Annotated in this window: 65 protein-coding genes (1 of these 65 running past the window's edge); 55 read left to right on the top strand and 10 right to left on the bottom strand. The window is 65.5% G+C overall.

Annotation, left to right across the window (positions count from 1 at the left end):
- The 12 genes from V4558_03880 to V4558_03825 all read left to right on the top strand — a co-directional run.
- Positions 1-108, top strand: partial view of a LytTR family DNA-binding domain-containing protein gene (locus V4558_03880; GenBank protein ID MES2304617.1) — the end only. The gene continues 675 nt to the left of window position 1, outside the view; 108 of the gene's 783 nt are visible here — the last part of the coding sequence; its start codon lies off the left edge, out of view; the stop codon is at positions 106-108.
- A gap of 121 nt (positions 109-229) precedes the next feature.
- A complete protein-coding gene (locus tag V4558_03875) occupies positions 230-1927 on the top strand; it encodes a HAMP domain-containing sensor histidine kinase (protein MES2304616.1) in 1698 nt (565 codons plus the stop codon).
- On the top strand, positions 1924-2601 hold the full coding sequence (locus V4558_03870) for a response regulator transcription factor (GenBank protein ID MES2304615.1): 678 nt from the start codon (positions 1924-1926) through the stop codon (positions 2599-2601). The genes V4558_03875 and V4558_03870 overlap by 4 nt, the downstream gene beginning before the upstream one ends.
- 112 nt (positions 2602-2713) lie before the next feature.
- Complete coding sequence (locus V4558_03865) at positions 2714-4207, top strand: MBL fold metallo-hydrolase (GenBank protein MES2304614.1); 1494 nt, start codon at positions 2714-2716, stop codon at positions 4205-4207.
- A gap of 77 nt (positions 4208-4284) precedes the next feature.
- Positions 4285-4773 (top strand): hypothetical protein, encoded by a 489-nt coding sequence (locus tag V4558_03860; GenBank protein ID MES2304613.1) that lies wholly within the window; start codon positions 4285-4287, stop codon positions 4771-4773.
- 138 nt (positions 4774-4911) lie between these two features.
- On the top strand, positions 4912-5352 hold the full coding sequence (locus V4558_03855; protein ID MES2304612.1) for an SgcJ/EcaC family oxidoreductase: 441 nt from the start codon (positions 4912-4914) through the stop codon (positions 5350-5352).
- A 41-nt stretch (positions 5353-5393) separates the two neighbouring features.
- On the top strand, positions 5394-6518 hold the full coding sequence (locus V4558_03850) for a hypothetical protein (GenBank protein MES2304611.1): 1125 nt from the start codon (positions 5394-5396) through the stop codon (positions 6516-6518).
- A 63-nt stretch (positions 6519-6581) separates the two neighbouring features.
- Complete coding sequence (locus V4558_03845) at positions 6582-7304, top strand: peptidase E (GenBank protein ID MES2304610.1); 723 nt, start codon at positions 6582-6584, stop codon at positions 7302-7304.
- 57 nt (positions 7305-7361) lie between these two features.
- Positions 7362-8822: a CHAT domain-containing protein gene (locus V4558_03840; protein ID MES2304609.1), complete on the top strand. Its 1461-nt coding sequence runs from the start codon at positions 7362-7364 to the stop codon at positions 8820-8822.
- A complete protein-coding gene (locus V4558_03835; protein ID MES2304608.1) occupies positions 8819-9370 on the top strand; it encodes a hypothetical protein in 552 nt (183 codons plus the stop codon). The genes V4558_03840 and V4558_03835 overlap by 4 nt, the downstream gene beginning before the upstream one ends.
- Positions 9367-9906 carry a hypothetical protein gene (locus V4558_03830; protein MES2304607.1) on the top strand — a complete coding sequence of 180 codons (540 nt, stop codon included), beginning with the start codon at positions 9367-9369 and terminating at the stop codon, positions 9904-9906. Before V4558_03835 ends, V4558_03830 begins: the two co-directional genes overlap by 4 nt.
- A gap of 3 nt (positions 9907-9909) precedes the next feature.
- Positions 9910-11112, top strand: coding sequence for an aminotransferase class V-fold PLP-dependent enzyme (locus V4558_03825; GenBank protein MES2304606.1), 1203 nt, complete (start codon positions 9910-9912; stop codon positions 11110-11112).
- Between the two features lie 6 nt (positions 11113-11118).
- Here the strand turns inward: V4558_03825 and V4558_03820 are convergent, their stop codons facing one another.
- Complete coding sequence (locus tag V4558_03820) at positions 11119-12426, bottom strand: PQQ-binding-like beta-propeller repeat protein (GenBank protein MES2304605.1); 1308 nt, start codon at positions 12424-12426, stop codon at positions 11119-11121.
- 190 nt (positions 12427-12616) lie between these two features.
- On the opposite strand from V4558_03820, the gene V4558_03815 reads away from it, so the two are divergent.
- Positions 12617-13054, top strand: a complete 438-nt coding sequence (locus V4558_03815) for a VOC family protein (protein ID MES2304604.1) — start codon at positions 12617-12619, stop codon at positions 13052-13054.
- Here V4558_03815 and V4558_03810 read toward each other — a convergent pair.
- Positions 13029-13580, bottom strand: a complete 552-nt coding sequence (locus V4558_03810; protein MES2304603.1) for a VOC family protein — start codon at positions 13578-13580, stop codon at positions 13029-13031. The genes V4558_03815 and V4558_03810 overlap by 26 nt on opposite strands.
- An 82-nt stretch (positions 13581-13662) precedes the next feature.
- Here V4558_03810 and V4558_03805 point away from each other — a divergent pair, with 82 nt between their 5' ends.
- The 3 genes from V4558_03805 to V4558_03795 are packed head-to-tail and all read left to right on the top strand — an operon-like array spanning position 13663 to position 16519.
- Positions 13663-14064, top strand: a complete 402-nt coding sequence (locus V4558_03805; protein MES2304602.1) for a VOC family protein — start codon at positions 13663-13665, stop codon at positions 14062-14064.
- 26 nt (positions 14065-14090) lie between these two features.
- Positions 14091-15584, top strand: a complete 1494-nt coding sequence (locus V4558_03800) for an ABC transporter permease (protein ID MES2304601.1) — start codon at positions 14091-14093, stop codon at positions 15582-15584.
- Positions 15497-16519 (top strand): FtsX-like permease family protein, encoded by a 1023-nt coding sequence (locus V4558_03795; GenBank protein ID MES2304600.1) that lies wholly within the window; start codon positions 15497-15499, stop codon positions 16517-16519. The genes V4558_03800 and V4558_03795 overlap by 88 nt, the downstream gene beginning before the upstream one ends.
- A gap of 18 nt (positions 16520-16537) precedes the next feature.
- On the opposite strand, the gene V4558_03790 is transcribed toward V4558_03795, so the two are convergent.
- Together V4558_03790 and V4558_03785 are read right to left on the bottom strand one after the other, a co-directional pair.
- Entirely contained in the window at positions 16538-17038 is a 501-nt protein-coding gene (locus tag V4558_03790; GenBank protein MES2304599.1) for an SRPBCC family protein, read from the bottom strand.
- A 5-nt stretch (positions 17039-17043) separates the two neighbouring features.
- Positions 17044-17358, bottom strand: a complete 315-nt coding sequence (locus V4558_03785) for a helix-turn-helix domain-containing protein (GenBank protein ID MES2304598.1) — start codon at positions 17356-17358, stop codon at positions 17044-17046.
- A gap of 82 nt (positions 17359-17440) precedes the next feature.
- Between V4558_03785 and V4558_03780 the strand changes: the two genes are divergently transcribed.
- The 11 genes from V4558_03780 (at position 17441) to V4558_03730 (ending at position 26846) form a co-directional block, all read left to right on the top strand.
- A complete protein-coding gene (locus V4558_03780) occupies positions 17441-17995 on the top strand; it encodes a sigma-70 family RNA polymerase sigma factor (protein MES2304597.1) in 555 nt (184 codons plus the stop codon).
- Complete coding sequence (locus V4558_03775) at positions 17992-18933, top strand: hypothetical protein (GenBank protein ID MES2304596.1); 942 nt, start codon at positions 17992-17994, stop codon at positions 18931-18933. Before V4558_03780 ends, V4558_03775 begins: the two co-directional genes overlap by 4 nt.
- A gap of 88 nt (positions 18934-19021) precedes the next feature.
- Positions 19022-20155, top strand: a complete 1134-nt coding sequence (locus V4558_03770; protein ID MES2304595.1) for a type IV pilus twitching motility protein PilT — start codon at positions 19022-19024, stop codon at positions 20153-20155.
- 7 nt (positions 20156-20162) lie between these two features.
- A complete protein-coding gene (locus V4558_03765) occupies positions 20163-21746 on the top strand; it encodes an amidase (GenBank protein MES2304594.1) in 1584 nt (527 codons plus the stop codon).
- Between the two features lie 29 nt (positions 21747-21775).
- Positions 21776-22459 (top strand): amino acid racemase, encoded by a 684-nt coding sequence (locus V4558_03760; GenBank protein MES2304593.1) that lies wholly within the window; start codon positions 21776-21778, stop codon positions 22457-22459.
- A 73-nt stretch (positions 22460-22532) separates the two neighbouring features.
- The gene (locus tag V4558_03755; GenBank protein ID MES2304592.1) at positions 22533-23204 is read left to right on the top strand and encodes a DNA alkylation repair protein; all 672 of its coding nucleotides are present in this window, start codon (positions 22533-22535) and stop codon (positions 23202-23204) included.
- Positions 23205-23206: 2 nt separating this feature from the next.
- Positions 23207-23653, top strand: a complete 447-nt coding sequence (locus tag V4558_03750; protein ID MES2304591.1) for a helix-turn-helix transcriptional regulator — start codon at positions 23207-23209, stop codon at positions 23651-23653.
- Positions 23654-23766: 113 nt separating this feature from the next.
- On the top strand, positions 23767-24294 hold the full coding sequence (locus V4558_03745) for a DUF4199 domain-containing protein (protein ID MES2304590.1): 528 nt from the start codon (positions 23767-23769) through the stop codon (positions 24292-24294).
- Positions 24295-24324: 30 nt separating this feature from the next.
- Positions 24325-25092 carry a VOC family protein gene (locus tag V4558_03740; protein ID MES2304589.1) on the top strand — a complete coding sequence of 256 codons (768 nt, stop codon included), beginning with the start codon at positions 24325-24327 and terminating at the stop codon, positions 25090-25092.
- Entirely contained in the window at positions 25089-26297 is a 1209-nt protein-coding gene (locus tag V4558_03735; GenBank protein ID MES2304588.1) for a DUF418 domain-containing protein, read from the top strand. Before V4558_03740 ends, V4558_03735 begins: the two co-directional genes overlap by 4 nt.
- 93 nt (positions 26298-26390) lie before the next feature.
- Positions 26391-26846, top strand: coding sequence for a VOC family protein (locus V4558_03730; protein MES2304587.1), 456 nt, complete (start codon positions 26391-26393; stop codon positions 26844-26846).
- Positions 26847-26913: 67 nt separating this feature from the next.
- Here the strand turns inward: V4558_03730 and V4558_03725 are convergent, their stop codons facing one another.
- Positions 26914-27171, bottom strand: coding sequence for a hypothetical protein (locus tag V4558_03725; protein MES2304586.1), 258 nt, complete (start codon positions 27169-27171; stop codon positions 26914-26916).
- 36 nt (positions 27172-27207) lie between these two features.
- Here V4558_03725 and V4558_03720 point away from each other — a divergent pair, with 36 nt between their 5' ends.
- On the top strand, positions 27208-28059 hold the full coding sequence (locus tag V4558_03720; protein MES2304585.1) for a hypothetical protein: 852 nt from the start codon (positions 27208-27210) through the stop codon (positions 28057-28059).
- 544 nt (positions 28060-28603) lie between these two features.
- Here V4558_03720 and V4558_03715 read toward each other — a convergent pair.
- Both V4558_03715 and V4558_03710 read right to left on the bottom strand, forming a co-directional pair.
- Positions 28604-29317 carry a hypothetical protein gene (locus tag V4558_03715; GenBank protein ID MES2304584.1) on the bottom strand — a complete coding sequence of 238 codons (714 nt, stop codon included), beginning with the start codon at positions 29315-29317 and terminating at the stop codon, positions 28604-28606.
- 123 nt (positions 29318-29440) lie between these two features.
- Positions 29441-30937 carry a hypothetical protein gene (locus tag V4558_03710; protein ID MES2304583.1) on the bottom strand — a complete coding sequence of 499 codons (1497 nt, stop codon included), beginning with the start codon at positions 30935-30937 and terminating at the stop codon, positions 29441-29443.
- A gap of 94 nt (positions 30938-31031) precedes the next feature.
- Here V4558_03710 and V4558_03705 point away from each other — a divergent pair, with 94 nt between their 5' ends.
- From V4558_03705 to V4558_03650, 12 genes are all read left to right on the top strand, one after another.
- Positions 31032-31535, top strand: a complete 504-nt coding sequence (locus V4558_03705; GenBank protein MES2304582.1) for a hypothetical protein — start codon at positions 31032-31034, stop codon at positions 31533-31535.
- 26 nt (positions 31536-31561) lie between these two features.
- The gene (locus tag V4558_03700) at positions 31562-32164 is read left to right on the top strand and encodes a hypothetical protein (GenBank protein ID MES2304581.1); all 603 of its coding nucleotides are present in this window, start codon (positions 31562-31564) and stop codon (positions 32162-32164) included.
- A 92-nt stretch (positions 32165-32256) separates the two neighbouring features.
- Entirely contained in the window at positions 32257-33204 is a 948-nt protein-coding gene (gene cysK / locus V4558_03695; GenBank protein MES2304580.1) for a cysteine synthase A, read from the top strand.
- A 102-nt stretch (positions 33205-33306) separates the two neighbouring features.
- Entirely contained in the window at positions 33307-33456 is a 150-nt protein-coding gene (locus V4558_03690; protein MES2304579.1) for a hypothetical protein, read from the top strand.
- Positions 33457-33519: 63 nt separating this feature from the next.
- Complete coding sequence (locus tag V4558_03685; GenBank protein ID MES2304578.1) at positions 33520-34215, top strand: VIT family protein; 696 nt, start codon at positions 33520-33522, stop codon at positions 34213-34215.
- A 22-nt stretch (positions 34216-34237) separates the two neighbouring features.
- Positions 34238-34753 carry an arsinothricin resistance N-acetyltransferase ArsN1 family B gene (locus V4558_03680; protein MES2304577.1) on the top strand — a complete coding sequence of 172 codons (516 nt, stop codon included), beginning with the start codon at positions 34238-34240 and terminating at the stop codon, positions 34751-34753.
- Positions 34750-35478 carry a sulfite exporter TauE/SafE family protein gene (locus V4558_03675; GenBank protein ID MES2304576.1) on the top strand — a complete coding sequence of 243 codons (729 nt, stop codon included), beginning with the start codon at positions 34750-34752 and terminating at the stop codon, positions 35476-35478. The genes V4558_03680 and V4558_03675 overlap by 4 nt, the downstream gene beginning before the upstream one ends.
- Positions 35479-35512: 34 nt before the next feature.
- Positions 35513-35893: a hypothetical protein gene (locus V4558_03670; protein ID MES2304575.1), complete on the top strand. Its 381-nt coding sequence runs from the start codon at positions 35513-35515 to the stop codon at positions 35891-35893.
- 68 nt (positions 35894-35961) lie between these two features.
- Complete coding sequence (locus tag V4558_03665; protein MES2304574.1) at positions 35962-37023, top strand: DNA topoisomerase IB; 1062 nt, start codon at positions 35962-35964, stop codon at positions 37021-37023.
- A 93-nt stretch (positions 37024-37116) separates the two neighbouring features.
- Positions 37117-37515 (top strand): YciI family protein, encoded by a 399-nt coding sequence (locus V4558_03660; GenBank protein ID MES2304573.1) that lies wholly within the window; start codon positions 37117-37119, stop codon positions 37513-37515.
- A gap of 28 nt (positions 37516-37543) precedes the next feature.
- A complete protein-coding gene (locus tag V4558_03655; protein MES2304572.1) occupies positions 37544-38110 on the top strand; it encodes a dihydrofolate reductase family protein in 567 nt (188 codons plus the stop codon).
- A gap of 4 nt (positions 38111-38114) precedes the next feature.
- Positions 38115-39416, top strand: coding sequence for a DUF6596 domain-containing protein (locus tag V4558_03650; protein MES2304571.1), 1302 nt, complete (start codon positions 38115-38117; stop codon positions 39414-39416).
- Here V4558_03650 and V4558_03645 read toward each other — a convergent pair.
- Together V4558_03645 and V4558_03640 are read right to left on the bottom strand one after the other, a co-directional pair.
- Entirely contained in the window at positions 39354-41138 is a 1785-nt protein-coding gene (locus V4558_03645) for a hypothetical protein (GenBank protein ID MES2304570.1), read from the bottom strand. The genes V4558_03650 and V4558_03645 overlap by 63 nt on opposite strands.
- Positions 41139-41149: 11 nt before the next feature.
- Positions 41150-42454, bottom strand: coding sequence for a hypothetical protein (locus V4558_03640; protein MES2304569.1), 1305 nt, complete (start codon positions 42452-42454; stop codon positions 41150-41152).
- Positions 42455-42646: 192 nt separating this feature from the next.
- Between V4558_03640 and V4558_03635 the strand changes: the two genes are divergently transcribed.
- The 10 genes from V4558_03635 (at position 42647) to bla (ending at position 50836) form a co-directional block, all read left to right on the top strand.
- Positions 42647-43045 (top strand): YciI family protein, encoded by a 399-nt coding sequence (locus tag V4558_03635; GenBank protein ID MES2304568.1) that lies wholly within the window; start codon positions 42647-42649, stop codon positions 43043-43045.
- Positions 43045-44274 carry a sigma-70 family RNA polymerase sigma factor gene (locus V4558_03630; protein ID MES2304567.1) on the top strand — a complete coding sequence of 410 codons (1230 nt, stop codon included), beginning with the start codon at positions 43045-43047 and terminating at the stop codon, positions 44272-44274. Before V4558_03635 ends, V4558_03630 begins: the two co-directional genes overlap by 1 nt.
- A 46-nt stretch (positions 44275-44320) precedes the next feature.
- On the top strand, positions 44321-44818 hold the full coding sequence (locus tag V4558_03625) for a DUF4440 domain-containing protein (GenBank protein MES2304566.1): 498 nt from the start codon (positions 44321-44323) through the stop codon (positions 44816-44818).
- A gap of 26 nt (positions 44819-44844) precedes the next feature.
- Positions 44845-45345 (top strand): DinB family protein, encoded by a 501-nt coding sequence (locus V4558_03620; protein MES2304565.1) that lies wholly within the window; start codon positions 44845-44847, stop codon positions 45343-45345.
- Positions 45346-45381: 36 nt separating this feature from the next.
- Complete coding sequence (locus V4558_03615) at positions 45382-45702, top strand: hypothetical protein (protein MES2304564.1); 321 nt, start codon at positions 45382-45384, stop codon at positions 45700-45702.
- Positions 45699-46679 (top strand): pyridoxal-phosphate dependent enzyme, encoded by a 981-nt coding sequence (locus V4558_03610; protein ID MES2304563.1) that lies wholly within the window; start codon positions 45699-45701, stop codon positions 46677-46679. Before V4558_03615 ends, V4558_03610 begins: the two co-directional genes overlap by 4 nt.
- Positions 46676-47158, top strand: coding sequence for a RidA family protein (locus V4558_03605; GenBank protein ID MES2304562.1), 483 nt, complete (start codon positions 46676-46678; stop codon positions 47156-47158). The genes V4558_03610 and V4558_03605 overlap by 4 nt, the downstream gene beginning before the upstream one ends.
- Before the next feature lie 11 nt (positions 47159-47169).
- Positions 47170-47994, top strand: a complete 825-nt coding sequence (locus V4558_03600; GenBank protein MES2304561.1) for an SH3 domain-containing protein — start codon at positions 47170-47172, stop codon at positions 47992-47994.
- A 12-nt stretch (positions 47995-48006) separates the two neighbouring features.
- Complete coding sequence (locus tag V4558_03595; protein MES2304560.1) at positions 48007-49221, top strand: hypothetical protein; 1215 nt, start codon at positions 48007-48009, stop codon at positions 49219-49221.
- Between the two features lie 328 nt (positions 49222-49549).
- Positions 49550-50836: a subclass B3 metallo-beta-lactamase gene (bla, locus tag V4558_03590; GenBank protein MES2304559.1), complete on the top strand. Its 1287-nt coding sequence runs from the start codon at positions 49550-49552 to the stop codon at positions 50834-50836.
- Here bla and V4558_03585 read toward each other — a convergent pair.
- Positions 50833-51297 carry a DUF6265 family protein gene (locus V4558_03585; protein MES2304558.1) on the bottom strand — a complete coding sequence of 155 codons (465 nt, stop codon included), beginning with the start codon at positions 51295-51297 and terminating at the stop codon, positions 50833-50835. The genes bla and V4558_03585 overlap by 4 nt on opposite strands.
- A 109-nt stretch (positions 51298-51406) precedes the next feature.
- Between V4558_03585 and V4558_03580 the strand changes: the two genes are divergently transcribed.
- The 5 genes from V4558_03580 to V4558_03560 are packed head-to-tail and all read left to right on the top strand — an operon-like array spanning position 51407 to position 55977.
- Positions 51407-52213 (top strand): AraC family transcriptional regulator, encoded by an 807-nt coding sequence (locus V4558_03580; protein ID MES2304557.1) that lies wholly within the window; start codon positions 51407-51409, stop codon positions 52211-52213.
- 43 nt (positions 52214-52256) lie between these two features.
- Positions 52257-53714: an MATE family efflux transporter gene (locus V4558_03575; protein MES2304556.1), complete on the top strand. Its 1458-nt coding sequence runs from the start codon at positions 52257-52259 to the stop codon at positions 53712-53714.
- 4 nt (positions 53715-53718) lie between these two features.
- On the top strand, positions 53719-54561 hold the full coding sequence (locus V4558_03570) for a PhzF family phenazine biosynthesis isomerase (GenBank protein ID MES2304555.1): 843 nt from the start codon (positions 53719-53721) through the stop codon (positions 54559-54561).
- Positions 54562-54564: 3 nt separating this feature from the next.
- Positions 54565-55140: a hypothetical protein gene (locus tag V4558_03565; protein MES2304554.1), complete on the top strand. Its 576-nt coding sequence runs from the start codon at positions 54565-54567 to the stop codon at positions 55138-55140.
- A gap of 21 nt (positions 55141-55161) precedes the next feature.
- Positions 55162-55977 carry an alpha/beta hydrolase-fold protein gene (locus tag V4558_03560; protein ID MES2304553.1) on the top strand — a complete coding sequence of 272 codons (816 nt, stop codon included), beginning with the start codon at positions 55162-55164 and terminating at the stop codon, positions 55975-55977.
- Positions 55978-56315 lie beyond the last annotated feature (338 nt).

Here is a 56315-nt window from a genome sequence, read left to right as displayed (position 1 = left end):
CGAGGGGACGGTGTCGTGGTGCTCACGGGCGGCACGCGCGTGAAGGTGATGCGCGCCCGTCGGGAGGAGCTGGAGCGGCGACTCGAGGCGTTGCACGACGCTGGTTAGCGGACGGGGCCGGCCGCCGTTCCAGGGGCGCCCGGAGAGTCGCGAGGGAAAACGACCAAGACGCAAGATCCTTACAACTCGCCGGGTGCCGGGTGAAGGAATTCTCCGCCACCTTTCTGCAATGGCACCGACCTCGCGCCGCGTCGCCCCTGGAACCCTGCTGCTGTCGGGGACGCTGGTGCTCTCCGTGGCACTGGCCTGGCTCGCGGTGCACGCGGCGGAGTCGCAGCGACGCTCGGCCGAGACGGCGCTTCGCAACTACGCGGAAATTGCGGCCTGGCAGTACGCCCGCGCTGGCCGGGCCGGACTGGCCGCGGCACTCCAGAGCTCACAGGGATTCATCACCCGCGCCTTTCTGCGTCCCGTACGGGGCAGCGCCGGGATCCTGTCACTGAGCATCCCCACCGAGTTGCCGGGCGCCGGGCTGCTGCGACGACAACTTGGCGCCGACCCCTGCGAATGTCTCACCGCGACCAATGCGCGCACCGTGTTCCGGATCACCCCGGACGGCGGCTTCACTGTTGAGGGTGATTCGCTGCCGGCAGTCACGCGCCGTTCGCTGGTAGCGCTGGCGCTTGGCGATTCGGCCGGCTGGGGACGCCGCAGTTCGCGCATTCTTCCTGCCGGCGCGCCCGCACTCCCGTGGCCCGACCACTTCGTGGTGCTCTTTCGTTTGCGACTGCCAACGCCGGGACAGCGTCGTGAGGGGCCGGCGATGCAGGAGCCGCTGAGCGCCGTGTATGGCATGGTGATCGATACCGTGCCGATCCAGAAGGTGCTGCGCGCGGCCATGAGCGATGCACAAGTGCTCGCTCCTTCGCTGCTGGAGCGCATGCGTGGCAATTCCCTGGTGCGCGTCTATGTGGCCGCCGCCAACGGCATGAAGGTGTTCGAGTCCGGGCCGCGCCCCGACAGCGCGTTCGCCGCGCGTGACACAATAGGCGATGCCTTTGGAGGTCTGCGCGCCAGTGCGACCCTCGACAAGGCGACCGCCGAGACCGTCTTGCTGACCGGTGGAGGCGGACCTGACGAGTGGACGGTTGCGGGCCTGCTCGTCCTGGCGCTCGGGCTCGGCGCAGGCTCGCTCCTGATGCTGCGTCGCGAGCAACAACTCGTGCGGCTGCGGCAGGATTTCGTGTCGGGGGTGTCGCACGAACTCCGGACACCGATCACCCAGATCCGGCTGCACAGCGAACTGCTGCTCCACAACAGTTTCCGGACGGAGGCCGAGCGTCAGCGAGCGATGGCGGTGGTGCACCGGGAATCGCTGCGGATGACGAACCTCATCGATAACGTCCTCCGATTCGGACGACCGCGACCGGTCAGCGCCCCGGCCGCAGCTGCGCCGCTGTCGCTGGGTGACATCGCGCGGGATGTCTGCGAGATGTTCCAGCCGCTCGCGGTCGAGTGCGAGGCCCTGCTCCTTGCCGATGTGCAGCGTGACGTCATGGTGGCGGCGGATCGCGATGCCGTCACACAGATCATCTGCAACCTGGTTGAGAATGCGCTCAAGTACGGCCCGCGCGGGCAACGCGTCGTGGTCGCCATCGATGAAAACCCCTCGACGGCGGCGCCGGGTGCCGTCGCATCGCTGGCGGTCGAGGACGAGGGTCCGGGAATTCCAACGGCCGAGCGGAACCGCATCTGGGAGCCGTACTACCGGCTCGCGCGCGACCAGAACGCTGCGCGGGGCGGCAGTGGACTCGGTCTCGCCGTGGTCGCCGACCTGGCCTCGTCGGTTGGGGGACATTGCCGGGTGGAGGATCGCCCCGGCGGCGGCGCACGGTTCGTGGTCGAGCTCCCCCTGGTGCGATCGTGACGCGCGTACTCGTAGTCGAGGACAACGAAGACCTCGCGTTCGGGCTTCGGACCGCGCTCGAGAACGACGGCTTCATCGTCGCACTCGCTGCCGACGGAGAGACCGGGGTCCTGGAGGCGGGGGCCGCTGATCTGGTCATTCTCGACCTGATGCTGCCGCGTCTCGATGGCTATCGCGCATTGGAGGCAATCCGCAACGCCGGCAGCGAGGTACCTGTGCTGGTGTTGACGGCGCGCGGGGAGGAGGCGAACAAGGTCCAGGCGTTCGGACTGGGCGCCGATGACTACGTGACCAAGCCGTTCGGCACCCTCGAACTGCTGGCACGCGTTCGCGCGTTGCTGCGGCGGGCGCACGGAAACGGGACCCGCCCCACGGAGGTCGAACGGTTCGGCGAGATCGAGGTCAATCCGGCATCGCGCACCGTCTATCGCGCTGGTGAATCGGTGGCGCTGGCGCCGCGCGAGTTCGACCTGCTGATGGCGCTGCTGCGCCACAAGGGTGCGGCGGTCTCGCGCGCAGCACTCCTGCGAGAGGTGTGGACCTATCAGGCCGATATCGTTTCGCGTACGGTCGATATTCACGTGGCGGAGTTGCGGCGCAAGCTGGAAGCGGATCCTGCGAATCCGCGGCACATCATCACGGTCTACAAGATCGGGTACCGCCTCGACCGATAGGCGGAGCGCCGCAGGCTACAACTTACTTACGACTGCCATACACGCTGCTGATCACTCCGGAGCGCTGGGTCCGTAGGATGGAACATCACTGTCCATCCACCTGGAGCCTCCGATGCGGTTCGTCGCCCTGATGACCATGATCTCCTTCCTGCCTGACCCGGGGAGGGTCACCCCTCGTCCAACTCCTCCCCAGCCACGGCAAGGTGCGGTCGAAGTGGTGCGCCGAGCCATTGACGCGGTTGGTGGTGAGCAGGCGTTGCGGGACCTGCGCACAATTGTTCTCGACGTCGCGACCTTCAGCCGTACCCGTGGTCAGGAGGACGTTCCGGGCGGCATTCTCGGCGCCGGCTTCCTGGTCACGCGACAGACCCGCGACCGCGCCGGCCGGCGGGTCCGCAACGACGTCGAATCAAGGTTCGCGGGAAGCACAACGGTGAATCGCCAGACCAACATCGCGACGCCCGACGGCGCGATGCTTGTGGCGCCGAACGGCAACCAGATTGTGCCGCCGCCGCAATTGCAGCAGACCGCACTCGCCGGACTCGAGACCTTCGTGCCGGTGATGCTGCTGAAGCTGCTCGACCGGCCCGACTCCATCGCGGCCGCACCGCCACGGCGGATTGGAGGTCAACTGGACGATGGCGTGCGCTTTGTTGCGAACGGAGTGCCGACCACGATCTGGTTTGACCGGATTACCGGACTGCCTGCCCTGCAGGAGAGCGTCACCGATGACGGCATTCTCGGCGACAACACAACCACAGTCGTGTTCAGTCACTGGAGCACCGGCACGGTGCGCATTCCCGGTCAGATCCGGAGCGAGGGAGGACGGGGAGAAACACAGACGATCCAGCGGGTGATCTCGTTGAACCAGCCGATCCCTGATTCAGTGTTCGCGATCCCCGACTCCACCCTCGCCAAGTACCGTCAGCAGCCAGCGGCTCCCGCACAAATAGCTGCCACCGCGGTCACGCTCACCTCGCTCGCCCCTGGGGTCTGGCGCGCGGGAGGACAGTACAACGCCCTCGTGGTTGAACAGCCCAATCAGCTCGTCCTGGTGGAAGCGCCGTTGTCGGTCGCTTTCGTGCAGGCACTCCTCGACACCTTGACGGCGCGATTCCCTGCCAAGCGGGTCGGCGTTGCCGTCAACACGCATCATCACTGGGATCACGCCGGGGGCATTCGGGCGGTGCTCGCCGCCGGCATTCCGGTCGTGACCCGCACCGAAAACGTGGATTTCATCCGCTCGATCGGGGCCGCGAAGAAGACTGTGAAGCCGGATGCACTCTCGAAGGGCCGGAAGATGCCGGCGATCACCGGGTTCACCGATTCGATGACGATCGGGAGTCGGGAGTCGCGGGTGGTGCTCTATGCCGTGACGACGGCACAGGATGCTGGCCTGCACCTCGTCGCCTTCGTCCCGTCGGCAGGTGTGCTGTTCCAGAGCGACATACTCACTGCGTCGGCCAACCCGCAGTTCCCCTTGCCGAAGGTCGCTGCGAAGGAGATCCTCACCATCGCGGAGCAGCGGGGTCTCACGCTCAAGCAGGTTGTTGGCGGTCATGGCAGCATCGCGACGATCGACGCAATCACTGCGGCGGCGAAGTAGGCCGCCCATCGGTGTAACCTTCAGGGAGCCGCGCCGGATGGGGTCCTGCGGACGACACGTCTCCCTGGAGTGATCCGATGAGCGAGCGCACCATGATTTCATTCCGGCGGCTTCGGGCGGTCTTCGTCTTTTCGGCAATATCGGCACTGGTGTGGGTCATCGGATCGGTGCTGATCTCGATTGTCTTCGCGCTCAAAGCCGGGCGTTCCCTCAGCGCGATCTCCCTTGTCACAGCTGCGATTGTCTTCGCCTTCTGCGGCTTCGTAGCGGGTGCCGTCTATTCGGTCGGGATCGCGATGGCACCCCGCAAAGACAGCCAGGACGGGCTCTCCGTGCTGCGCTCGGTGATCTTTGGGGCAGTGGGCGGCGGGTTCGTCTTCCTGGCGATTTCCCTTGGCCTCGGCGAGATCAACACGACCAGGTTGCTGACGCCGCTGCTGGTGTTCAGTGCCATTGGTGGCGTGACGGGCATCGCCATTCAGCGGGTGGCCCGACGTGGCGCGTTGCCGGAAGGTGCTCCTGAGCCGCGCCTGATACCACAGGGCGACCCGGAACCTCCGATGTGATCAAGTTGTGCGTACCGCGTGGCGATCCTGTAAGCGCGATTGACGGCGTCAATCGGTCGCCCATCTTCCCGAGGTTCGCCTCGTCGCGAACGGAGGCTCCGGTCGGAGCCTCTCGCAACTCACACGGGAGGGTGTTCTGTGCGGCGAGTCCTGATCATCGGCACCCTGTTCCTCACCGTCACCAGCATAGCGAGTGCGCAGGCAACGGTCGTGGTGCCCGACACGATGCCGGCCGCCGTCGTCCAGCGCTTCGTCGATGCCGCCAACAGCCGGGATGCGCGGGCTATCGCGGCGCTGGTGGCACCCGATGCCAGCTTCGAGCGATTTCCGGGTGGTGGAGTGCTCGTGCAAGGACGGGATTCGATCCAGACCTACTACGCCAGGATTCTTGCCACGCTGTCCGCCGATTTCCGGATTACGGTGCAGCCGCGGACGGTTGAAGGCCAACTGGTGATTGATCAGGAGCATTACACCGGAATGCCACCATCGCAGAACCAGACGACCTGGATGTATCTCGTCCGTCGCGGACTCATCCAGCGCGCCTGGCTGCTCGAAGGCGCCTCGCCGCGGGCGCAGTAGCTTTCCGATACTGCGAGGGCGCACGCCGTTCGGGAGGGGCAATGCAATCGTCGACGTACGCGACCGTCATGACATTTCTGCTGGTCGCAGCGGGTGCGTGGGGGACTGAACGTTCGTCGGGCCTCTACTTGGGCACCGGACCTGAGCCAGCGGCATTTCGCCCCGACTCGACGGGTGAGCGGGCCGTGGTGTACCGCACCTGGTGGGCGTATTTCAATTCGAAAGAGCAGCAGCTCGCCCGGTTCGCCGGCGTTGCCTCATCGCTCTGGGTTGCCGACGAGCAAGCCAAGTGGCCGATGTACGATCTCGCCGGGTCCTATGTGCCAGGGGGGTCGGCACCAGCGATCGTCGGGGTTCGACAACTCGCGCCGGGCAGCTACGAGATCCAGGTCCGCTTCGGCACGATGCGGGCGAGCTGGGGCGTCGTGAAGGTTGGCGACCGCTGGTTGCTCCAGAACGTGCTCGACCGCCGCGTGGCAGCATGGCGACGCGAAACTGTCGGTCCGATCCGTTATCACATCGAGCCCACGCTCACCTTCAACCGGGCACGTGCCGAAGCCGCGGTCGCCTTCGTCGATTCGCTCGCCCCAGCGTTCGCGACTCCACCAGTGACGCATCTCGATTATTACGTGACGCCCACGGTCGATGCCGCGCTCGCGGCCCTTGGCGTCGAATACGACCGGAAGTTCGGCCCCGGTGGTGCCTTCGCGAAGCCGGTGAATTATCAGATCTTCAGTGCCATTCCATCCCTCGGTGAGAACTACCGCCACGAACTGGTGCATGTCGTGTTGCGCCCGCTGCTCGAAGGGCGCTCGATCACTATCATCGCATCCGAAGGGATCGCGACTTGGCTGGGTGGAACCTCAGGGATGACGCTCAGTGGTGCAGTCAGGGCGCTCGATCGCTACCTGACTGAGCATCCGCGTGCCTCACTGGATTCCGCGATTACCCCAGGGGCGATGCCCCAGACCGAGAGCTACACCGCCGGGGCCGTGCTCTGCGGGCTGCTCTATCGGCGCGGCGGAGTGGCCGCGCTCAGGCGTTTCCTCCAGGCCGGCCCCGGCCAGGCCGAGGTCAGGGCCGTATTGATCCGTGAACTCGGGGAGCCATGGGAGCGGATCCGTGCCGAATGGCGGGCGAGAGTGGCGAAGCCTGTGATACCTTGAAGGATTCCCCGACTTCCCTGCCGGAGGCTGCGCTTGGAATCAATCAAGGGTCACATTGTCGCGATGGGCGGTGGTGGATTCGCGATGGAGCCGGACAACCCGCTGCTTGACGACTTTGTACTCGGGCTGTCGCGACGGCAACCGGCCCGAGTCTGTTTTCTCCCGACGGCGAGCGCCGATTCGGCGACCTACATCATCAAGTTCTACCGCGCCTTCTCCGGGCGATGCACTCCCACCGACCTGACGCTCTGGGCCTCGCCAACGTTGCCGCGGCAGCCGGAACTGACGTCGCAGCTGGCCGATTTCATTGCCGACCAGGATGTGATCTACGTGGGGGGCGGCGACACCGCGAACATGCTGGTGCTCTGGCGCTGTCACGGCATCGACGCCGCACTTCGTCGGGCCTGGGAGAATGGCGCCGTGCTCGCCGGTGCCAGCGCCGGGATGCTCTGCTGGTTCAACGGCGGGATCACCGACTCATTCGGCGGGCTGGCGCCACTCAACGACGGTCTGGGCTTCATCGATGCGACGGCTTGCCCCCATTACGACGGCGAGGCCGAGCGTCGACCGGTCTACCAGAACGCCGTCGCGGGCGGGATGCAGGGCGGTTTCGCTGCCGATGACGGGGTGGCGTACCACTTCAAGGGGACCGAGCTGGTCGAGATCGTGAGCTCCCGTCCTGAGGGCGGTGCATATCGGGTCGAGCGGAATGGAGCTACTGTAACGGAGATGATCCTTCCGGTTCGCTTTCTCGGCTCACCTTCCCCGCAGGCCCCGACGTCATGATCCGACACGGCTTCACCGAAGAGTCACTCGCGCTGCACCCGGCGATGTAGCGCAAGCGTGGAATACCTCGACTTCATCATCCGGATCGAATCCCGACGCGGCGAATTCTTCGTCGTCGGGATCGAGTCGCCGGCTGGTGAAGGGAGTTCAGAGCTCCGGCTGCCGTTCGCGCCGGCCGACGTGGGGGCCTTGCTGGGTGGGGTTGGACATGCGGTACGCGGCACGCGAGAAATCATCATCCGCGCCGAGCAGGGTGCCGCCCACCACCATCCGCCGACACTCGGCGACATGCTGTTCCAGGCGCTCTTCTCCGGCCCGTGTCGGGATCTCTTCAACACCAGCCTCGGTCACATTCAGGGTCGTGAGATCGGGTTGCGGATCAAGTTGCATATTGATCCGAACGATCCCGACCTCGCCGGGCTCGCCTCGCTTCCGTGGGAGTTGATGTATCGGGCCGAGACGCGCGACTTCCTCTCGCTCTCGCGCGGGACACCACTGGTTCGCTATCTCGACGTGCAGCGGCCATTCGCGCTCCTGCCTTTCTCGCCACCGCTCCGCATTCTGGTGGCGGTCTCGAGCCCCGCCGGCGCTCCGCCACTCGATCTCGCGCACGAACGGAAGGCAATCGAGACAACCTGGGGCAAGCGTGCCGATGTCGCGGTGGATTTCCTCGACCGGGTGACGAGTCGTCAGCTCACCGACCGCCTCGCCGCCCGCCACTACCACGTGTTGCACTTCATGGGACACGGCGATTTCGATCCCGACCGCGGAACGGGCGTCCTGCTGCTGGAGGACGACGCGGGTCAGCCGAGTCCGATCGATGGAGCGACTCTCGGGATGCTGCTTCGCGACGTGGCGTCGATGCGGCTCGTGTTCCTGAACGCCTGTAACACGGCCAGGGTCGGCAGCGGTCCGGGACTCGATCCGTTCGCTGGCGTTGCCAGTGCGCTGGTGATGGCAGGTGTACCGGCTGTGGTCGCGATGCAGTTCCCGATTTCCGACAATGCCGCGATCGAATTTGCGAGCACCTTCTATCCCCGCCTGGTCGAGGGCTTTCCCGTTGACGCGGCGGTCGCCGAGGCCCGGAAGGCAATTCGGATGGCCGACCGGAAGTCGTGGGAGTGGGCGACGCCGGTGCTCTTCATGCGATCGAAAGACGGGGCACTCTTCGAGACGGCGGCAGCCGCTGGTGGGGAGGAAGCAGAGGGAGGCAATACCGCCGGAGGCACCGGGGCCCGGCAGCACGCGCTCGCAGCGCGAGTACAGGCGATGCAGGCACTGAATGCGACCTTCGCGCCGGAGCGATACACGATGCTCGCGTTGATCATCGTGTCTGCGCTGGTCTTCCTGGTTGCGGCCTGGAGCCTTGTGCCATCGGGCAGTGCGCACTCGGCGCCGCAGGCCGGGATTATCCCGGTCACCGGTGCCTCGGGGAGTGCGGTCCTCTTTCTGGTGAGTCGCCTCCTCAAGATCAACGAACGAACAGTGGCGATGGTGCGCGAGATGTCGGCCTCGTGAGCACGAGCGGTGTACTCTCCGCCGTCGGACTGATCGGCATGGTGGCCGCCGTTGCATACGGCGCTGCAGAAGTGCGTCGCCTCGATGCCTCCTATGCGTTGAAGGCAGATTCGCTCCGCGCGCTGAGCGCCCAGGGAGACTCCTTGCAGCGGGAGATCGATCACATTCGTACCGGGCCACTGGAGTCGCTGCTGACGCCCAGGGCGGTTGCGGTCCCGGCGCAGAAGGTGGCGTGCACGCCCGCCTACGACGGCTTCGGACGTGACAGCCACGGGCAATGCCCCGGGTACGGCTTTCTCCTCTGGCTCGAATTTCCCTTCTCGCGGCGGCCAGAGATCCGTCGGGTGTCGTACTACTTCTCCGGCCAGACGACCACACCAGTGCGAGTCGCCAGTGAGGCCTCGAATGGCTTCCTCGTGGGATGGCTCGGCTGGTGGCCATGGGTCACGATTCCGGTCACCGTTGAGATGAAGGCCGGGACGAAATTCTCGTTCGATTTCCCGATGGAGGAGATCGTCCGGGATGCGGGTTGGAAGGGGGGATCGTGACCCACGACGGGTTCCTGCATGACGCACGATCTGCATCACGGCGGGCCCTGATCGGAACGGTCGCCCTGCTTGCCATGCTGGCCAGTGCGATCGGCTGGAGCAGCTATCGGATCGGGCAGATTGAAGCTCGACTCGCGGAGCAGCGCGATACCCTCAGCGCGCTCGCGCAGCAGAAGGCGAGTCTCAGCCGAATGGTCCACACCCTGGTTGACGCGCCGGATGGCGGCGTGCGGACGGCGCGGCGCCGGGTCGCCAACATCACGTCGGAGTTATACGACTACTTTCTCTGGGTCGATGCCAGCCAGCGTGCCGCGATGTCGATCCGTCAGGTGCAATATGATTTCCGCCGCTGGAAGGACTCGGTGCAGACCTCCCGGGATCCCCGAGCAGGCTTCGCGGTCTTCGTGAGGGCGCCACCGGCACATTGTCCTGATTCGACCATCGTGACGGTGCAGCTGGCGAACGACTCTACCCGGATATATCTCCAGGACCTCTGTCAGGCGACGATCATCGACGCGCCGAAAGGTGGCCAGTAATCCATGGCCGACGACCCCTCACGCCGGGACTTTCTCGCCGCGCTCGGCGCACTCTCCGCGGCACCTTTGATTCCGCCTCATCGCGATGCGGCCAGCACCCGGGGCGACTTCGCCTTCCTTCCCGGCCTCATCTTTCTCCAAACGGGATCGTTAGGCCCAACGCCACGCCCAGTGATGGAGCGCACCATCGCGGCGTGGCGGGAGCTCGAACGCGATCCCGTGGCGAACGGCTATGGTCGACTGGAAAGGGCGATGGATGAGGTTCGCGCGCAAGCTGCGACGTTCATCGGATGTGCGACCGGAGAACTCGTGCTGACCAACTGCACAACCGAAGGAATGAACTGGACGGCGCAGGGGATGCAGCTCGTGGCGGGCGACCGGATCCTGACCACCGATCAGGAGCATCCCGGTGGGCGCGCTTGCTGGGACTACGTGGTGCGGCGCTCTGGCGTCGAGCTCGACGTGGTGGCGATCCCTCCGGGAGAAAACGACGCACGGGCCATTGTTGACCGCTTCGCGCAGGCGGTCACGCCACGCACGCGCGCCTTCTCGTTCTCCCACGTGCTCAGTTCCACGGGATTGCGGATGCCGGTCGCGGAACTCTCGGCACTGGCGCGCTCACGCGGCTGCATCGCTGTTGTTGATGGTGCGCAGGCAGTGGGCGGCATTGCGGTGGATGTGAAGGCGCTCGGCTGCCACGTCTACGCCACCAGTGGGCACAAATGGCTGCTCGGCCCCAAGGGGACGGGCTTGCTCTATCTGAGCGAGGACGTGGCGAATCGTGTTGACCCGATTGCGCTGCAGGGCGGTCGCAGCGCCTACTCCAATTCCTCCGGGGTCAGCAGCATTCCGAGCATCCTCGGCCTCGGTGCGGCCCTGGAGTACATCAGCGCGATCGGGATTCGCGAGATCGAGCGCCACAACCTCGCGCTCCGCGACCGACTCTATCACGCCTTGCAGGATGTGCCCAAGCTGCGCGTCGTGAGTCCGCCACCCGGCCCGCTGGCGTCACCGCTCCTGACGTACACCCTTCCCGACGCCATCGATAGTGCGACGTTCCAGAAGTTGATCCGCACGAAGTACCGGATCGAACTCAAGGTCGTTCCGAAGACGTGGCTCAATGGCAATCGGGTGTCGACGCATCTCTTCAATTCCGGACGTGACGTCGATGCGCTCGTGGCGGCGCTGAAACACGAGCTGGCCTGATTCGCCTCAGCGCAGCGCGTACACGTTCCCATCGGTACTCCCTACATAGAGCACGCCATCGGCGATCGTGGGTGAGGAGAGTATCGACCCCACCGTGAACATCGTCCGCATACCGACCATGAGCCCATCGAGGGTTCGGTCGGGGTACATCCGGCCGGAATTGAAGACGCCGTTGGAGTCGGTCCACTTGGCGAGGTTTTCCCTGGAGCCGTCCGTCTGGAAATGGGCGAGGAACTTCCCGGTATGGATGTCGACGGAGTGGAGCCAGCCATCGGAGGTGCCGTAGTAGACCACGTCCCCGGCGAGGGCAGGGGAGGAGAACGAGATCGCCATATTCTCGAGATCAAAGCGTACCGCGCCAGTGGCTGCGTCGAGAGCCTTGAAGCGGCGGCCGTCCGACGTGGCGAAATAGACCACGCCATCCCGGACGGCGGGGGAACCGATGGTCCAGCCGCCGTGGTTGTCGTGCTTCCACTTCAGTGCCCCGGTGCGGGCATCGACCACATGAAAATGGCCATCGCGCGCTCCGACGAAGACGAGGCCACCGGCCACGGCAGCCGAACTCGCGATGCCGATCTGGTTGTACTCGGTGGTGTCATTGCCCGTGGTGTAGTGCCAGCGCTCGCGGCCGGTTGCGGCATCGAGGGCGTAGAGATTCCGGTCCCAGCTTCCGATATAGACCAGGCCGTTGGCCACTGCCGGCGATGCATGGATCACGTCCCGCGCAGCGAACTGCCAGCGCAGTGCTCCTGTCTCGGTGTTCAGGGCATAGACGTGCTGATCGCCGCTCCCGATGTACAGGGTGTTGCCGACGATCGTGGGCGAGGAGAGAAAGACATCGAACGGGTCGGGCATCCGCTCGGTGCTCGGAATGGCGCCATGGATGCCGGGGGCCGTGAAGCGGCGCTCTCCCTTGGTGGCGAACGCCCACCGCTGCTTGCCGGTGGCGGCCTCGACTGCGTAGATCTTGCCGTCGGTGCTGCTGATGTAGACCAGATCGCCGTGCACCGCTGGTGAGGAGGCGATCGGCCCCTCGGAGGCAAACTGCCAGAGCCGCGTCCCGGCCTTTCGATCGATGGCGATGAGGCGACCGTTGGTGCTTCCGACAAACAGCCGATCGCCGCTCACGACCGGTGACGAGATGACACGTCCGCCGACTTTCAACTTCCACGCCAGTGTGGCGAGCGTGGGAGACGGTGAGGCGTAGACCCCCTCGTGGGTCGGGCCACCGCGGAACATCGCGTCCTGCGCGGCGACGCTGCGGGGGAGGACGAAGGTAAGGCTCCAGATCAGCAGGATCGGTCGCAGCGTCATCGCAGAGGGCCCCCCAGCAGAGATTTCGATACCGGCGTTCGGCATGACCGAATTGAGCCATAGCGTCCGCGCGGTGGCAAGGATGAATTCGTTCCACCGAGGCGTCGCAAGATCTTGCTAGCCGGTTCGCGGGAAAGCAGCGTTGTGGAGTGCAGTTGAACTCCTGCACTGCCCCTTCAATGGAGGTCAGATGTCCGTAGACCTGCGTCCGGCGCTACTCCGCGGTGCGCCATACTTCCCAGTGACGGATGTCGCGGCGACGCTGAGCTACTACCAGGAGGTGGTGGGCTTCCGTGAGGAGTACCGCGCCGGGTCGCCACCGGAGTTCGCGATCTGCAGTCGCGATGGCTGTGGTGTAATGCTTCGGCGCAGTACAGAGCCGAGCCGGATTCGGCCGATGGAGTCCCAGGGCGGCACCTGGGACGCGTTCTTCTGGGTCCGCGATGCCGAAGAACTTGCGGCCGAATTCCTCGCCCGCGGAGCAACTTTCGTTTATGGCCTCGTGGTGCAGCCGTACGGCGTGAAGGAGTTTGCTCTCCGGGACCTGGACGGGCATGTGCTCGGCTTCGGACAGCAGTGGCCCGCAGCGCCGACCAATGGTGCTAGACCGGCAAGCGATCCCGGCTAGCCATCAACTCCTCGATGGCATCGGCGAGATGTTCGGCCGTGATATGGTGGTCTCCGCGCGCCTCCCGGAGTCGCTGGGCCCGCATCAGCACGTCGACATCGCGGAAACCTGCCGGTGTCTCGAACTTGTAGCAGGCGAGTTCGATCTTGAGTCCGTTCTCGTCACGGAAATAGATCGAATCCATGAAGCCGCGATCGCGCTCGAGGAATTCGATGCCGCGTTCGCGCAGCCGTGCCGGCACCTGCTGGTGGGTGGCGCGCGAGACATTGAAGGCGATGTGCTCCACGCAACCTGGTTCGCGTGGCGCGTGCCGGCGAGCATCCGGCGTGGACTCGTTGGTGAAGACGGTGAGCAGCCGGCCATCGCCCGGGTCGAAGTAGAGATGGTTTTCATCGGGCTTGCCGAGGTTGGGCTGTTCGATCACGAACGGCATGCCGAGGAGCCCCTGCCAGAAGTCGATGGCGCTCTGCCGGGTTGACCCGACCAGGGTGATATGGTGGACGCCCTGGACCTGTAGCTTCTTCATCGTTGCCTCCGGTGCGGAAGTCTCTCGGGAAAATCTAACGTCGATGGCATATCTGCTTGGTCACCCGCGCGGGAGGTGGAGCTTGTCCCATCTGGAACTGGTCGCCCTGGTCGTCAAGGAGTACGACCGCGCCATCGACTTCTTTGTGCGGGTGCTGGACTTCGACCTGGTGGAAGACACCCCGGCACAGACCAACGATGGCCGACCGAAGCGCTGGGTCGTGGTGCGGCCGCGTGGCGCCGCCACCGGAATCCTGCTGGCACAAGCCGATGGAGAGCGTCAGGCGGCGGCCGCGGGTGACCAGTTTGCCGGGCGGGTCGGCCTCTTTCTTCGGGTCGATGATTTTCTGAATGCTTACACGCGGATGATTGCCGCCGGTGTCACTTTCCTCACGGAGCCGCGAGTCGAAGGGTACGGGGAGGTGGCCGTCTTCCTCGATGTTGAAGGGAATCGGTGGGATCTGCTCGGGCCGCCCCGCACCTGACGCCCCAATGACCAGGAGTGAACGCCATGCTCGACACGTTTCGCCAGTCGGCCACGCACGCGCTGCGCCGGTTGTTGCGGGCCAGAGGCTTCACCGTGGCCGTGATTGTGACGCTGACTCTGGCGATTGGCGCAACGGCGACCGTATTCTCCGCAGTCGAAGGCGTCCTGATCCACTCGCTCCCCTATGTCCGGGCCGATCGCCTCGTGATGGTCTGGGAAGATCTCACCAAGTCCAATAACAACCGGTTCAGCGTCTCGCTCCTCAACTACGAGGACATCCGCCAGCACGGTAGTGCCTTTGAGGACGCGGCGGCCCAGCTCGGCAGCGGAATGACCGTCAGGGTCGGTGACACCCCCGAGCTCGCCCGCGGAGCGCAGGTCACCGGCAACTACTTCGCCCTGCTTGGGGCCCGCGCTGCCCTTGGCCGGGTGCTCGGTCCGGGCGACACCATCGCCGGGAGTCGCCGGGTCGTCGTGCTGAGCGACGCGATGTGGCGATCCCGGCTTCACGCCGACCCGGCCGTGATCGGCACCGTGCTCGACATCGACGGTGAGCCGTACACGGTGGTCGGGGTGATGGCGCGCGAGTTCAGCACGCCTGCCTTTTTCAAGGCCGCACATCAGCGTGCCGAACTCTGGGCGCCGCTCGACCTCCCCGTGGCATTGCAGACTCGCAACGCCGCAATGCTGCAGGTGATCGGCCGGTTGCGCAACGGCGTTGATGCCGATGGCGCTCGCAGGTCCGTGCGCCAGCTCGGGGCACGGCTCGCCGCCGAGTATCCCGCGAGCAACACCAACGTCAGTTTCGATGTCGTCCCGCTCCCGGAGCAGATCATCGGCGGGGTGAAGCCGATTCTCGAGGCGATGTTTGCCGCGGTGGTGCTGTTGCTGCTCGTCGCAGTTGCCAATGTGTCGAACCTCTTCCTCACACGGGCCGTCTCGCGCCAGGGGGAGATCGCAATCCGGCGAGCGCTCGGGGCCTCCACGCTGGCGCTGCTGCGCGAAGCGCTCTGGGACAGCCTGTTGCTCGTGATGACAAGCACAATCCTCGGTCTGGCGCTCGCCCAGTGGGGGCACGCACTCCTCGTCGCGATCGCGCCACCGACGACATCGCGCCTCGATCAGATTCGGCTCGACGCCGGGGTCGCCCTCTTCACGGTATTGATCGCGCTCACCCTCGGCGCAGCGCTGGCCGTGGTGTCGGCAGGTCGCGGAATGGGCGCGCGATCGTCGGAGCTGCTGCGCTCAGGCACCCGTCGGACCACCGCCGGCTCGGCTTCGTCACGCGCGAGGCGTGCGGTGGCCTCGGCACAGGTGGCGCTGGCCTTTGTGCTGACGGTCGGCGCGGGGCTGATGGTGCGGACTCTGCTCAACCTCGACCGGATCGACCCGGCTTCCGTCCGGATCATCTGGTCACCATGCGGTTCGGGATGCTTCCCACGCGCTACCCGACCCCCGAGAAGCAGGCCGAGTATCTCGGTCGAATCGAGGCGCAACTCGGTGCCGTACCTGGCGTGACATCGGTCGCCTTCTCGAGCCGATTGCCGCTCGATCCGGCGTACGGGATGTCGGTCATCCAGATTGTGGCGCATCCGCAACCGCCAGAACAGGCACCATCGGTCGGCGCGCGCGTGGTGAGCACGGCGTACTTCGCGACGCTTGGGATCCCGGTGATCGATGGCCGCAGCTTTGCAGCGACGGATGACCCCAGGGCACCGCAGGTTGTGATGATCAATCGCGCGATGGCCCGGCAATTCTGGCCTGGCGAGCGCGCGGTTGGGCAACGGATCCGCTTTGCTGGTGGTGATGGCGTTGCAGTGCAGGTGGTCGGGGTCGTGGGCGATGTCAGTCACGACGCACTCGTGTCGGCTCCGATCCCGGAGCTCTATCTCCCCTACGCTCAGGGCCCGGCATCGGGGGGCGCATTGGTGGTCCGGACAAAGGCTGACCCCGGGTCGCTGGTTCCCGCGATCCGGAGTGCGGTGCGCGGTGCGGACGCCGAACAACCGCTGATCGACGTTCGCACGATGGATGAGGCGGTCGCGGCCTCCATTGCCGGGCAGCGATTCGCGATGCTCATCCTCACGGCCTTTTCGCTGCTGGCCGTGCTGCTCGCCGCACTGGGCCTATACGCGGTGCTTTCGCACGAGGTGGGTGAGCAACGGCGGGAACTGGCGATCAGGGCCGCGCTTGGTGCGCGCGCACGGCAGCTTCGCAGTCTGATTGCTCAGCGCGGGCTGCGGCTGATCGGCCTCGGCCTGTTGATCGGCATTCCCGGTGCGCTGGTCGCCGTCCGGATGCTGGCCTCGATGCTCTACGGGGTCGCACCGCTCGACCCGTTCACCTTCGGAGCGGCCACGCTGGGGATCGTACTCACGGCGGTGGTCGCGACCCTCCTCCCCGTGCGGCGTGCGTCGCAGGCGGATCCGGCGCAGGCGCTGCGCGGGGAGTAGGTCGATGGCCCCTCTTTGCTACTGAGCCATTGCGGTGCCGCGCTCCAGCAATGACTTGAGGTCGCTGAGGATCCAGAGCCAGCCACCACCTGCGCCAGGGCCCTGCTGATCGCCGGCAATCATGGCGCCGTGGCCGGGGCGACCGGAGACGTCGTGGATCACGCTGAGGCGACTCACGCCTTCGCGCCCGGCGACAATCTCGTAGGTGAGTTTGGTGAAGCCCTCGCTCGCCATTTCGGGGTTGATCGCCATCCGCCAGGTCACCACCAGCTTGTGCGGCGGGTCGGCCGAGATCACCTCGCCATCGACAATAACGCCAGACATTCCCATCGCCTTCATCCCTTCGCTGGCCATGCCGCGGTACTGACCGCCGGGGCGGAGGTCGTACTCCTCGTGCAGGCCGTAGCCCCACTTCTGGGTGAATTCGGGGTTCGTGATCGCATCCCAGATCGCCTGCGGCGTGGCCTTGATGAAGATGCGATAGATCTGGGTCGTCTCCGCTGCGGTACTGCCCGTCATGTCGTCTACTCCTCGAGTTGGCGCTTGAGCTCGGTGAGCGCCGACACTCGACGCTCGGTGAATTTGTCGATCCAGCGGTCGTGGATGAGCCGGATCGGGACCGGATTGAGAAAGTGCTGCTTCTCGCGGCCGACCCGCTGCGTCACGACCAGTCCCGCATCCTCGAGGACGCGGAGGTGCTTCATGACACCGAAGCGGGTCATCTCGAGTTCCGCCTCGAGCTCGGTCAGCGTTCGTCCGTCCCGGGTGAAGAGCCGGTCGAGGAGAATGCGTCGCGAGGGATCGGCGAGTGCCTTGAAGACCCGATCGTCCGATGTCATGACAGAGAATACGTGACCAAATGGTCACCTGTCAAGAGTGCCCCTCCCGCGTGGGTTTTTGGGGTCCCGAGTGTCATGGTTAGTGACCTCCACCTGGATGCCGATGCTGCAGCCACCGACCGAAGCCCAGATCAGTGCCGTCTACCGTGAGACGGTGGTGGCGCTCTACGGCTTTGTCTCCCGTCGCTGCGGTGGCGAGCGTCAGCTGGCCGAGGACATCACCCAGGAGGCCTGGCTGCGCGCGGTGCGCGAATGGCGACGCACGGGGATGCCTGAGGTGCCGCTCGCATGGCTGACCACCGTTTCGCGGAACCTGCTGCTCAACCATCTCCGCCGCCGGGCGCCGGTCGATTTCGATGCAGTGGCTCCCGACGTGATCCTCGCGGCACTCGAACGCGACGCCACCGATGACACCCGCGAGATCGCGACCGCCGTGACAGATGCGCTGGCGCGGATTCCTCTCGCAGAAGCCCAGTTGCTGGAAGCATTTCACTTCGAGCACTTGCGCGTCGCGCGGCTCGCCGAAGTCATGGGAATAACCGAACGTGCGGTCGAGGGTCGACTGCGCCGAGCCCGCGAACGGTTGCGTCTCGAACTCACCCACATTGTGCCATCCACCGAAGGAGGGCTGCCATGAGCGCCACGGAAGATCGTCACACGCCGACACCGGAATTCGTCGGCGAACTGGAGCAGGAACTGCTTCGCGCCTATCGCCGCGACGGAGCCACTTCCGGGGTAGTCGTCCTGCGGCCGCGCTGGCGCGAGCGATTCCGGGTTGCCGCGATGATCGCGGTGGGAATCGCCTTCGGGATCGGCGCGCAATTCGCATCGGCACAGGTGCGCGAGTCGAAGGAGGCGGTGGAGGTCTCCCGCACGATCGAGGTCGAGCGCGAACTGATTGCATATCGACTCGAGCTCGCGAAACGTGAACTCGAGCGAGTCCGGAGTGCTCGTGCCGTTGGTGCGGCGTCGGAGCAGACGGTTCGTGAGGCGACGCTCGCGCAGCGCGAGAGCGAAATCGCCTTGCTGCAGCGCAACCTCGATCTCGCCGAGGTGCGCGCCTCCCGTGCGAATCCCCGCAACGAACTCTGGGCGCCGCTCGTGGGGCAGCGTGATTTCGTGAAGGAACGGTTGCTCGCCTCTGCCGCACTGGTCGAGGAGCGACTGAAGAGCGCGGAAGCCGACGAGGTGGCGGTCGAACGCAATGTGAAGGCCGGGACGGAACTCGTCGGTTCGCTGCGCGAGGCCGAACTGCAAGTGGCGGAACGGGAGCGTGAGCTGCGGCTGCTGGCGATGAAGTCGAAGCTGCGCGAGCAGTTCCTGACTGAGCGTCTCGAGCCGGTCGAGGTGAGCCGCCGACTGCAGCAAGTGCAGATGGAAGTCGACCTGGCGCGTGCGAAGCAACTACTCGACCTGGCCACGTCGCGGAATACGCTGATGCAGGAACGCTTCAAGAGCGGCACCACCACCGTCTACGAGGCGAAGCGGGCCGAACTCGAGATCATGGAGCGTGAGGCTGAATTGAAGCGGGTGATGGCGGAGATGAAGCGCACGCCGCGGCCGGAGGAGCGCTAATCGGCCCGGGGGGTGGCAGGGGCCCGGGGCCCCGCGCATACTTCTTCCATCTTTCGATGGATCCCGCCTCCCACCCCCGGACATACCCATGGCCTGGCTCGACTCCCTCTTCCAGAAGATGGTGGATGCCGGTGCGTCGGACCTGCACCTCAGTTCGACACTCCGGCCGATGTTCCGGGTCGATGGCGGGATTCTTCCGGTCGAGGGGGGGGAGCCCACCACCCCCGAACGGATGCTCGAGATTCTCGCCGAGATCGCCCCGGAGCGAAACCGGCAGCAGTTCGAGGAAGAGTGGGACACCGACTTTGCCTACGCCGTGCCCGGCCTCGCCCGATTCCGCGCCAACTATTTCGTCGATCAGAATGGGCCCGCGGCGGTGTTCCGGGTCATTCCGACCGAGGTGCTGACCGCGACCCAGCTGGGGCTGCCCAAGGTGGTCACCGATCTCTGCCGACTCCCGAAAGGGATGATCCTCGTGACCGGCCCGACCGGCAGCGGCAAGTCGACCACCCTCGCCGCGATGATCGACTACGTGAACACGGTTCGCGCCGATCATATCATCACGATCGAGGATCCGATCGAGTTCGTGCATTCCCAGAAGGGCTGCCTCATCAATCAGCGTGAAGTGCACCGTCACACCGGCTCTTTCAAGCGAGCGCTCCGCGCCGCCTTGCGTGAGGATCCCGATGTGGTGCTGGTCGGCGAGATGCGCGATCTCGAGACGATCGAGATCGCGCTCGAGACGGCCGAGACCGGGCACATGGTGTTCGCGACGCTGCACACCTCGACCGCCATCTCGACCATCGATCGGATCATCGACCAGTTCCCCGCCGATCGGCAGGGGCAGATCCGGATGATGCTGGCCTCGTCGCTCAAGGGCGTGATCGCGATGACGCTCTGCAAGCGCAAGCTGAAGGGACGGGTCGCGGCGCTGGAAATCCTGATGGTGAACAACGCTGTTGCAAACCTGATTCGCGAAGGGAAGACCCATCAGATCATGTCCGCGATGCAGACCGGCGGGCAGCTGGGCATGAAACTCCTCAACGACGCGCTCTTCGAGCTGGTGCAGAGCGGCGATGTCGAGCCGATGGAGGCGTATCTCAAGTCGGTGAACAAGATCGAGCTGGTCAAGAAGTTCGAGCAGGGAAGAATCCGCTTCGACGAAGCGCGGTCCCTGGCCGAGCTTGATGATGTGACGGATCGCAGAATGGCCCCGCGCTGAGCCGATCGTGACCATTTCCCGACGCGAAGCGCTGCTCGAATTGAGCGCGCTCTTCGCCTTGCCGCTGCTCCGCTGGCCCGAGCCCGGTGTCGATCCGCTCTCCGGTACCATCGTGGAATACCAGGCCGGGCGTGCGCGCGGGGCGTGGACCGCCGCCGAGGTGACGCAGCTCGCGCTCGATCGGGGCAACGCGCTCAACGCCACGCTTCACGCTATCGACCTGTTCTCGACCACCGCGCTCGACGAGGCGCGTGCCTCCGATGCGCGGGCGCGTCGCGGGGCTCTCCGCGGTCCGCTCGATGGGGTGCCGCTCTTCGCGAAAGCGATTTACGACATGCAGGGGCTCCCCACGACCGGATCGAGCCGAGAGTGGGCACAGTTGTTTCCGACGCCGGTGCATCGCGACGCACTCGAGGTGCAGCGCATGCGAGCCGCCGGCGCTGTCGTGCTTGGCAAGACGGCCGCCGACGATTTTGCCTATCACGGCAATGGCACGAGCTCGCTCACCGGGCAGGTGCGCAATCCCTACGATCCGGCCGGCATCAAGACGCCTGGCGGGTCGAGTGCCGGGTCAGCGGTCTCCGTGGCATGCGGGATCGCATTCGCGGCCCTCGGCACCGACGACGGTGGATCCAACCGGATTCCGGCACAGTTCTGCGGGGTCGTCGGCATGAAGCCGACCTTCGGCCTGGTGCCGCGCACCGGGGTGATCCCCACCTGGCCGTACCTCGACACGCACGGCCCGCTCGCCCGCAACGTGGCCGATGCGGCGCTCCTGCTCGACGCAATCGCCGGCCCCGATGCTTCCGATGGCCTGGCGCTCACGGCACGCTATCGGCGCGGCGCTCTCGCGGCGCTCCGTGATGACGCCCTTGCCGGTGCGCGACTCGGCCTGGTGGATGTGCACGTCCCGCGTGCGCAGATGAGCGCGGAGTCACTCGCCGTCTTCGATCGTGCGGTGGCCGATCTGGTCGCGGGCGGCGCCGTGGTGGAGGCGTGCGCCCCTGCAGTCACCCGTGTCAACGTGCGCTCGCTTTTCGCTGAAGCGGCCAAGGCGCGCGGTGACGTGGCGATCAACCACAATTCGCCGGCGGCGACCGCCAACGCGCTGTTCCGGTATTTCGGCAGGCACGGTGGCCAGCCCCGTGACGATGTGGCGCGCGGGCTGGCCGCCTTCCGTGCTTTCTACGACGTTCTCCCGAAAGAGTGGGAGGAGATGTCGAAACTGATCGTGCAACCATACGAACACGATCCGGCGAGCGTGTCGTTTGCGAGGTCGCGCGCCACGGTCGTGGCACAACTCGCCGAGACATTCCGCACGCAGCATCTCGACGCGATGATCTACCCGACCATGCCATTCCCGGCTCCCCGCGCGGTAGACCCATGGCCGGATATCCGCACCACGCTCGGCTATGGCAACTGGCTTGGTCTCCCCGAAGTCTCGGTGCCGACCGGGCTTGGCGTCGACGGGATGCCGGCAGGGAATCTCTCGTTTGTGGGCCTGCCCGGCAGCGACGCACAGTTGCTCGCCCTGGCGCATTCATACCAGCAGCGGTCGAAGCGGTTTGTCGCTCCGCCGGTGCCGGGCTAGCAATCGTCTCGCGAGGGCGCATGAGGAGGGTGGGACTCGTAGGCGGCCTCGGCCCGGAATCCACGATCGATTACTACCGCCGGATTCTTGGCCTTTGGCAACGCGAGGCTCCGGATTCGGCCCCGGCGATCCTCATCGACAGTCTCGATGTCCAACTCGGGCTTCGTCTGGTCGCGGGCGACCGGGGCGAACTGATTGCCTATCTCCATGCTTCGCTGACGCGCCTTGCCGCGGCGGGTGCGGATTTCATCGCTATCACCGCCAACACCCCCCACATCGTGTTCGACGATCTCGTCCGGCTCTCGCCGGTGCCACTGGTGAGCATCGTCGAAGTCTGCGCCGATGCGGCAGAACTTCAGGGGCTGCGTCGCCTCCTCCTGCTCGGCACCCGCTTCACCATGGCGGCCTCATTCTTTCCCACGGTCTTTGCGCGACGCGGAATGACCGTGATCCGCCCCGACGAGGCCGACCAGGAATGGGTGCACGCGCGCTACGTCGGCGAATTGCTGAACGGGGAGTTCCGGGAGTCGACGCGAGGCGAAGTCGAGGCGCTGGTCTTGCGACTTCGTGACGCCGCGGGCGCCGACGGGGTGATTCTCGGTGGCACCGAACTGCCATTGTTGCTGCCGGGCGCCACGATCGCCGGTTTGCCGGTGCTCGACACGACTGCGCTGCACGTGGCGGCGATTGTGGCACGGCTTGGAGGGGAGTGAGGTCGGCCCGGCCTTGGCGACCGGCGCGCGAAGCGCGTTATGCTTCCGTCAGGACCCGTCCCAGGAGTGATGCATGACGGCCAAGGAAATTCTCGCCACACTCAAGAAGCTCGGAAAGCCCCAGACCGCCGCGATCTACCGGCGGCACGGCGCCAGTGCCAACGTCTTCGGGACGCTCACCTCCGAGATCGGCAAGCTCCAGAAGAAGATCAAGGTCGATCACGCCCTCGCTATGGAGCTCTGGCAGACCGGGAATTGCGAGGCACGTATCCTGGCGCTGCAGATCGCCGATCCAGCCAGGGTCACGGCGGCGGATGCTGAGCGGTTCATCACGGAAGGGCCGGCGCGTTTCCTCGGCGGATACCTTTCCGGACTGCTGGCGCGCAGCCCGATCGCCCTCGCGACGATGCGCAGCTGGATGAAGTCGAAGGACGACGCGGAGCGCGAAATCGGCTACCAGATCTTCGGCGCGCTCCTCAAGGACGATCCCGACACGATTTCGGACGCCGACGCGGCCAAGGTACTGGCAACCATCGAGAAAGAGATCCACCGCTCGCCGAACTGGTCGCGCCGGGCAATGAACGGCTCGCTCATCAGCATCGGGGTCTACCGACCCGCGCTGCGCAAGGATGTAGTCGCCGCCGCCAGGCGAATTGGCGTGGTTGAAGTGGACCACGGCGAGACCGGCTGCAAGACCCCCGACGCCCTTTCGTACATCGAGAAGGCCGTGGCGCGGCAGCGCTGACGATGCGCCGACACGTCCTCCTCTACGGGCTCCTCGGCGGCGTGCTCATCGCTGGTCTCAAGCTCATCGAGTACCGCTGGCTGGTCGTGGAACATTCAGTGGAGATCTACGGCGGGCTCGTCGCGGCGGTCTTCGCCGCCCTCGGAATCTGGCTCGGACTCAAACTGACGCGGCCCCGGGAAACGGTGGTGGTCCGCGAAGTGATGGTGCCGGCGCCAGTGAATTTCGTCCGGGACGTGGCGAAGGTCGATTCCCTCGGCCTGACCCCCCGCGAACTCGAAATACTCGAGCTGATCGCCGCCGGGATGAGCAATCGCGACATCGCCGAGCGCGCGCACGTCAGCGAGAACACCGTCAAGACGCATTCGAGCCGGGTCTTTGCCAAGCTCGGGGCGCGGCGCCGGACCCAGGCCGTGCAGCTCGGCAAAGCGCTCCGGTTGATTCCCTGACCTGACACTTTCGGATGATTTCGGGGCTGAATCGCCGAAATCATCCATTCGGGTGACGCGCGGGGACCGCGCCGAGTGGTAGAATCGGCGACCTTCAACCAATCGGGACTGCCATGCGGAAGATTGTGCTGACCTTCGGGCTCATTGCCGGCGCCATCCTCTCGGTGATGATGTTCATCACCTTCTCCTTCCACGACGAGATCGGATACGACAAGGGCGCCATCATCGGTTACACGACGATGGTGCTGGCTTTTCTCATGATCTACTTCGGGGTGCGCTCGTACCGTGACAATGTGGCTGGGGGGAGTATCAGTTTCGGCCGGGCCTTCAAGGTCGGGTTCCTCATCATGGCGCTTGCAAGCGTCTGCTACGTGGCGAGCTGGGAGGTCATCTACTACAAGATGGCGCCCGATTTCATGGAGAAGTACGCCGCGTACCAGGTCGAGCAGGCGAGGGCCGCGGGCAAGTCGGAGGCCGGGATCGCGGCCGAGATGAAGAAGATGGCGGAGTTCCAGGAGAGCTACCGCAATCCGCTGGTGAATGTCGCCTACACGTTGCTCGAGCCGCTGCCGGTAGGATTGATCCTCACCCTGGTGACCGCCGGGGTTCTGAGCCGCAAGCCGAAGCGCGAGATTGCCTGACCTTCCGAACTGCCTTCAGGAGTATGCAACATGGGAGTCGAGATGCCAGCGGTGCCAGTCGGAAGCGGGAAGCACCCGGTTCTTCTGGTCGTGATTTCCGCCAACGAGCTGGCGGCGTCGACCGCGTTCTACAGCCGGCTCTTCGGCTGGCAGGCGCAGCCACTGTCGGCCGAGTTGACGGCGATTGTCCCGCCTGGCGGGCCAACGATCGCGCTCCGCGGCAACATTCCAGCAGGCTTTCCCGGGCTGGTGCCGTATATCGGTGTGGTCGACGTGAAGGCGGGGCTAGCGGCCGCAGTCGCTGCCGGAGGAAGCATCGAGCGGGAGCCGTGGAGCGTACCGATGGTGGGCATGCTCGCGCGATACCGGGATCCTTCGGGGACGATCTACGGCGTCACCGACACGATGACTCCCGGGGCCGTCCCCCGCATCCCGATGCCCTTCGGCCCGAATCCCAAGCCCGTCATCGGGTCGATCTGCAGTCTGGAGATGTTTGGTGCCGATCAGGCGGTGACGGCGAAGTTCTTCGGCGATCTGTATGGCTGGGGCAGCGCGGTTACGATGCCGCAGTTCCTCGCCTTTGATCCGGGTGCCGGGATCGGCGGTGTCTTCCAGTCGCATACACCGTCGCTTCCGGCAGTGGCGTACATCTACGTGCAGGATGTCCGTGCGACGCTCGATGCCATCGATGGCGCAGGGGGAAAGCGGAGTGCCGACGCCATGGCGGTTCCCGGGATGGCGTGCTTCGGCTACTTCACTGATCCGTCGGGGACGCACATGGGGTTGATCGGCGAGTGAGCGAATCGATCGCTGGAGCGCTCCCGACCCGTGAACGGATTCAGGCACTCGATGTCCTCCGTGGCCTGGCGGTCGCGGGCATTCTCCTCGCCAATGTACTGGTCTTCTTCGGCATCATCTTCCTCTCCGCCGATCAACGTGCTGCATTCCCGACTGCGGCAGCCGATGCGGTCGTCGCGTTCCTGGAACACACTTTCGTCGATGGCAAGTTCTACTCGGTCTTCTCGTTGCTCTTCGGCATCGGCTTTGGCGTGCAGCTCTCTCGCGGCGGCGATGCGGCGCTGCCGCGATTCCGGCGACGGCTGCGCATTCTTCTTGGCATCGGGGCGATCCACGCCTTCCTGATCTGGTCCGGGGACATCCTGATGCTCTACGCGCTCCTCGGCTTCACGCTGCCGTGGTTCGCGAGGCGGTCGCAGCGCACGCTGCTGCGCTGGACGGTCGGTCTGCTCACGACGCCAACGGTGCTGTACCTGGTTGCGCTTGGGATATGGCTCGCTCTCGGGTTGCCGGTGCCTTCCGGACCTCCCGCAGGGCCTGCGGCGGGGTTGCCGGCGGATCTCCTGGCGAAGATCGCGGCGATGGGCACCGGCGGTGTGAAAGAGGCATTCGTCGGAAATCTGATCAACGTGCTGCTCCGCTGGGGCGACCTTTTCGTTACGGTGCGCTTTCCCAAGGTGCTCGGAATGTTCGTGCTCGGACTCTGGAGTGTCCGTGCGGGCATAGCGCTGGCTCCCGCGAACTACCGGGCCTTGTTGCTGCGCTGGTGCGGGATCGGCTGGGCGGTGGGGCTGAGCGCAAACCTCGTGGCGACCTGGGCGGACGCGCGATGGGGTAACCTGCCACCATCGCCTGGCGGCCTCATCAGTGTGGTCGCCTCGGCGGTTGGTGTCCCGCTGCTGGCGATCGGCTATGCCACCTCCGTCGCGCTGCTGGTGACCGCTGGCGTACGGTTCATCACGATCTTCGCTCCGCTCGGGCGGATGGCACTGACCAACTACCTGATGCATTCGGTCATCTGCGTGGTGCTGTCGCGCGGCTTCGGATATGGGCTCTGGTGGCGGATCGGCACCGCGCGTGCGATGGAGATTGCCGCGGCCATCATCGTCGTCCAGCTCCCGTTGAGCGCCTGGTGGCTCTCCCGCTATCGTTTCGGACCAGTGGAGTGGATCTGGCGACGGCTGACCTACGGCCGACCAATCTGACCGTGTCGCGGGGTCTGTCGAGAAATCGCGACGGGCTCCGACTCCCTGGTACTGGCGCCACGAGCCGGCGCCCTCAACCGACCGGAGCTCCCCATGCCGAAGATCACCCCGTTCCTGTGGTATGATGGTAAAATCGACGAAGCGATGGCACTCTATCGCTCGATCTTCCCGAATTCACGTGTCATTGCCTCGTCACCTGGGCCAGACGGCACCTTGATGAGCGCGACGTTCGAACTCGAAGGTCAGCAGTTCATCGCGTTCAACGGCGGGCCTCACCTGAAGTTCACGCCGGCGTTCTCGATGCTCGTGAGCTGCGAGAGTCAGGCCGAGGTGGATGACCTCTGGGCTCGACTGAGCGAAGGTGGCGCCGAGAGTCAGTGTGGGTGGCTGAAGGATCGATTCGGGCTGTCGTGGCAGATCATTCCGTCGGTCTTGCCGAAGCTGCTTGGCGATCCCGACCGCGAAAAGGCGGGGCGGGCATTGCAGGCGATGCTGAAGATGCAGAAGATCGACATCGCCGCGCTCGAGCGTGCTTTCGCAGGAGTGTAGCTCGCAGAGCGACCGGGGTGTCGCTATCGGGAGTGATAGCGACACCACCGGGACGCGTCGGGCCTGGCTAGCGGATGACGGTCGTGGTGCTGTCCTTTCCGCGTGCGGCCATGACGATCAGCACGATCACCACGATGACCGCAACGGCACCGATGCCGATCCACATCGGATCGGTGTACCAGGTCGTCGTGGTGGTGGTCGTGTGAACATCGACGGAAGCCGGCGCCGGTGCATCCTGTAACGCAGCCATTGGTGCTGCGACAGCGACTGCGGCGGAAAGCATCAACATGCTGAACGAGGCCAGCATCGTCTTGAGTACGCGCATTGGTCCCTCCGGAAGAGTGGTGCGGCGCCGCGGAGCGTGACCAGCCACGCCGATCCGGAACACCGCAATCTGAGGGACGACGGCCGCGTTCCAGTGCGCACAGCGAAGCACCAACCCGAGGGAGGCCAGATGGGGTACCCCAAACTCGTCCTGCTATTCGCGCTCGCCCCGTGGGGTGCGGCCCAAGCGCAGGCTCCGGCGCGCTATGTCATCTACCTCCACGGCCGGATCGTCGAGGAGGCGGGACGTCGACCGACGAGTCCCGAGTTTGGGGTGTACGAATACGATGGCATTCTCGACTCACTGCGACAGGCAGGGTTCGTCGTGCTGAGTGATCAGCGTCCGGCGGGAATCGGCGCCGATTCGTTCGCGACGCGAGTGGTGCAGCAGGTGGATTCGCTCATCCGCCGCCGAGTCGCACCGCAACGCATCACGGTGATGGGATTTTCGAAGGGTGCCGCGATCGCGATGCTGGCATCGTCACGGCTGAAGAATCCGGCAGTCGGCTTTGTCTTCATGGCCGGCTGCGGCAGCTGGGCATTCGACCGACCGGAGCTACGGATTACCGGCAGGATCCTTTCGCTCTACGAAACGAGCGACACGCTTGGCGTATCATGTGCTCCACTTTCCGCCCGGCGAGGGAAGGGCTCGGTTATTCGCGAGAAGTCCCTCAGTCTCGGCCTCGGGCACGGGACCTTCTTTCAACCGCGGCAGGACTGGCTCGCTCCTGCTATCGCCTGGGCTCGCGGCCCTCAGCGTGGCGTGATCGTGAGTGGTCCGAAGTACGCGTCGGTTTCGACGTGGGCCCAGAGGGCGATGCGCCCCGGCGCGCTGCCGTGCTTGAGGTCATTCACGATCAGGGTCGGCTGCGTCGCACCATTCACATAGAGACGCGCGCTCGTGCCCGACACTTCGATCGTTACAGCGGTCCAGGCGCCAGGTTCGAGGTCGGCGTACGACTCGTAGACACCCGGGCTTTCCGAGCGGAGTCGGTTCCACGGGTACTCCGGATGGGAGACATACTGCACCGAGTGATTCCGGCGCAGCTGGTCATCTACCCGGCCGTTGGTGGGCCTCAGATAGAAGACCTCCGACCATTCGCCGTGCGCCCCGGTGCGAAAACTCACTCCCACGAATCCACGCGAATCAGGCGGCATTCCCGGCCGCGGCGCGCCTGAGAGCTGGAGCGCGATGCTGCCATCCTTGAATTCCGGCTGATCGAGAATGGCCATCATGTCCTCGTCCTTCCCGGCGGTCTCGGGTGCCGGGACGAGCTTCAACGCTCGAACGCCGCGGTAGCTGACCTGCTCGACATGGCCGTTGAGGACCGTCGAGAAGGTCGGCAGCGCTGCGGGCCCTGTTGCCTGGCCGTTCCCGAGCGTGACCAGAGCGAACGACAGCGCGGCGGCGACAGCCGCAATCCCGACGCTGCTCATTTGTCGCGCGGCTCTACCCGGAGATTGGAGAAGTACGCCTCAGTGCTGATCCGACCCCAGAGCGCGATGGCACCGTGACTCTCGCCGTGCCGCAGGTCGTTCACGATGAGCACCGGCTGTGGCGCGCCGTTGACATAGAGACGGGCCGTGGCGCCGGAGACTTCGATGCGCAATCTGGTCCACGCGCCAGATTCGATGTCGACATACGACTCATAGACGCCGGGCTGCTCCTGCCGCAGCCGCTGCCAGGGGAAGTCCGGGGAAGATTCGTACTGGGTCGAGCGGTTGCGGAAGAGCTGGTCGGGGCCGCGAGAGTTTTCGGGGCGGATGTAGAATCGTTCGGCCGAGTCGCCGTGAATGCGGAAGGTGATGCCGATGATCCCCTTGAAACCGCTCACATCGGTCGCCTTGGAATAACCGTCGCGACGTGCGCCGGAGACGTCGACTTCGATCACGCCATTCCTGAAATCCGACCCGACCAGCGTGGCCATCATTTCCTGGTCGGTATCGTGCTCGTGTCCCTCGAGCGGCGCCAGCTTGAAGGCGTGTCGCCCGCGATACTCACCCCAGACAGCTCGCGCGTTCTCAAGCTGCAGTCGAGTGGAGGGATCCAGGGTGATCGCGGGTTTGGCCTGCTGCGCGAGGAGCGCGGCTGGCAACAGGACGAGCGAGGCGAGTGACGCCTGCCAGGGTGCTGGGTTGCTGCGCATCACTTCGCCCCGGGTTGAGTCAGACCAGACTGAGCTGCCGGGGCGAAGGGTAGGGTTAGGAGGAATGGTCGGCCTTGAACAATATTGCGCGCCCGACGTGCTGTAACGCCCCCCTGACACTCGTCAGGGCCAGCGCACCGCCACCGGGACCTTCGTGGGCGCCGTGGTGCCATTGCCGAGGGAGCCACTGGTGTTGTCGCCCCAGCAGTAGACCGCATTTCCAGCAGTCAGGCCGCAACTGAAACCGCTACCGGCGACGACTGACCGGAAGGCGAGTGCGCCAACGATTGCGGTTGGCGTCGAGCGGTGTTCGTCGGTTCCGTCGCCCACCGCCCCAAAGTTGTATCCCCAACAGAAGCCCTTTCCGTCGGCCTCGGCGCCACAACTTGTCTGGACACCAACTGACAGGTCTACGAAGGCGTGTCCCCCGAGGACCGCTGTCGGTTCGGCGCGCTTCCCCGGTCCGCCCGTCGTCTCACTCGAGCCTTCGCCGAGGGTGCCGAAGCTGTTGAGTCCCCAGCAATAGGCGGCGCTCGCAAAGTCCACTCCGCACACCGCCTGGATGCCAGCCGTGATCGTGCGGAAGACCCTGCCACCCGATACCGCCACCGGCGTCGTGCTGGTCGTGGCCAGGCCGTTGCCAAGCTGCCCGCTCGGCCCAAGGCCCCAGCAGTACACGAGGTTGGTGGTGGTGAGACCGCAGGTGAAATCGGTGCCGGCAACGATGTTCCGGAACGTCAGCCCTAGAACGGGCACGGCGGTGAGGTGTTCACCGGTGCTGCCATCGCCGAAGGCCCCTGCCGGGGAGGTGCCCCAGCACCAAGCTGTGCCCTCGATGGAGACGGCGCAGACGTGAGTGCTCCCGACCGCGAGGCTCTTGAAGATCCGTCCCCCCGCCACTGGCGTCGGGACGAGGCGACGAATCTTCGTGCCGTCACCCAGTTGCCCGCTTTCGTTGCTGCCCCAGCAATAGGCCGCCCCAGCGAACGTGAGTCCGCAGCTGACGTCGGCGACCCGCGATACGGAAATCTCCTTGAAGGAAATCCCGCCATGCACGGCCACTGGCGTCGGGTTCACCAGCGACGTGGTGTTGTTGCCGAGTTGGCCATTGCCATTGTAGCCCCAGCAATAGGCTTTGCCTGCGACGTCGATGGCACAGGTGTGGGCCCCCACCGCGACGAAGACGATTGCGGGCGGGTTGTCGTTGGGCGGGGTGACTGCCTGGATGACGGTGACCCGGATCGCCTTCACGTGGACGAAATCCCCGGCCGTGGCGCGAACGACGAGAACGTACTCGCCCGGTGTCACGGTGGCCGATGCGGTCATCGTGAGGGTGAGGCTGTCGGCGACACCCGTGGTCACGATGGTGGCCGCCAATCCATTCGGTGCACCAGTGACCGTGTACCCGATGGCAGCAGTCAGCCCATCGAGCCTGGTCGCCTTGATGGAGGTACTGACCGACCCACTCTGGGTGACGGCGGTGGCTGCCGTCCCGACCGCAATGGTGAACTCGGGATGGCCGCCCCCCGCAGTCAGGGTTGTGTCGCACCCTGCCAAGGTCAGCGCGATGGCCACGAAACCAAGGCCGCGGTAGAACGATCGAAGAGTCGGTAGCCGCATTTGGTGCTATCATCCCGGGAGTTGAGGAGCCTGCTGCCGCCAATACCCCAGAAAGCGGCATTTCTCCCCGAACCCCGACACGCCGGACCCGCCGATGCCCCTCTTCCCCATTGCCGACCAGGTCCGCTCCGGCTGGCCAGCCGGCGCACGTGACTTCGATTTCCTGCAGGGTGACTGGATCATTCACCACCGCCGACTGCGGGAGCGGCTGGTCGGATCGACCGAATGGATCGAGTTCGAGACGCCTTTCGTGATGCAGGCGCTCCTCGGCGGGCTGGGGAACATCGATCAGTGTCAGACCGCGGGGGAGCCGTTCTACGAGGGTGTCTCGATGCGCTTCTTCGACCTCGCCGACGAGCAGTGGCAGATCTACTGGGTCGACACGAGCACGGGGCGCCTCTGTCCTCCGGTCGCCGGGCGGTTCGAGGGGGCCATCGGCACCTTCCGGGGAGAAGACAGTCATGCCGGGGCGCCGGTGCGCGTCACCTTCCAGTGGGATCGTACTGATCCTTCGCGTCCGGTGTGGAAGCAGGCGTTTTCGCCGGACGGTGGCGTGAACTGGGAAACCAACTGGTACATGCATTTCCGGCGACCCTGACCGGGATCAAACTTCGGAGCCGTTCGATGACAAGAACACTGCGCCGCTACTGGCTGGCCGGCGGCCTGCTCGCGCTCTGCGCCTGCGCCACGTTGCAGCAGATTGCCGCGCTCAGGCGGGTCGCCTTCGCACTTGGTGGCGTACGAAATGGGCGGATCGCGGGCGTCGCGCTCAGCCGGATCGCCGGCTACCGCGACCTCACCGCGGTTGACGTTGGCCGGATTGCCCTGGCCGTGGCGAGCAACAACGTGCCGCTGGAATTCCAGGTCGAGGTACGGGCGCAGAACCCCGCCGAGAACCGGACCACCGCCACGATGGTGCGGCTCGCCTGGACGCTGTTGCTCGATAACCGGGAAACGATCAACGGTTCACTCGACTCGAGCCTGACCCTGCCCGCCGGCCAGACTGTGGTGATTCCATTGCAAATGCGACTGAACCTGCGTCAGTTTTTCAGCGGCCCGATCGAGAGTCTGGTCGATCTCGCGGCGGGGGTGGCCGGGGTGCGGGCGGACCCGACCCGGGTCACCATCAAGGCCACACCAACGATCAACACGCCGATCGGACCCATCAGCTATCCGTCGCCGATCACCATTGTGAGCGGAACTATCGGGGGATCGAGTTCGCCCTGAAGCTGAGCGGGTCCCGCCTCGATGTCGGCGACCCATCGGGTGCCACGCAGAGTGAAGCACCCCCTGTTCACCACCAACAATCTGGAGTACGTGTGATTCACCAGAGCATCCTTGGCACCATCGGCAACACCCCTGTGGTGCGGATCAACCGGCTCGCTCCATCGCACGTTACGATGTACGTCAAGTGCGAGGCCTTCAACCCGCTTTCCTCGGTGAAAGACCGTCTCGCAGTGGCGATCATCGAGGACGCCGAGCGTCGTGGTACGCTGCGTCGCGGCCAGACCGTCATCGAGGCGACGTCGGGGAATACCGGCATCGCGCTCGCCATGGTGTGCGCCGCCAAGGGATACCCCTTCGTTGCCGTCATGTCCGATTCGTTCTCGATCGAGCGCCGGAAGTTGATGCGGATTCTCGGCGCCAAGGTCGTGCTGACGCCGGCGGCCGAACGAGGAAGCGGGATGGTGCGGCGCGCCGAAGAGCTTGCCGCAAAGAACGGGTGGTTCCTGACCCGGCAGTTCGAGAATCCCGCGAACCCGGAATACCATCGCAACACCACCGGTCCGGAAATCCTGCGCGACTTTGCCGGTCAGCCGCTCGATGTCTGGGTTACCGGGTACGGCACCGGCGGGACGCTGACGGGTGCCGGCGAGATCCTCAAGCTGGCGCGTCCAGGGATCCGGATCGTCGTGACCGAGCCGGAAGGTGCCGCGCTGCTGTCGGGGAAGGAGTGGGCGCCGCACAAGATCCAGGGCTGGACTCCGGACTTCGTGGGCGCCGTGCTCAATCGCTCGGTGTACGACGAAATCGTTACGGTCGCCGACATCGAGGCGCGCGACACTGCGCGCGAGCTCGCGATGAAGGAAGGGATCTTCTGTGGTATCTCCTCCGGCGGTACCTTCGCGGCGGCACGCAAGGTCGCCGAGAAGTCACCGAAGGGCACCGTGCTCCTGGCGATGCTTCCCGATACCGGTGAACGGTACCTCTCGACCATTCTGTTTGAAGGGATCAACGAAGGGACCGACGAGGTGCCGGGAGCGTAGTTCAGCTGGGTTGAGCGCCCGGGTGCAACCGGCTGGGGTGGCATCGTCACCCCAGCATGGACTCCCCATCGGGGGGAGGTCGAGGAATGACGGAGGCCCGTGATGATTCGCAAGCTCGCATCGGGGGAGTATCGATTGTATTCCCGACGCAAGAACCCGAAAACCGGGAAGCGCCGCAACCTAGGCACCTTCGCCACCCGCGCGGCAGCCGAGAAGCACGAACGGGAAGTGCAGTACTTCAAGCGGCACTAGCGCTCAGGAGCGTCGGCGGATCGGTGGTGGCGTGCTATCCTTGGTACTCCCGTACCGAGGGCGATGCGCACAATGCACCCCGAATCCCACCGCAGTGACCGGATCGGCTGGCTCCGTGCGGCCGTACTCGGCGCGAATGACGGTCTGATCTCTACCAGCAGTCTCGTGGTCGGGGTCGCGGCCGCTCAACCGGATGCCGCCGCCGTGCTGGTCGCTGCCGTGGCGGGGCTGGCCGCCGGGGCGCTCTCGATGGCCGCCGGGGAGTACGTCTCGGTGTCATCGCAATCCGACACGGAGCTGGCCGATCTCGCACGCGAGCGCGGCGAGCTTGCCACGTCGCCCGAATTCGAGGCTGCCGAACTCGCCGGCATCTATGAGCAGCGTGGCCTCACGCCGGCACTCGCTGCTCAGGTCGCGCAGCAGCTGATGGCACACGACGCCCTTGGCGCGCACGCTCGCGACGAGCTGGGCATCCACGAGCTCACGCGTGCCCGCCCCATTCAGGCGGCGCTCTCCTCCGCCGCGGCGTTCGCGACAGGCGCCGCCGCCCCAACGATTCTCACTGCACTGGTCCCCCTTAAATGGCTCACCCCCAGCGTCGTGGCCAGCACCATCGTCTTGCTGGTGATTCTCGGCAGCGTGGCGGCGGGACTCGGTGGTGCCTCGCGCTGGCGCGGCGCACTCCGGGTGGCCTTCTGGGGCGCGGTCGCGATGGCGTGTACGGCGGGAGTCGGGCGGCTCTTCGGGGCTGTCGTCTGACGATGCACGAGCGAGTACCACGATGATTCGCACCGCCACCCTCGCCGATGCTGACGCGCTGGCGCGGATCTACAATCACTACATCACCGACACCATCGTGACCTTCGAGGAGGAGCCGATCGACGGCGCCGAGATGGCCGCGCGGCTCGCCGACGTTGTCGCCGCGAGGCTGCCGTGGATTGTGGCCGAGGAGGGTGGCGTGGTGGTGGGGTATGCCTATGCCAGCCGGTGGAAGGCGCGTGTCGGCTACCGCTTCTCGGTCGAGAGCACCATCTATCTCGCCCAGGCGGCGACGGGGAAGGGGATCGGAACCGCGCTCTACCAGTCGCTCCTGGATCTGCTGCGCGAAGGGCCGACGCATCTGGTGATCGGCGGCATCGGACTTCCCAACCCTGCGAGTGTGGCGTTGCACGAGCGACTCGGTTTCGAAAAGGTCGCGCAGTTCAAGGAAGTGGGAATCAAGTTCGGCACATGGATCGATGTGGGATACTGGCAATTGAAGCTGAAGCCCGAGAGCGACAGGGGTCCGTCGGCATGACCTGGTTTCTCCTGCTCGTGCTGCTCGCGGCGATCTTCTCCGGTGCGACGGCGAGCGTCGTGGGATTCGGTATCGGTTCCCTGATGACGCCACTCCTCGCGACGCGACTCGGCGCCGGAGTCGCCGTTGCGGCCGTCACGATTCCCCACGCGCTCGCCACCGCGCTTCGCTGCTGGCGGTTGCGGCAGCGAATCGACTGGCGCGTGGTGCGGGGATTCGGCCTGCTGAGTGCGATCGGGGGATTGCTGGGCGCACTGCTCTACACGCGCCTCGGGCCGAGCGCACTCACGAAGGTGCTTGGTTCGCTATTGCTGCTGACGGCGGTCGCGCAGCTCAGTGGCTGGTCGCGGCGGTGGCATCCGCGCGGGATCCTGGTCGGGGTGTTCGGTCTCACGTCCGGACTCTTCGGTGGTGTCGCCGGCAATCAGGGTGGAATGCGTGCTGCGGCGCTGATGGCGTTCGATCTATCGCCAGCAGCGTTCGTGGCGACAGCCACCGCCACCGGTTTGATGGTGGACGCCGCACGCATGCCGGTATATCTCTGGTCGACCGGCGGCGCACTCGTTCCGCACTGGTTGCCGACTGGCATCGCGACCATCGGTGTGCTCGTCGGGACGCTGGTCGGCGAACGGATCGTGCTGGGGATGCCGGTGGCGAAGTTTGCGCAGGTGGTGGCTTGGGCCATCGGAGTACTCGGCATCTGGCTGTTGTTCGGCGTCGCGTGATGGGTACGGATCTTCTTCGCGAGGAGTGGCAGACGTGAGTCGTTGGCAGCGCATCGTCGTGATCGGCATCGTGATTGTCCTGCTCTATGAGCTCGCCGCCTCGCTCGGCTCTGGCCCGCTAGGCATTCCCTATTACCGCGCCATCTATGGCACCTGGCTCATCTACGCCGGCGTGGCCCTTGTCGCGGGGCGGGCGATGAATTCGGTAGGAAGTGCGGCGCTGGCAGCGGGAGTGGTGGGACTGGTCGAAGCGACGGTGGGCTGGTGGATCTCGTGGCAGATTGGTCCAGGCAGGACCGAGACCTTCTCAATTGCCGGTGCGGCCGTGGCGATTGCGATGGTGACCTTGCTCGCGATGGTGATCGGCGCGGTGGTGGGACTGCTGGTACGCCAGCGGCCGCGGCGCAGCCACTGAGTGCTGAGGTGCAACGCCAAGGTCGGTAGCGCGTCCCCCGGCCATCAGTTCCTCGGCGGGAGTCTCCGATGGCCGCACCTGCAGTCGATCCGTTCCATCCACCCGAAGCCTCGGCGAAGGCCGGCTCGCTGCGCTATCAGCTCGACGACCGCCCCGGCCTTACCAGGCATCGCAGTGGCCGCGGCTTCAGCTATCGTGATGCTGCGGGGCAGACGATTCGCGACCGGAGTACGCTCGAACGAATCCGGGCCCTCGCAATTCCTCCCGCCTGGACCGCTGTCTGGATCTGTCCGCAGCCCAACGGACATCTGCAGGCGACCGGGCGTGATGCGCGTGGCAGAAAGCAGTCGCGCTACCACACTCGTTGGCGCGAAGTGCGCGATGCCACCAAGTACGAGCGTACCCTGGCGTTTGGCGGCACCCTCGCCCGAATCCGCGCGGCACTCTCGCGTGACCTCGGCCGCAACGGCATTCCGCGCGAGAAGGTGCTGGCGCTGATCGTCCAGTTACTCGAGGCCACCTTCATCCGCATCGGCAACGAGGAGTATGCCCGTACCAACCGGTCGTATGGCCTCACCACCTTGCAGGATCGTCACGTCGAAGTCAGCGGGAGCACGATCCAGTTCCGCTTTCGCGGCAAGAGCGGCAAGCCCCACGCCATTTCACACCGCAGTCGTCAGCTGGCGCGACTGGTGCAGCAGTGCCGCGATCTCCCCGGGCAGGATCTCTTCCAGTATCTCGACGAAAACGGCGACGCCCAGACGATCGAGTCGAGCGACGTCAACGGTTACATTCGAGAGATAGCAGGCCAGGAGTTCACGGCGAAGGATTTTCGCACCTGGGCCGGCACCGTGCTGGCTGCACGGGCACTCGACGAACATCGCGAGACTCCCGCGCCACCGGGGCGGAGCGCGCTGGTTGCCGCCGTGAAGGCAGTGTCCGAACAGCTCGGCAACACGCCGGCGGTTTGTCGCCGCAGTTATGTCCACCCCGCCGTGCTCGGTGCCTTTGAGGATGATGACCTGTACCGGCAGTGGCTGGGTGCCGCAAAGTCCGGTGCCGTGCGCGACGGGCTCAGCGGGGAGGAGAGTGCGGTGCTCCGCTTTCTCGAGGCGATCGCCCCGGGCTGAAGCCCCGTTCTTCCAGATGTCCATTGGCACCATCCCCGGCCGTCATGATGCGGACGGTGCAGCGTGCCCGTCCGCGACTGAGAGGGATTTTCGATGAAGTACATCTTGCTGGACTACGTCTCCGAGGGCGGCTGGCCGGAGTTATCGCCCGAGGAGCAGACGCGGTGGCTGGGCGCGTATCAGGCCTTCGTCGGCGCGATGACGACGGCCGGTGTGCTCAAGAGCAGCGGCGGGTTGCAGCCCACGAATTCGGCGACCACGGTGCGCACGGTCGATGGCAAGCATCGCGTGCTGGATGGGCCGTATGCCGAGGCGAAGGAGCAGCTCGCGGGTTTCCACATCATCGAGGTGGCTGACCTCGATGCCGCGCTGCTCTGGGCCGCGCGCTCGCCCACCTCGATTCACGGTGTCGTGGAAGTCCGGCCCCTGATGGAACGATCGGAAAATCCGGTAGTCCAGCGCTTCATCGATGGCGAACCGGTGTCAGGGTGAAACCGACCGGCCGTCTTGCGGAGACACCATGCGGAAACTGAGCGTATTCAACAATGTGACCATCGACGGCTATTTCACCGGCGCCAATGGTGACTTCTCCTGGGCACACAGCGGCCCCCCCGATCCGGAGTTCGATGCCTTCGTTGCCGGCAATGCCGAGAGCAATGGTGAGCTGCTCTTCGGGCGAGTGACCTATCAGCTGATGGCCGCCTTCTGGCCGACACCAGCCGCAGCGCAGATGAATCCGGTGGTGGCCGCGGGGATGAACAGCATGCCGAAGATCGTCTTCTCGAGCACGCTCGAGCGGGCCGAGTGGCACAACACCCGGGTGATTCGCGGCGGGCTGGCCACGGCGGTCCGCCAGATGAAGAGCGAGATCGGCCCCGATCTCGTGATCCTCGGGAGCGGCACGCTCGTCGCGCAACTCGCGCAGGAATCGCTGATCGACGAATACCAGCTGGTCGTGAATCCAATCGCGATCGGCAGCGGGCGGACGATGTTCGATGGCCTTTCGTCGCCCCGGCAGTTGAAACTCGCGAGTACCCGGGCCTTCGCGAGCGGAAAGCTTTTCAACTGCTACGAGCCGTCGCGGTAACTCCGTGATTCCCGAGCAAGGCGATCGGCAGGCGCATCATGCCGCCGACGCAGTCGCCAGGCGCAGTTATGGCAAACTGGTCGCCTTGCTCGTCGCACGCGGCCACGATCTCCCGGCCGCGGAAGACGCGCTCGCCGATGCGTTCGCCGCCGCGCTGGTCGATTGGCCGCAGCACGGCGTGCCGAACAATCCCGAGGCATGGCTGCTTACGGTGGCACGGCGCAAGGCAATCGATGCCGTGCGGCGGGAGCAGACCGGGACGCTGGCCTCCCCGCAGTTGCTGCTGCTCACCGAAGAACTGCTGCAGCACCAGGACGCTCAGGAGATTCCCGATTGCCGCCTCGCGCTCCTCTTTGCCGCCGCGCATCCTGCCATCGAGCCGGGGATTCGCGCGCCGCTGATGCTGCAAGTGGTGCTCGGGCTCGAGGCGCGCACCATCGCCTCCGCCTTCCTGACCTCACCCGCTGCGATGGCGAAGCGGCTGGTACGGGCCAAGGAGAAACTTCGGCACGCCGGGATTCCATTCGCCATTCCTGAACGCGAGGAACTCCCCGCGCGGCTTGAGAGCGTCCTCGACGCGATCTATGCGGCGTTCTCCGAGGGATGGGGCGATCCCGAAGGATCGGATCCGGTGCGTCGGGACCTGATGGATGAGGCCCTCTTTCTTGCCCGCATCGTGACCGACCTGCTTCCCGATGAGCCGGAGGCGCTCGGGCTGCTCGCGCTCCTGCTGCATGTGGACGCGAGGCGTCTGGCAAGGCGCGACGGAGTCGGCGATTTCGTGCCGCTCGCGGCACAAGATGCCACTCGCTGGAATCTGGTGTTGATGCGGGAGGCCGAGGCGACACTTCGTCACGCTGCGTCGTGCGGCAACACCGGACGGTATCAACTCGAGGCCGCGCTCCAGTCGGCCCACGCGACTCGCAGGATTGCACGCGTGGACAACCGTATCGAAGCCTTGCAGCTCTACGACGCACTGTTCGCGCTGCACCCTTCTCCTGTCGTCGCCATCAACCGTGCGCTGGCGGTCGCTGAAGTGGATGGGGGCGAAGCAGGGCTGAGTGCGATGCCCGATGCGAGCAGCGACCGCAGACTGGCGGAATACCAGCCCTACTGGGCGACTCGGGCTGAATTGCTGGGTCGGATCGGGCGGGTCGAGCGTGCAGCGACAGCGTATGACAACGCCATCGGACTCGCGCATGACCCGGCGGTCCGACGCTACCTGCTGCGCCGGAAAGCTGAACTACTGCGCGGGGGTGACCTCGACGGCGAGCAGCCGTCCGCCGGGGAGCACCGACACGACTGAATCGACGCGATGGGTTGCCCGGAAGCGCAACTCCTGTTCGGCCCACGCGCCCTGTGAGAGCAGCAGCGTGAATCGCGGCGGCAGGGCCGGCCCGTTGAGTGAGTCGGGCGAGACAACCCGTACCAGCTGACTGCTATCGGCAAAGAACGCGAGCCAGCTCTGCCACTGCCAGCTCTCACCCCAGCTGTAGTAGGGATGGGCTTTGTCCGCCGCGAGAATCCACGCTTGTCCCGGCTGGCCCCGCCGCGCCGCGACCAGTCTGCCGGTACTCCCGACATCATTTCCCTCGGCCACGCCGCGCGCGGCGAAGTCGCCAAAGATCCGCGCGTTGACCACGAGAATCGTGGCCACCGCCAGCATCGCAACTGCATTCGCGACCCGCGTGCGTCCCGCTCCATCGGCGCCTACCCGCCGACTCACCCATTCGGCGAGCCACCAGAGACCGCTCCCCGCGAGCCACGCGACGAACGGGAGGATCACGAGCAGCCGGGTGTAGTTCGGTGCCTTGGTGATCACGAAGGCGAAGGCGAGGTAGAGCGAGAGGAAACCGGTGAGCGCAAGCAGTTCAGCGAGCGCTTCATCTCGCCGACGATAGAGCGTGCCGACGGCGACCACGACGCCGACCCAAAGCAGCACACCAGTGATCCGGTCAGTGAAGCCGTGGCCAAGGTTGGGATAGATGTAGCCCTGGTCATGCACTTTGCCGTTGAAGGTGCCGAGCCCCTGACGGATGTTGGCTTTCCACGCGGCGGCCGGCGTTGGGGTTCCGGTCCACTGCTGTTCCAGCAGGCGGCCTTCTGGGTAGAAGAGAAATTGCTGCCGCTGGTAGCCGTAGGCCTGGGCCTGATGCTTGTTGCTGGCGATCAGCACCGGCGCCGCCACAACTGCCCACCCCGCCACCGAGACGAGACCCGCGATCAGCACGCGCCGGAACAATGCGCGGTTCGGTCGCACGAGCCAGGCAGCACCAAGCGTGGCACCCCAGATCACCAGCGTGATGCGCGAAGGGAAGTAGGTGTAGAAGGTGAGTCCCGCTGCGGCACCACCGAGGAAGAGCCAGCCGCTGGAACGCCGGACAAAGCCGTGCACGAACAGGAGCAGCGACAGCAGTTCGAGGAAGAGTCCGGTGTTGTCGCGCATCGCCATCCGGCTGATGCCGATCAGCGAATGATTGGCTCCCAGGATGAGGGCAACCGTGGCCGAGCGCAGCGGGGTGGTGAACTGGCGGCAGAGTCCATAGGCCAGCAGCACCGAGCCGACCCCGAAGAGCGAGTGAATTACCCGGAAATGATAGAGGTCGATGCCGCCGAGCCGCTCGGCCAGCCAGCCGAACACCACGAAGATGCCGGCCGGAAAACCGAAGTACCAGCTCAGTCCGAGCGGGTCGGTGTCGCGTGCGTGGAGGAGCTGACGCGCGACGTACATGATGGTGACTTCATCGGTGTTGACCTGCCACGGCGTGGTGTAGAGCCGCCAGCAGTAGAGCGGGAGCACGATGAGGGTGACGAGGGCAATGGCGATGATGTCGTGGCGGAGCGGAGTGACCCTCGGCTGCGCCGGTGTGCTGGTGCGTAGTGCCGCCGCGACCAGCGCCACCGCGCCCACGAGGAGGAGCGGCAGCGCGGCGTGATATCCCGAGACGGCATAGCGCGCCGACACCGCGACGGCGGTAATCGCGCCGATGGCTCCGAGCGCCAGCGCCCGCGAGCGAGCACCGCGCATCGCGGGCGCCGTCAGTCGGCCGCTGCGGCGCTGTTCAACTTGGCGAGTGCGTCGGGTGGCTGATATGCCACGCGGGCACCGTAGAGACACGCCTCGCGGTAGGCCGCCTCACCAGTATCACAAGCTGCCTGCCGCTGCGCCGTTTCGGCGCGCAGCGTGCCGATCATCTCGCCCACGGCCTCGTAGCACTTGAGCTTCGCATTGACCTCAGTCACTGCCTTGCAGAGCGCGATCCCGTCGTCGGGCTTGGCATTCTTGTTGACGTAGCTCTTGGCGAGCCCGAAGAAGCACCAGGGGCGATAGCTGTCGGTGCCGAGATTGCACATCGAGATCGCGCGGGCGTTGTCGTTGAGGGCAAACGCGCTGATATCGCGACCGAGGCTCTGGTAACAGACGTAGCGCATCGCCTTGGGCGCGGTGTCACAGGTCTTCGCGGCACTGCCGATGTTGCCGCCATTCTGGTAGAGGATCGCCGCCGTCTGCATTTCGTAGCAGGAGAAGAGGTATCGCTCCGCCATCACCGAGCAGGGGTAGAGGAGGTCGTTCTTGTCGAGCGCCTTGAACGGTTCGCTCGCGCCGCCCGCCATCCCTTCCATATGCATTCCTTCGTGCGACATCAGGCCGTGCGATTCGGCCGTCTTCGACTGCTGATTGACGATGTTTTCCATGAAGACGCCGGCGTAGCACGAGCGACGCCCCCACTCGTCCGGCATGTAGTCGCAGTCCTTGAGGGCGCGCGGGACATCGTGACCGTAATACATCGTGAGCCCGTGCCCCGCACCGTGGACGCACTGGAAGAGCAGCCAACGATCGGATTCCTTGATGCGGAACGGCGCGCAGACGGCGTTGACCTCGACGGCAGTCACCGACTTCGCGGCGCTGAAGTAGGCCTGCAGCACGCCGTGGTAGCAGCCGGACTCGTTGCTCTCGTCACACTGCCCGAAGATCGTGGTGATCTCGCCGCCGCCCTTCTCGGCCGAGATGCCGATGCCGTGGGCAAAGACGTGCCCGTTGGGGGCGGCATCGGGGTCGATCGTCTTGAGGCGCTCCAGCGACTGCATCGCGAGCTTGACCTTGCCGGCCACGGCGAGCGAGTCGAAGCCGGCGGAGTAGCAGCTGATCTTCTTCGCCCCGTCGGCCGCGCAGCGGGCCTTGAACTTCGCAGCGATCGCGGCGGGTTCCTCGGCGGCAGCCGGGCGGCTGAACCAGTCGAGCGGATTGATCCGCTTCTGGCCGAGGAGGTAGCTCCCCGCCGCGACCAGGACCACGAGTCCGAGGATCATCGGCCAGGCCGTCTTGCCGTCACGATTCTTCATTGGAGCCGCCGGGGGTGGGGAGTCTGCGCAGAGTCTGACTGATCAAGTATGAGACGGCCGCAACCCGGGAACAAGAGGCGGGAGCCAGTGGGGACCCGGTAGCTTCCGGGGTGATGTCGAGAAGTCCGCGACAGCTCCGACTCCTCCATACCAGCGCCACCACCGGCGCCGAAACCCACAGGAGACCCGAAGATGCGGTTCATGCTGATGATGAATGCCCCCAAGGGGGGCACCGAGGGATGGCATATCAACAACTGGTCGCCCGAAGACTTCAAGGCCCACATCGCCTTCATGATGTCGTTCAACAAGACACTGACGGCCGCCGGCGAAATGATCGCTGGGGAAGGGCTGGCCTCACCCGCGGAGGCCAGGGTGATTCGCGCGGCGAGCGATGGTTCCCCGATTACCGATGGGGTCTTTCCGGAATCGAAGGAATACCTCGCTGGTTTCTGGATCGTTGAGGTCGACACCCCCGAGCGGGCGTGGCAACTGGCGGCGCAGATCTCGGCGGCCCCTGGCCCAGGCGGCGCTCCGTTGAACATGGCCGTCGAAGTGCGCCAGGTCATGAGCGGTCCGCCCACGGACGCCTGATGGAACTCCTGCGGGAGCTTGCACCGCAGGTGCTTGGTGTGGTGGCCCGCCGTCACGGCGACTTCGCGGCGGCGGAGGATGCCGTGCAGGAGGCACTCATTGCAGCTGCGTCGCAGTGGCCGGTGGCCGGAGTCCCCGACAATCCCCGCGGCTGGCTCTACCACGTCGCGATGCGACGACTCGCGGATCAGCTGCGGAGCGAGTCGTCACGTCGACGGCGGGAGGGGATTGTCGCGCGCGAGCAGGCCGCGCTCGAGCCGTTTGCGCCGCCGCCAGACGAGAGTCTTGGCGTCGAGCAGGACGACACCCTGATTCTGCTCTTCATGAGCTGTCATCCGGCGCTCTCATCGTCGTCGGCTATCGCGCTTACCCTGCGGGCCGTGGGCGGGCTGACGACCGCCGAAATTGCCAAGGCGTTCCTCGTGCCCGAAGCGACGATGGCCCAACGGATTTCCCGCGCCAAGCAGAGCATCCGGCTCTCGGGCGCGGGCTTTTCGTTGCCGACGGATGGCGAACGCGCCGCCCGACTCGGCGCCGTGCTGCACGTGCTCTATCTGCTCTTCAGCGAGGGATACAGCAGCAGCATCGGGGCGGAGCTGCAGCGAACGGACCTTTCCAATGAAGCGATCCGGCTGACGCGGGCGCTGCACCAGCTGCTGCCCGATGATGCCGAGGTTGCCGGAATGCTGGCGTTGATGCTGCTCACCGATGCGCGGCGTGCAGCGCGCACCGGACCACTCGGCGAACTGATTCCGCTCGACGTACAGGATCGGGCGCTCTGGAATCGGGCGCAGATTGCCGAGGGCAGTGCGCTGGTCACGACGGCGTTTGCGCGGGGGCAGGTCGGGCCATATCAGCTGCAGGCCGCGATTGCCCTGCTCCACGACGAGGCGGAGCGGGTCGAGGTCACCGACTGGCCCCAGATCCTCGCGCTCTACACCGTGCTGATGCGACTGGCCGACAATCCGATGGTCGCGCTGAATCGCGCGATCGCGCTCGCGATGGTGGAGGGTGTCGCGGCAGGGCTGCAAGAACTCGATGAGGTCGCAGGCGACCCACGCGTGGCGGGGCACTATCGCCTCGACGCCGTCCGGGGCCATCTGCTCGAGCGCGCCGGGGACGTGGCCGGAGCGGTAGACTGCTACCGCAGGGCGGCCGAGCGCACCACGAGTCTACCGGAGAGGGAGTACCTTCAAACCAAGGCTGCGAGCCTGAACGGGCGCGGCTGACTTCTCCCAAGACAAGTCCGAAAGACCCTGATTTGAGGATGCCTCAATGCGCCTTATCCCTGGTTCGCTTTTCCTCGTTGCTTCCCTGGCCGCCTGCGCCGCACCGGCCCCCGGGCCGGCTGCCGGCACTGGCGCGGCTGCCGTCGATACGATCGCCATCAAGCAGCAGACGCACGACGCCTACATCAACGCGATCAACTCGAACAACATCGACTCGCTCGGCGCGATGCTGGCCGAGGATGTGGTGTTCATGACCGGAAACCTGCCGCCAGTGGTCGGCAAGGCGGCCGCGATGGCCTGGGTCGGTGGCTATCTCAAGGCGTACAAGACGCACTGGGACAAGCCGTCGCAGGAGTTCAAGGTCGCTGGCGACTGGGCCATCGAGCGCTACAACTACAAGTCGGTGGATACCCCGATTGCCGGTGGCACGCCGATGGAAGACACCGGCTGGGGCCTCATCCTCTACCACCACGATGCCGACGGAAAGTGGCGCGTCTCTCGCGATGCCTGGGGCGTCGACCATCCACTGGCCACCAGCAAGTAACCTTTTACAGAGTGAGAACAGGGCTGATGCAATTGCACGAACGACTGATTGCCGAATTCACCCAGGAAGTCGGCTCCACGAAGCGGGTGCTCGAGCGGGTGCCCGAAGAGAAACTCAGCTGGAAGCCACACCCGAAGTCGATGTCGCTGGGACAGCTCGCAATGCACGTTGCCAATGTTCCGGGTGGCGTGGCTACGCTGGCGAGTCAGCTGGTGGCGGAGGTGCCGGTGGTCCCGCTGCACGAGGCCACCTCGCGCGAAGAGTTGTTTGCGGTACTGGAGCAGAGTGCGGCCACGGCCATCAATTTCCTGAATGAGTGGGGTGATGCCGGGCTCGATGCCGAGTGGCGAATGACGATGAACGGCCAGACGCTGCTCACGATGCCGCGCTATCAGATGATCCGGTCGATCATGCTGAATCACTGGTATCATCATCGTGGCGAATTGATTGTCTACCTCCGGCTGCTCGATGTGCCGGTCCCGGGGATCTATGGGCCGAGCGCCGATGAGAATCCGTTTGCGAGTTAGATCGCTCACCCTGGCCGCCGCCAAGCGGGCTCACTGATGCGCAAACTCCCGGTGTGGTTGGGTGTTGCCTGTGCCATTGCGGCTGGCAGCGTGATCGGCCATTTCGATTCGCAGCCGACCTGGGACGACACCGGCGTCACTGTCGGCGCGGTGCTCCTCTCGTCGCTGGTGCTCGCGGCAATGCAGCCGCGGTGGGCCTGGCTCATCGGACTCGGGGTGGGCGTGCCCGTGCTGGTGATGAATGTGATGGCGACCGGTTCGTATGCCTCGATTGCTGCGGTGGGATTCGCACTCCTCGGCGCGGGAATCGGCTACCTGGTCGGGCGAGGCCTCTCTACCGCTGGACCGCAACTGTGAGCCACGCGCTCCCCGCCGTGCGACCGATTTCGCTGGATGAGATCCTTGCCGCCCGCGACCGGATCGCCGGCACCGTTTTCCGGACGCCGCTGGTGCCACTCGATCTCGGCCCCGGCTTCCCCGAGATCCTCGTGAAGCTCGAGACGTTGCAACCGATCAACTCCTACAAGCTGCGCGGCGCCGCAAATGCGGTGGCCCTCCTCTCTCCGGCGGAGCGAGATCGCGGTGTCTGGACGGTGAGTGCCGGGAACGCGGGGCAGGGAGTCGCCTGGGCGGCGCGTGCCGCCGGAATTCCCTGCACCGTGGTCGCAGTCGAGTCGGCACCGGTGGCGAAGCTCGACCGGATGCGGGAGCTGGGCGCCCGGGTCGTACCGGTGCCGTTTGATGTCGCGTGGCAGGCGATGGAAGAGCACCAGTTCGAGGGGATCGCGGGCACCTTCATCCATCCCTTCGATCATCACGACTTCATCGCCGGGCACGGGACGATCGCCCTCGAAATTCTCGAGGATGCGCCCGATATCGCGACCGTGATCGCACCGATCGGTGGTGGCGGACTCATCGCCGGGATCGGCAGCGTCCTCAAGACGCTGCGACCGGAGATCGCCCTGGTCGGTTCGGAGCCGGAGACCGGATCTCCCGCCGCGCTCACCGCAGCCACCGGGATACCCCAGCCATTTCCCGGCTGGCGCGCATCATTCGTGGATGGCGCGGGAGGGAAGTCAATGCTGCCGCGGATGTGGCAGCGGATCGCGCCGCTGGTCAATCAGTATGTGGTGGTCACGCTCGAAGAGACGCGCGCAGCGATGCGCCTCCTGGCATCGCGCGCACGCGTGGTCTCCGAGGGAGCGGGCGCACTCGCCCTTGCCGCCGCGCTCACCGGGAAGGCGGGCAACGGGCCGATCGCCGTGATTGTCTCAGGCGGCAATATCGACCTGGAAAAGTTCGCCACCCTCATCAGCGCCGGGAGTAACTCGTGAGCCGTATCGAGGAACGCCTGCTCGCCCTGGGGCTGGTGCTCCCGGCGCCGCTCACGCCACCTCCCGGGGTGGTCCTGCCATTCGAGATGGTGCGAATTGTCGGCCAGCGCGCGATCATCTCCGGTCACGGTCCCCAGAATCCCGATGGCTCGATCGCGGAACCACTGGGGAAAGTCGGCCACGATCTCACCCTCGAACAGGGACAGCACGCGGCGCGCCTCGTCGCACTCTCCCTGCTGGGCTCGCTGCAGCGTGCGCTTGGTGATCTCGACCGCATCACCGCCTGGACGCGACTCCTCGGTATGGTCAACTCGGCCCCCGGGTTTACGTCACAGCCGCTCGTGATCAACGGTTGCTCCGATCTCATTCTTGAACTCTTCGGGCCGGTGATTGGCGCCCACGCGCGCAGTGCAGTCGGGATGGCCGAGCTGCCGTTCCGGATTCCGGTCGAAATCGAAGGCGAGGTCGAGTTCCGGTGATCGCGCGAAGGGTGTCATCGCTGCTCGTGCTGGCACTCTGCGCCGGCACAGCACGGCTTCTGCCACAGGAGGCTCGCACCACCGAGCGCGTGCGCCTCCGTGCCGGCCCGACGCTCGACGACAGCATCCTCAAAGTGCTCGCGAAGAACGCCCACGTGTCGCTCCTCTCGACCGAGGTCGCTGCCGCCGGCTTCTTTCACGTGGCGCTTCCCTCGGGCGATGAAGGTTGGGTGCACGGTCACTATCTCGTCCTGAGTGACCCCGATGAACCAGCGCTCGATTTTCACCCCGCCGACGGATCCACCGGACATCCGCTCTGCGGCGGCGAGAAGTACTACCGCTGGGCCGCGAAGGTCGATCATTCCGATGTCACCGAGCCTCCGACTCACACCACTGTGACGACGATGCTCGGCTGGCCTGGTGCGGAGATCGGTCGCGATCTCGGGTCGTTGTGCGCGGATCGTGGTGGCAGGGAACTGCGCGCCTACGAGGTGACGGGCTGGGTTCGCCGCGTCAAGAAACACGAGGAGGACGGCGACTGGCACATCGAGTTTACCGCGACGAAGAGTGCGGCGGTCGGGAATTGCATCATCGCCGAGATTCCCGATCCCGAGCACGGTGGCGAATACGCCGACGCGCGGGCAGCGCTCGAGGTCTTGCTCGATGCCTCGAATCTGGCGTCGAACGGCGATGTCACTCCTGCCGTGAGGGTGAGGTTCGTCGGTGCCGCGTTCTACGATGGCTGGCACCGCAACTCCAACGACCATGGCCGATGCAACTCGAGCCCCGGGGCGCGCTGGGAGTTGCATCCGGTGTTCACGGTAACGGAGCCGTAAGCCGTGGGGTCGATGAGATACCATGTCGGCACGCGCCTCGTCGCGGCGATCTGCGTGGCCGGGTGTGGTGGATCCCGAGGTGCCACCAGCGTGGTCCACGATAGTGCAGGAATCAGCATTGCCGAGAGCCGGTCGCCCGCTGGAATTGCATTTTCAATCGATTCCGCGCCGACTCTCGATGTCGGCCCTGCCGCCGGCTCCAGTAGTGAGTTCGCCACGTCACCGCTCTCGGTGATCAGGCTGGCGAATGGTGCTCTTGTAGCGGCGGGCTGGGCGACGACGGAGATGCGGCTGTTCGATGGAGCGGGACGCTGGATTCGCACCGTCGGCCGTCGCGGGTCCGGCCCGGGGGAATTCGAGGGATTGGGCTTTGTCTTCCAGGGACCGGGCGATACCCTCGTGACCTATGAACCCGGCACGGAACGGGTGCAGCGCTGGCACCCGGACGGAGCCTTCCTCTCCTTCTCCCATTTCGCCCAAGCTCCCGGGCGACCGGGCGGCTGGATCACCGGTGTGTTCGACGATGGCTCGCTTCTCATCGAGTCTTCAAGGTCCGACCACCGAGATGATACGCAGCCGGCCATTCGTTCCCAGGTGACGTTATTTCGAGCGCCCGTCGGCGGCGGCAAGTGGGACTCCCTCTTCAGCTACCCGGGGGTGCTTCGCATGCGGCATCCGATCGAACCAACCTGGACATTCGGGAACCCGTTGTTCACGCCAGTCCCAGGCTACCATCAGCGTGCCGGTCGGATCGCGTTCGCTGCGGGCGATCGCTTCGAGGTTCGGATCTACTCTGCGAATGGGATCCTGCAGCAGATCGTGCGGCGTTCGACGTTACCCCGAACGATTTCATCAGCGGAATTCGACAAGGCCGCTGCCGCCTTCCTGAGCCTGCGGCCGGCCGCGACGCGAGACCGATTTCGTGCCCGCCTGCTCGAGACGTCGACATCGCGCGTGCGACCGCCGGTCTCGGGTGTATGGCTGGCCGGTGACGGCAGACTCTGGGCGACATTTGGCGAGAATGACATCGGAGAGCGGGTTCAGGCGAGTGTCTTTGACTCCGCGGGCCATTGGGAAGGGGATGTTGCGCTCCCGCCCGGATTCGAAATCAATCAGATTGACGCAGATGGCCTGCTCGGTACTGTGGTCGATAGCCAGGGCTTCCGCCACATTCGATTCCATCGCTTCATCGACAACCGACGGGCTGGCGTTCTTCCCAGGCCGTGAGGGCCAGGCGTGGCGCCCGCTGGGGGTTGCATCCGTTCCTCCTGGTCAGCGAGCCGTAAGAAGCCTTTTCGCTCGTCGGGCGCCTTCAGGTATCATGGGTGTCGGGTCGTCAGGTACGCCCGCGCATCTCCGTGTTGCGAACCGCTCCTCTCTCTACTTCAGCCGTGAGTACACTCTGGGCGCCCTCGATCGTACTCGCCGCGCGCTTCGCCGATGCGCACCATGGTGCCTCACGCTGCTCATCACCGCCTGCAGTCGCTCCGTCGATTGCGGCCCCGACAGCCGATGGGCCGCCCTGACGCTGGCCCACCTGGCGCGGTATCCGGCAATGGAACCGGTCGATGCGTTCAAGCTCCTGCAGCAGGCCACGCTGGGGAGTGAACACGCGGTGCGTGACCCGCTCGAGCCAGCCCGCTGGATGACGCGCGAATGGGCCTCGCTCGGCGACGGCCCCGCGGAGCCGCTGGTCGATACACTTGGCGCGAATGGGGCGTTCGCCCGGATTCACCTGCGACCGTGGCGCGCCACCGGCAGAGCTCCCTCCGAGGTCGTGACGGCATTCGTCGCGACCGCGCGGACGGCGACGGCGGATACTACCGCGCTCCGCTGCGCGATTCGTGCGGTGGTCGCGCTGGCGCACGACGGCCAGGTCAGGTGGGATGCCGACAGCGTCACTGCGCAGGGACGGCGGTGGGAGGCGGCGCATTTCCCGGCGGTGGATCACTCCCCTCGATTCGAGGCGGCGTACCGTCCCGCCTATCGCGTGGTGTCACTGCCGCTGGTGGCCACGCTGCTGACTCCACCGACGCCATATCCACCCGCGCTCTGTGCCAATTGCGCCACCTGGAATATTCCGACCGCGCCGTTCAAGCTCACCGGCAACAGTTGGTACGTCGGCACTCGCGGGCTGAGTGCGATCCTGATCACGGGGCCGGCGGGACATATCCTGATCGATGGCGGGCTGCCGGAATCGGCGTCGCAGATTCTGGCAAACGTCAAACAGCTGGGTTTCAACGTGAGCGATATCAAGCTCATCCTGAATTCCCACGCGCACTCCGATCACGCGGGTGGCATCGCCGCAATTCAGCGCGTGTCGGGGGCTTCAGTAGCCGCGAGCGCGGCCTCCGCAGCTGTGCTCCGTCGGGGGCTGCCGAATCCGGACGATCCCCAGTTCGGAACAGCGTTGCCGTATCCGCCGGTGACTGAGGTTCGCACCTTTGCCGACGGCGATACGCTGCGCGTCGGGACCCTCGAGATCATCGCGCACGCCACTCCCGGGCACACGCCTGGAGGCACCAGCTGGTCGTGGCGCTCGTGTGAGGGAGCGATCTGCCGTGACCTTGTCTATGCCGACAGTGAAACACCGGTCTCGGCCGACGACTTTCACTTCACCAACAACACGAGCTATCCCGAGGCACTGGCGGATTTCGAGCGTGGGTTCCGGGTGCTCGAACGGTTGCGGTGCGACGTCCTGATCACGCCGCATCCCTCGGCGTCGATGCTCTGGGAGCGTGTTGCTGGCAACCGGCTGGTGGACGCCGAGGCCTGTCGACGGTATGTAGTCACGGCCCGCGCTGCCGTCGCCAAACGCATCGCAACCGAGCGCGGCAACTAGGTGCCGCAGCGCACTCGCTTCATCGGGAAATCGATGCCGCGCGTGGTGCCGCCTTGCGGGCCCTCGATGCGGGCGCGCAACGAGTCTGCGCCCGCCTTCCGGTAGATGATCTTCGTGGGGAAGTCGTGCTGCGGGTTCTCGAACACCGCCATCGTGTCGCTCACGTACGTTGCGGGAAAGGACGCAAGCGTCTGCCCCGAGGGCTGCGACACATACGCGGCCTTGCCGTTGAGTACCTCGATTCGCAGCTGTTCCCAGGAGCGGACCACATTGCCGGCGACCGTGCGATTCATCCCCATCATCATGCCGCCGAGCGGTGCCATCCACTGTTCGTGGGAGACGCGCGTGCCAGAGCGCTGTTCCCAGCAGCCCGCGATCCAGCCGAGGCGGGCGACATCCGCGCTCCCCTGGGCACGAGCGGAGTGGACCAGGGTGCCGAGGAGCAGGGATGTTACGAGCATCGATTTCATGTTTTCGCCGTGTCTGGGGTGACGAAGTGAACCGGAGCAAGCATAGTGGCGCTTCGGCGCAGCGGCTTGGACAATTGCGACAGCCGCGGAAGGCATCCTGATGATGGAGTATCAGGAGTTCCTGCCCAGTCCGGTACCGCGGTCGTTCGTTCGCTGCTACTGGCAGCTGCGGGGCGAGAGTGTCGGCGAGAGTGCCGATCCGGCCCTCCCTGATGGCTCGCCCGAGTTGATCTTCAATCTCGGCGATTCGTTCGACCACCTTGAGCCGGATGGACGAACTGTCCGCCAGCCGGCGGCGTTCCTGGTGGGGCAGATCACCCGACCGATGCTGGTGCGTGCTACCGGACGGAGCGACCTCATCGCGGTGCGCTTCGAGCCCTATGGTGCGGCCATACTGCACGACTGCATGGCGGAGCTGACCGACCAGTGGGTGGGAATCAATTCCCTGCGCGATGGCGTACTGCTCCCGGTCGCCGAGCAGCTGGCCGCCGCCGATTCCGCGAGCGAACGTGTGGCGATACTGGATGCGGCGATCACGACCCTCGCGACAGATGCCCCGATGCCGGATGCCCGGGTCGTTGCCGCTGTCCGCGCGATATTCCTGGCGCACGGCAATCTCCGCTGCGACGAACTGGCGCTTGCGCAGGGCCTGACGCTCCGTTCGTTGCAGCGCCTCTTCGCGCGTGAGGTGGGGGTCAGTCCCAAGCTGCTGACACGGATCGCGCGATTCCAGCGCGTCTTCGCCGCTCGTCGCGACGACCCGGGGAGCTTCGCCCGGGTGGCAGCGCAGTGCGGCTATGCTGATCAGTCGCACCTGGTCCGCGATTTCCACGATTTTGCGGGGATGCCCCCGGCCGAATTACTGGCGGCCCTGCCGGAGCTTACCGGATTCTGGCTCAACCAATGATCTCCCCAAGCCTCCCCTGCGAGGGGACGAGTAGATTGAACCCGTGACTGAACCCGCTGCTTCCGCCGTCGCCCCAGCGCTCGCCGTTCCGTCGGCCGCGGCCGTACCCACGGCGCGACCCGACCGGAAGTTCGATCGGTCGATCATCGAAGGGCCACTCCCCGCGGCGATCTGGAAGCTGGCGTGGCCAGCGATGATCACCAACATCATCGGCGGGATGCAGGGGATGATCGACCATATCCTGGTCGGCCACTATGTCGGGTACCAGGGCAATGCGGCCATCGGTGTCTCGAACCAGATCTTCATCATGGTCGTCTCGTTCATCATGTCGCTCTTCACCGGAATGAGCGTGCTGGTCGCGCGCTTTGCTGGCGCCAACGATCATCTCAATGCCGATCGCACCGTCTATCAGGCCTTCCTCACGGCGATCCTGCTCTCCCTGGGCGTACTGGCGCCGCTGGGGTACTTCCTGTCACCCGTGTTGCTCAACTTCGTGAATGCTGCACCGGGCGTGCAGGCGCTTGCGCTGCCGTACCTCCGGATCATGTTCGTCTACAGTATGGGGATGCTGCTCTTCTACATGCTCGGTGGCGCGCTGCGTAGCGCCGGCGACGCGCGGACCCCAATGATCCTTGGCATCTCAATGACAATCGGGAACATCATTCTCAACATCATCCTGATTCAAGGCTGGGGTCCCATCCCCGCGTACGGCGTGAAGGGTTCGGCGATGGGAACCGCAATCGCCTCGGGCCTCGTGGGTGCGTACGGCATCTGGAAGCTCTACCACGGCGGCTGGGTGGTGTCGTTTCCGAAGGGGATGGGGTATCGCCCTGACTGGGCCATCATTCGCGAGCTCTTCCGCTTCGGGCTGCCGGCAGGATTTCAGGGCATTGCGATGAACATCGGCGGTGTTCTGATGCTCGGCTTCATCGGCTCGTTGGCTGCGAGTGCTGCAGCCCAGGCTGCGTATGCCGTGTCGTATTCGCAGCTCTTCTCCTTTATCACCTGGACGTCTGTCGGACTGATGGGTGCGGCCGCGGCCGTGGCGGGCCAGAATCTCGGTGCCCACCAGCCCGATCGTGCTGCCGCCGGCGTCAAGGTTGCCGCCCGCTTCGGTGCCATGGGCGCCGGCACCATCGGGCTGGCCTTCCTGCTGATTCCACGACAGCTGCTCGGCATCTTCGGAATGAATGATCCCGAGGCGGTCGAGATCGGTGTACATCTGCTGCGGGTGCTCTCGGTCAGCGGCATCTTCATTTCAACGGCGCTCGCCTACACGGGCGGCTTGCAAGGGACGGGCGACACCCGAAGCCCGTTCTATATCTCCGTTGTGTCGCAGATCATCATCCCCCTCGGCATCTGCTTCACGGTGCGCCACTTCACCACGCTGCAGCCGATGCACATCTGGATCGCGATCCTCACCGGGCACTTCACTCGCTCGATGCTCGGGATGTGGCGCTTCAACCAGGGGAAGTGGCGCACGATCGCGGTGAAGGTCTGATCCGGTGACGGCACCGTCCGGACAGCTCTTCCGTCTCGCGGCCTTCACGACGACGCCGTCTGGCGGCAACCCGGCCGGCGTCTGGGTCGGCGACCTGCTCCCCGAGCCGGAGGAAATGCTACGCATCGCCCGCGAGGTCGGCTATTCCGAGACGGCGTTCGTCGCACCAACCACCGGGAGCGAGCGCATCATCCGGTATTATTCCGCGCTTGCCGAGGTGACCTTCTGTGGCCACGCAACAATTGCGACCGGGGTTGTTCTGGGCGAGCTGTCCGGCGATGGTCGCTACCTGCTGAGCACGATGGCCGGTGATGTGCCAGTCGTTGTGCAGAGTCTCGGCCACCAACGCGAAGCGTCCTTGACCTCGGTCGAGCCGAGTCACCTGCCGGCGCCGGATGAACTGGTGGACGAGGTGCTCGCGACGCTCGGCTGGACCAGCGACGAACTCGACACCGATCTCCCGCCGGCGCGGGCGTACGCCGGCGCCTACCACCTGATCATCGCTGCCGACACAAAGGCCCGCCTCGACGATCTCGAGTACGACTTCGACGGACTCAAGGCGATCATGGAACGCGAGAACCTCACGACTCTTCAAGTGGTGTGGCGCGAGAGTGCCGACTGCTTCCACGCCCGCAACCCCTTTCCCGTCGGTGGGGTCGTGGAGGATCCGGCTACCGGCGCCGCCGCCGCGGCGCTCGGCGGATATCTCCGGGATGCCGGGCTCGTGCGCGCTCCGGCGAGAATCAGCATCCGGCAGGGAGAGGCGATGGGTCGACCGAGCCTGCTCGCGGTCGAGATTCCGGAGCACGGTGGCATCATCGTGACCGGCACGGCTGTGCACCTCTGAGCCGTGACGATGCCTTCCCCGACGCTTGAGATTGCAGTTGCCGAAATCGTCGAGGCGATCGACCGTTGGCTTGAGGCGTTCCACACGCCGCTGCTGGTCGCGATCGACGGACGCAGCGGGACGGGCAAGTCACTGATCAGTGCCCGAGTCGCCGAATCGTTCGGTGCCGCGCTCGTTCATTCCGACGACTTCTTCAGTGCCACGGTCACGGCAGTCGAATGGGATGCGCGGACAGCCATCGAGCGAGCTCGCGACTGTCTCGACTGGCGCCGGCTGCGGAGCGAGGCGCTGCTGCCGCTGCTCGATGGCAACGCGGCCGAGTGGGATCAGATCCGCGTCGAGCCGCGGCCGATCATCCTGATGGAAGGGGTATACGCTTCGCGCCCCGAACTGGCTGACCTCGCTGGGCTCACTATCCTGGTACAGGCCCCAGACGTCGTGATTCGCGAGCGACTCGCCGCCCGCGAAGAGGCCGCTACACTTTCCGAATGGCAGCGACGCTGGATGCCCGCCGAGCGGCACTTCTTCCAGCAGATCCGCCCGCCGGCGTCGTTCGATCTGGTGGTACAGAATCCGTAACCGGAGCATCCACTCGTGACTATGCAATCCGCACGCTCGGCATTCCGGGCGGCCGGGTGCCTCGCTGTCGCCCTGACTTCGACGCTGGCCGCTCAAGCGCCCGCGATGCCCGCGCACAGTACCTTTACAATCCTCTCGCATGCGGTGGGGGAAACGCGCACGATCAATGTCTATACCCCGCCTGGCTATGACGCAGGGAAGCAGACCCGATACGCGGTCCTCTACATGCCCGACGGCGGAGTCGCCGAAGATTTCCCTCACGTGGTGATCTCGGTCGACTCGCTGATTCGGCATCGGAAAATTCCGCCGACGCTCGTGGTCGGAATCGAGAACACGCAGCGTCGTCGTGACATGACCGGACCGACCACGGTGACCAGCGACAGTGCGATTGCCCCGCGCGTGGGTGGCTCCGCCGCCTTCCGGAGCTTCATTCGTGATGAGCTGATTCCTGAAGTGAAGCATCGGTATCGCACCACCGACGAGACCGCGATTGTGGGCGAGTCGCTCGCCGGACTGTTCATTGTCGAGACCTTCCTGTACGAGCCGTCACTCTTCCGCCGCTATATCGCGATCTCGCCAAGCGTCTGGTGGAACCGCGATGAACTGGTCGGAACCGCCGAAGCGCGTCTCGCCGTGGGCGGAATGCAGGGGCGGCGCCTCTATCTCACGGCTGCCAACGAACAGGGGATCTCGACCGGCACCGCAACAATCGCGGCGCTGCTCAAGGCGAAGCCACCCACCGGACTCATCTGGTGGTACGTACCGCGCCCCGATCTCGAGCATGGCACCATCTATCTGGGCCAGGGGCCAGCAGCGCTGGCGAGGGCGCTGCGGTAGCCACCACACTGGCGAATCCGCGAATATTCCTGGCCGGTGCTCAGCGCAGGAGCCGCGGTCGTCGGATCAGGATCCGCGCGTCCGCGATTCGGTCGCGCCCGGCGGCGGGCGCGCCCGCCCGCTCGGCGAACGCGCCTGCGAATCGCTCGCCGGCGCACAGAGCGCCGGCTATGGACGCGCTCCCTACTGATACTCCTCCCGCGGCCCCCGCACCGAGCCCCACTGAGAGGATGCCCACGAGCAACGGTGGCGAATCCGCGAATATTCGTGGTGGGTGCTCGGTGCAGGAGCCGCGGTCGTCGGATCAGGATCCGCGCGTCCGCGATTCGGTCGCGACC

It is taken from the genome of Gemmatimonadota bacterium, from assembly GCA_040388535.1.
In the GTDB taxonomy this organism is placed as follows: Bacteria; Gemmatimonadota; Gemmatimonadetes; order Gemmatimonadales; family GWC2-71-9; genus Palsa-1233.
This window is presented reverse-complemented; position numbering and strand designations above follow the sequence as displayed.

Excerpts from the sequence above, each read along its gene's own strand:
- V4558_03875 (MES2304616.1), top strand. The coding sequence starts at position 230 with ATGGCACCGACCTCGCGCCGCGTCGCCCCTGGAACCCTGCTGCTGTCG.
- V4558_03865 (MES2304614.1), top strand. The coding sequence starts at position 2,714 with ATGCGGTTCGTCGCCCTGATGACCATGATCTCCTTCCTGCCTGACCCG.
- V4558_03860 (MES2304613.1), top strand. The coding sequence starts at position 4,285 with ATGAGCGAGCGCACCATGATTTCATTCCGGCGGCTTCGGGCGGTCTTC.
- V4558_03850 (MES2304611.1), top strand. The coding sequence starts at position 5,394 with ATGCAATCGTCGACGTACGCGACCGTCATGACATTTCTGCTGGTCGCA.
- V4558_03845 (MES2304610.1), top strand. The coding sequence starts at position 6,582 with ATGGGCGGTGGTGGATTCGCGATGGAGCCGGACAACCCGCTGCTTGAC.
- V4558_03825 (MES2304606.1), top strand. The coding sequence starts at position 9,910 with ATGGCCGACGACCCCTCACGCCGGGACTTTCTCGCCGCGCTCGGCGCA.
- V4558_03820 (MES2304605.1), bottom strand. The coding sequence starts at position 12,426 with ATGACGCTGCGACCGATCCTGCTGATCTGGAGCCTTACCTTCGTCCTC.
- V4558_03815 (MES2304604.1), top strand. The coding sequence starts at position 12,617 with ATGTCCGTAGACCTGCGTCCGGCGCTACTCCGCGGTGCGCCATACTTC.
- V4558_03810 (MES2304603.1), bottom strand. The coding sequence starts at position 13,580 with ATGAAGAAGCTACAGGTCCAGGGCGTCCACCATATCACCCTGGTCGGG.
- V4558_03800 (MES2304601.1), top strand. The coding sequence starts at position 14,091 with ATGCTCGACACGTTTCGCCAGTCGGCCACGCACGCGCTGCGCCGGTTG.
- V4558_03795 (MES2304600.1), top strand. The coding sequence starts at position 15,497 with ATGCTTCCCACGCGCTACCCGACCCCCGAGAAGCAGGCCGAGTATCTC.
- V4558_03790 (MES2304599.1), bottom strand. The coding sequence starts at position 17,038 with ATGACGGGCAGTACCGCAGCGGAGACGACCCAGATCTATCGCATCTTC.
- V4558_03785 (MES2304598.1), bottom strand. The coding sequence starts at position 17,358 with ATGACATCGGACGATCGGGTCTTCAAGGCACTCGCCGATCCCTCGCGA.
- V4558_03775 (MES2304596.1), top strand. The coding sequence starts at position 17,992 with ATGAGCGCCACGGAAGATCGTCACACGCCGACACCGGAATTCGTCGGC.
- V4558_03770 (MES2304595.1), top strand. The coding sequence starts at position 19,022 with ATGGCCTGGCTCGACTCCCTCTTCCAGAAGATGGTGGATGCCGGTGCG.
- V4558_03755 (MES2304592.1), top strand. The coding sequence starts at position 22,533 with ATGACGGCCAAGGAAATTCTCGCCACACTCAAGAAGCTCGGAAAGCCC.
- V4558_03750 (MES2304591.1), top strand. The coding sequence starts at position 23,207 with ATGCGCCGACACGTCCTCCTCTACGGGCTCCTCGGCGGCGTGCTCATC.
- V4558_03745 (MES2304590.1), top strand. The coding sequence starts at position 23,767 with ATGCGGAAGATTGTGCTGACCTTCGGGCTCATTGCCGGCGCCATCCTC.
- V4558_03740 (MES2304589.1), top strand. The coding sequence starts at position 24,325 with ATGGGAGTCGAGATGCCAGCGGTGCCAGTCGGAAGCGGGAAGCACCCG.
- V4558_03730 (MES2304587.1), top strand. The coding sequence starts at position 26,391 with ATGCCGAAGATCACCCCGTTCCTGTGGTATGATGGTAAAATCGACGAA.
- V4558_03725 (MES2304586.1), bottom strand. The coding sequence starts at position 27,171 with ATGCGCGTACTCAAGACGATGCTGGCCTCGTTCAGCATGTTGATGCTT.
- V4558_03715 (MES2304584.1), bottom strand. The coding sequence starts at position 29,317 with ATGCGCAGCAACCCAGCACCCTGGCAGGCGTCACTCGCCTCGCTCGTC.
- V4558_03710 (MES2304583.1), bottom strand. The coding sequence starts at position 30,937 with ATGCGGCTACCGACTCTTCGATCGTTCTACCGCGGCCTTGGTTTCGTG.
- V4558_03705 (MES2304582.1), top strand. The coding sequence starts at position 31,032 with ATGCCCCTCTTCCCCATTGCCGACCAGGTCCGCTCCGGCTGGCCAGCC.
- V4558_03700 (MES2304581.1), top strand. The coding sequence starts at position 31,562 with ATGACAAGAACACTGCGCCGCTACTGGCTGGCCGGCGGCCTGCTCGCG.
- V4558_03690 (MES2304579.1), top strand. The coding sequence starts at position 33,307 with ATGATTCGCAAGCTCGCATCGGGGGAGTATCGATTGTATTCCCGACGC.
- V4558_03685 (MES2304578.1), top strand. The coding sequence starts at position 33,520 with ATGCGCACAATGCACCCCGAATCCCACCGCAGTGACCGGATCGGCTGG.
- V4558_03680 (MES2304577.1), top strand. The coding sequence starts at position 34,238 with ATGATTCGCACCGCCACCCTCGCCGATGCTGACGCGCTGGCGCGGATC.
- V4558_03675 (MES2304576.1), top strand. The coding sequence starts at position 34,750 with ATGACCTGGTTTCTCCTGCTCGTGCTGCTCGCGGCGATCTTCTCCGGT.
- V4558_03665 (MES2304574.1), top strand. The coding sequence starts at position 35,962 with ATGGCCGCACCTGCAGTCGATCCGTTCCATCCACCCGAAGCCTCGGCG.
- V4558_03660 (MES2304573.1), top strand. The coding sequence starts at position 37,117 with ATGAAGTACATCTTGCTGGACTACGTCTCCGAGGGCGGCTGGCCGGAG.
- V4558_03655 (MES2304572.1), top strand. The coding sequence starts at position 37,544 with ATGCGGAAACTGAGCGTATTCAACAATGTGACCATCGACGGCTATTTC.
- V4558_03645 (MES2304570.1), bottom strand. The coding sequence starts at position 41,138 with ATGCGCGGTGCTCGCTCGCGGGCGCTGGCGCTCGGAGCCATCGGCGCG.
- V4558_03640 (MES2304569.1), bottom strand. The coding sequence starts at position 42,454 with ATGAAGAATCGTGACGGCAAGACGGCCTGGCCGATGATCCTCGGACTC.
- V4558_03635 (MES2304568.1), top strand. The coding sequence starts at position 42,647 with ATGCGGTTCATGCTGATGATGAATGCCCCCAAGGGGGGCACCGAGGGA.
- V4558_03630 (MES2304567.1), top strand. The coding sequence starts at position 43,045 with ATGGAACTCCTGCGGGAGCTTGCACCGCAGGTGCTTGGTGTGGTGGCC.
- V4558_03625 (MES2304566.1), top strand. The coding sequence starts at position 44,321 with ATGCGCCTTATCCCTGGTTCGCTTTTCCTCGTTGCTTCCCTGGCCGCC.
- V4558_03620 (MES2304565.1), top strand. The coding sequence starts at position 44,845 with ATGCAATTGCACGAACGACTGATTGCCGAATTCACCCAGGAAGTCGGC.
- V4558_03615 (MES2304564.1), top strand. The coding sequence starts at position 45,382 with ATGCGCAAACTCCCGGTGTGGTTGGGTGTTGCCTGTGCCATTGCGGCT.
- V4558_03595 (MES2304560.1), top strand. The coding sequence starts at position 48,007 with ATGAGATACCATGTCGGCACGCGCCTCGTCGCGGCGATCTGCGTGGCC.
- bla (MES2304559.1), top strand. The coding sequence starts at position 49,550 with ATGGAACCGGTCGATGCGTTCAAGCTCCTGCAGCAGGCCACGCTGGGG.
- V4558_03585 (MES2304558.1), bottom strand. The coding sequence starts at position 51,297 with ATGCTCGTAACATCCCTGCTCCTCGGCACCCTGGTCCACTCCGCTCGT.
- V4558_03580 (MES2304557.1), top strand. The coding sequence starts at position 51,407 with ATGATGGAGTATCAGGAGTTCCTGCCCAGTCCGGTACCGCGGTCGTTC.
- V4558_03560 (MES2304553.1), top strand. The coding sequence starts at position 55,162 with ATGCAATCCGCACGCTCGGCATTCCGGGCGGCCGGGTGCCTCGCTGTC.